Source organism: Allobosea sp. Root381 (assembly GCF_001429395.1).
Classification (GTDB): domain Bacteria; phylum Pseudomonadota; class Alphaproteobacteria; order Rhizobiales; family Beijerinckiaceae; genus Allobosea.
This window is the reverse complement of sequence record NZ_LMJT01000009.1, coordinates 167,304-223,150: the sequence shown is the minus strand read 5'-3', so window position 1 is coordinate 223,150 and position 55,847 is coordinate 167,304. Positions and strand designations below refer to the sequence as shown.

The following is a 55,847-nucleotide window of genomic DNA, read 5'->3' as shown; positions in this document are numbered from 1 at the left end:
GCTCTATCAGCGCTACCTCGAAAAGGAGCCAGGCGACGCCGCGATCTGGGTCCAGCTCGGGCATTGCCTGAAGGAACTCGGCCGCCGCGACGAAGCCGAGCGCGCCTATCTACGCGCCCTGTCGCTCGAGCCACAGAACGCCGACACCTGCGTCCAGCTCGGCCATGTCGAGAAGCTGAACGGGCGCCCCGAGCAGGCCCTCGGCTGGTATCGCAAGGCACTTGTCATCGATCCGGCCTTCGAGCCGGCGCGGCACGAGGTCACGATCACGAACGAGTCGCTGCGGCAAGACGCTTCCACCGGCACGGGCGTATCGAATCTCGACGAGCGGATCGCGGCGGCGGTCGAGAAGCGGATTGCAGCCTTCGCCGATCAGATCGGCGCGATCCGGGCCGTCGCCGTGGAGTTGCAACGCCTGCGCCGGAACGTCGAGAACCTGGACGGCCGCGTGCTGCAATTGCAGGCCTCGGCCGCCTCGGTCCAGGACGCGCAGGCGACTACCCGCGATACGCATGCGGAACGGCTGAGCGCGCTGGAGGCGCGGGCCCCGGTATCCCAGCACGGTTTCCCGGCCCTGCTCTCGCAGCTTTCGGAACTCAACAGCCATCGCAACGAGATCGAGCTCTGCCGCAGCAGGCTCGAAGCGGTCGAGAAGACGCTCGAAGGCACCGGCGCCGGCCACTGACCGCGCCGGGTCATCGGGCGTTCAGGCGTCCATTGCAGTCAATTCGGCGGTGAGAAACCCATCAGGATTCTCGACGGCATCAATTGGATGGTAGCGCGCGATGCGTCGCAGCGCGGCGGCCAGCGTAGCCGCGTCGTCGCCCGAACTCTCGCCGTATACGACATGGTGCCAGACGCCCCCGCGCAAGGCGACGCCTTCCCGCATGCGCGAGCGAGCGGCGGCGAGCAGCAGGACGCGCACGAAATCCCCGGCTTCAGCCAGCCCACGAGCGCGCGCTCGAGCATCTTCCACACCCCCCGCTGCACCACTCTCCTGCGCTACGATGACGACATGCCTCCGGCTTCCGTCCGCCTCCCGTGAGGCGGCCAGCGCGGCGGGCAGGAAGGCAGGCGGAGCGTCGAAGCGGCTCGCATCCTGGAGGCGGCGTCCGCCGGAGAGCCCCCGCGAAAGCGCGGCCAAAGTCGCGCGGTCATGGTCCTCGTCGAAGGCAACCAGCGCCTGCTTGTGCAGTGCCCCGCGCGCGACATGGCCGGCGATATCGGCGCGGTGGCAAGCCGTGAAATCGCGCGCGGAATCCAGTATCCGCGGCAGCGTCGCGTGGCTGCGGCCGTTGACGAGCGCGAAATAGAGCTGGTTCTTCAGGATCGGATAGAAATGCGCGGTGATGCCTTCGCCATCCCGAACCGTGCCGCTGAGGAACTGGTGATGCACCGGCGCATCGCCGCGCTGACGAATCGCATATCCCGCATCGACGAGCCGGCAACAGAGATCGGCCTCGTCGAGATAATAGTCATACTCCTCGTCGAAGCCGCCGACCGCGACCAGGGCCTGCCGGCGGAACATCGCATTCGTGCCCATGACATGCGGAAAATGGGCGCTCAGCGGGAAGGCCGAGGCGTCGGCGGGGCACTCGACGTCATGCCGGGCATTGCCGAAGCGATCGCAGGTCGAGAAGCGGAACTGGAGATCGCGCCCATTCGGCTGGAACACCATGCCGCCGATGCCCGCAACCAGCGGATCATCGCCGATCCCTGCGAGGAGTTGCTCGAGCCAAACCGGCTCGGGTATGGCGTCATCGTCGATGAAGGCGACGAATTCGCCGGCAGCCAGGGCGATGCCGATATTCCGCGAAACCGAGAGGTTGCGCTCGTCGCAATCGGCGGCCTTCAGGGCACCGACAGCTACCTGTTCCGCAACGAATTCACGCGTTCCGTCCGGGCCAGGGCCGCAGACGATGCAGATCTCGAAATGCCGGTAGGTCTGGAGGCGCAGAGCCTCCAGCGTCGTCGCCAGGCTTTCGCGGCGCCCGTTGGTGTTGATGACGACGGAGATGACAGGCGCTTCCAAGGAAGAGCCCTTCGACGGGATCATGGGACGACCGGACCAGGATAATGCAGCGCGGGAGATCATCGCCGCGATATGGCGAAGCTTCAATCCCTTGTCGCTCAGGAACCGATCCGCTACCGTCCCACGCATGGGTATATCTACGGAAAAGCGGTTTATATACTTTGTGATCCCGAAGGCCGGCTCATCGACCGTCCGCAGCGTGATCGACCCCTATCGCGACATCAAGCGGCCGACAGACCATTTCTCGGAACATGTCACGATCGATCGCTTCCTCCAGTCGAAGCATGCCGACCTCGCCAGCCGCTATTTCAAGTTCTCTTTCGTCAGAAATCCATATGACAGGCTTTATTCCGGCTTTATGCAGGATTTCTTCGCAGCATATAATCTGCCGCACTGGGAAGAAGCTAAGAGACCGATATTCGACACCATAGGCGAGGACTTCAACCGATATGTCCAAGATTATGCTGCCAAGGCAGACGTGATCAATGATGCTTATTGGATCTGCTTCTGTCCCATGCACAAATTCACGCATCGAGCCGGCGATTGCATGATGGACTGGATCGGCAGAAACGAGTCCCTGGAGGCCGATCTGCGGATCCTTGCTGGCCGGCTCGACATCGAGCCAGGCGAAATCCAGCGCAGGAACGTCCGTTCGAAATCGGACACGCCGGGGCGGCATCTCGTCAACTATCGAAAGAAGACCATCGAGATCGTCAACGAGCTTTACAAGGACGATTTCGAAGCTTTCGGATATGAACTAGCCAAGCCGTCGGATTTCGCCTCCTAGCCATCGGACCGAATATCGTACTCGGCCCGATGACCCGGACCTTTGATCTTGCATCGGCTTTTCCCGACAACCGCAGGTCACTTTTCGGACCGATGCCCTAGCTGCGCCCGCGCGACGAGCAACCCTGCGGTTGCGCTTCGCATTTCGGCATTTCCCAGCGCCCCCTCACGACACCACCGCCCGATCGGTAACGCGCCGCCACTGGGCACCATCCGAGTACGCCAGCACGGCGCCGCCGGTCTCGTCGGATACGAAGACGATCTGGCCGGCCCCCACCGATGCTGCCGGAAGACCTGCCACCGTATAGCCCTTGACCCGCACCGGCCCGTCGACATCCACCGCACAGACCGGGTTCGGAGCGCTCGCGCCGCCGCCGACCTTCACGAAGCCATCCGTGCGGTTGAGGAAGGTATGGGATTTGCCCATGAAGCTGTGGTTGACGGTCGCCGTCCCATCGCCGCGGTTGATGTCGATCCGGCAAGGCGCGGTCGTGTTGACGGAGCGGAAGAAGCGGAACAGGCTGGCCGAGACGCCGTCCTGCACCTGCGGCGAAAGATCGATCAGCGCCTGGCCGGTGGCGGCGACATGTTCAAGCACGCTCTGGCCGGAAGACACGTGCCTCAGCACGAGATGACTGCTCGAACCGGCCTCCTCGAGCCTCAGCGCGGGATCGGCAGCCGCCTTGACGTGCAGCGCATCGGAGGCCGTTCCGCTCGCACCGAGCAGCACGCGGCCCGTGCCGGCATTGACGACCATGGCGTCGGCCCAGCTTGCGCCGTTGGCCGAGACCTTGAGATGAAAGTCGTCATCGCCGGCCAGGCCGATCTCGGCGCGTCCCGAATAGGCGCTCTGGAACAGGGCCGAGGCGTGCCTGGCGGCGGCGGATTTGTTGAAGACCGCCCGCATGTCGCCGGAGCCCGGCGTGACGTCGTCATGGCTGAAGAGCACCGCGTCGGATTTGACGGCGAGCCTGTTCGTGGCGTCGGCCGGCGTGTTGACGCCGAAGCGCGCCGCGCCGTCCGGAGCCGCCGCAGCCGGCCCCCAGCCAGCCCCGTCATGGAGCTGGAGCGAGCCCTCGTCCGCGACATAGGCCAGGAAGCCGGCCCAGGGCCGGATCTCGACGAAGGCGCCATCCTGAAAGGCGGCAAGGCTCCCCGGCAGCATCGTGCCCCAGGCAGGGCCGGCGGCGCCGGGCGGAAGGACATAGGTCTCGCCCTCGGCGGGCGATGCCGGCTGGACAGCCACGCTCATCGACGCGACCGCGACCTGGACGACGGCGTCGAGGCGGCGCAACGCGTCGTTGAGGGTGACATGCTTTTGCGCCTGGGCGGCTGCGAGGTAGGCAAGGCCGAGGCGCGGAGAGGTTGGCGCGGACATGGGTTGTTCCCGGTGAGTGTCCCGCAAGCTTCGCACCACCTTCTCCGACGGGGATAAAGATCGCACGGGGTTCTCGATGCGGTGCTCGGCGAGTCCCTTGACCCACCTCATCGATCGGCAATCCACCTCTGCTCGACCGCAGCCGCCACCATCAGACGGCGGCCCGCATCGAGCGCGCCATTGATATGCACCGTCCTTGACGTTAAGACGTGATCAGTCTCGATCGAAACTTCGAGGATTGGGTCTCTTGCGCTGCAGAATCTGTAGAATAACAGAGTTAAATCTCAGCATCGATAAATGGCTGAACCCGAGGCCGCCCCATCGCGCTCCCAGGTACCGACCGATCGACGATCACCGTATCGTCCATCGACGACCCGCCGCGATCACGCCGAGGCAGCGATATCATTCTTCGACATGAGAAGAACTCGGCTGCGTTTGGTCAGCTTATTCGCCGACCATATCGCTGCGATGCGGTCACTGCCCATTCAGGCGCGTTCTAGACATAGAGCTATTGCGACACATAATCACGATGCAAAAACAGGACTCTATGGTTAAATCGAAGCAAATTTCGCTAGAAATACTTCGATCTCTTGGAATCAACGAAGTCATAATATTTGGGCTTCGACAGCAAAATCATACTCACCATTACATACACAAATCTTTATATAAAGCGTTCTCTGCAATTGTTGAGGGATATGATTATATAAATGTTTCCTGGAAAGATAATACGATCCTAGAGGGCGATATCCCAAGGAACAAATTATATATATCATATACCGTACCAGGCTATTACGATAATAATATACCTTTAGGGAAAGATAATTATTACCTCGTGCACGGCACGTCCGGCGCAACCTCGACAAGGTATATCGACGACATCTTCGAGAGGACGCTGTTTTTTGACGAATTTAGGGGCGATCCGAACGCGCCGGTCCGCCTTGCTCAGAATCACGTGTTCCAGCACCTGGTGAAAAATCGACCTGCCGCAGAGGCGGATTTTCTCCCCGCATCCGGCGATCGCGACCTGCCGTTTGAATATTTCAGCAAGTCGACCCGGACTCTGGTTACTGCCTGGGCGACGGATCTCCTTCCCGGCGAGATCGACCAGGCGCTCGCCGGAATTCCGAAGCTCGCATCCAAGCAGCAAGCCAACGAAAACGTCGTATTTGTTGGAAGCGTATGGCATCGCAACATCGCTGAGCTCGGGGAGCTCGTTGGCGCCTGCGTAAGCGAAGGATTGCGGCTTCAGATCTATGGCGGATGTATCGACCGCGAATTCATCCGCAATTACGGGCATCAGGCCGACATTATTGAAGGCGCTGTTTCCGACGAGGAAGCCCGCAAGCTCACTGGCGAGGCCAGGATCGCGCCCTCCATCCAAGGCGCGGGCCAGATCGGCTATTACATACCCTGTCGGATATTCAAGAACGGAAGCTATGGATCGGCGCTGGTCAGCAACAACCGGCTTATCACGTCGATATTTGGTTCAGATTGCATCATCGACAGAAACATTTCATCTCTGATCCGATCCAGCCTGAACGACACAAGAATAAATGACGCAGATTATCTATCCTCTGTGATGCAGGATATTGCTCAGAAACATACCTATTTCAATCGCATCGAAACGATGCTGAGACATCTCGTTCAGTAGTGACCCGGGGTCCGAATATGGACACTTCCTCGCCCCGTGGGACGGAGCCTTATCGTGACGGATTTGAACGGCTATCTTCAAGGCGCCTACAATCAGGTGCACGGCTGGGTATATCCCGGCGCTGTGGCAGCGCTTTCGGCCTGCAATAGGCTGTCCCTTGCACGACGGGCGATACCGGAAGCCGGATCGTGCGAAATCGGCGTTCATCACGGCAAGTTCTTTCTGGCGCTGCTGGCGTGCACGACCAACGCCACTCGTCATGCAGCGGTCGACGTCTTCGAGATGCAGGAACTGAACATCGACAAGTCGGGCTTGGGCTCGAAGGAGAAGTTCGTCGATAACCTACGGCGCTTTCACGGCACCGCCGACGATGTCGAGTTGATCACGGCGGATTCGCTGAGCATCGACGAACGGCGCGTTGCGCAGATCGAAGCGGGTTGCGGCAAGTTCAGGCTGTTCAGCGTCGATGGCGGACACACCAAAATCCATGCGCGCAACGATATCCGGATAGCCCAGTCTTTGATCGTTAGCGGCGGCATCGTCATCGTCGACGATTTCTTCCATCCAGACTGGCCGGGCGTCACCCAAGGCATTTACGAATACATACTGTATGATTGCCCGAAGCTGGCGCCGGTCTGCATTGCCGGCCGCAAGCTCTTCCTGACCACGCTGGATGCCTATCCGTCCTTTTGCCAGTCGTTGAAGATCGAGCTCTACAAGGGCAGGAAGAAATCCCCAGTCAAGGACGTCGATCTTTTCGGATACGGAACGCTGTCGTTCGAGTTGAACCCCGACGACCCGATCGTCACCTGAAGCGCCGCCAACCCTCCTCCATGGCGAAGGCGCAGCCGCCGGTCTCCGGTGTCTCGGGCGGCCGCAAAGCGGCACCTGCCCGCGTCGAAGCGCCTATTGTCCGACCCTGACAAAATAGTGTCCGCGTCGGGTTACGTCATCGGCGATGGTCTCCGCCCGCGCGCGCGCATTGGTCATATGCGCGCGGACCTCGGCCAGCAGTGGCTCGTCCATCGTCAGGCGTGCCGTCTGGCCGCCGATGACGGCTTCGAAGCGACGGCCGGCCTCGTCGGCGAGTAGCAGCATGCCGTCCGGCGAGAGAGAGGATGCAGCCTGGCCGAGCACCTCGGCAAGATCGCGCCCGCCGGCCTGCGCCGCGAAGCCGGACACAAGCGCCATCTCATGGCAGCCCCCGACGCGCTCTCCGATCCGCGCCTGCCGCACGGATCGGAAACGCTGCGCGAGCGGCTTGGGCAGCGCCTCGCCAAAACAGATGGCCGAGCGGCGAGCGAGGTCCTTGCCGTCCCATGTGTCGAGCACGGCCGCCAGCGCCCGATGCCGTTCGAGCGAGCCGCATTCGTCGCATTGAGGCGCTTGCCTGCCGGCCATGCGGCCGCCCGGGCCCGGAACGAAGCGCGTCCCGCCGCAGAGATTGCAGGTCGGCACCAGGCGTCGCGCATGTCCCGGGACCTGGTCGAGCGGAAGGCCCTGCGAGACCGTCGTCAGCAGATCCTGCATATAGCCCGAGAGATGCGCCATCTGGGTCGCTGCGCGCAGCACCGGGAAGACCAGCGCCTTCTCGTCGAGGCCAGCCTCCTCCAGCGCCAGCACCGCCTTGTCGAACGCCGCCACGGCCTCGGCTTCGAGCTTCGCGATATCCGGCGGCACATAGTCGGGCTCCGCGAACGCCCAGGACATCTTGCCCGTGCCGTAGCGGCGGAACTGCTTCCACAGCTCGGGGACGCTGGCGCGGTGGTGGTGATGGACGATGGCGGAGGGCACGAATTTCAGCGTGTAGGCAGTCCTGTCCTGCATCCGCCAGGCGAGCGTGGCGTCGCCGCCCGATTGCATCGACGGGTCGAACAGGCCGATCTCGTCGAATACGCGCCTGCGGTAGACGGCGTTCGCGGTCTGGGCATAGGGCTTGAAGTGCCAACCCGAGAGCGGGCCGCGCTGGCGCAGCAGCCCGATCTCGTCGGAAAAGCGCTCGACGAGCGTAGCCGGCGGAGCGGACAAGATCTCGCCCGCCAGGCAGCCGACGCCCTCCTCGATGGCGGCTTCGATCTCGGACAGCCATTGCGGATCCACGATGCAATCGCTGTCGGTGAAGGCGATGAACTCGCCCCTGGCGGCGCGGATGCCGCGATTGCGGGCCGCGTAGGAGCTCTGGACCTCCGCCTCCACCAGAACCGCCACGCCGAAGGATCGCGCAACCTCGGCCGTGTCGTCCGACGAATTGTTGTCGACGACGACGACCTCGAAATCCGACTTGGAGTAATCTAGGCGCGCGATGCTCGACAGGCAGACGGAAAGGTCGGCGGGATTGTTATGGACCGGGACTACAATCGAGAATCGCACCAGGCGCCTGCCATCAAGACGTTACGATATTACGATGCCAATGCTTAGCGGCTGCTCCTGGATTGGCAAGCGCGGCGACAGGCCGCAAGTGGCTTGCTTCGCTTGAAATGGCCCCGCGCAGCATAATCTTACGGGATCCGCCCGCAGAAAGGCGCGTCACGGTGAACTGCATTCCCGAAATGGCATGGTCGGCTGCGGCTCGCGCGCTTAGATAGGCAGCGAGCTTCCGCAACCGCGATCCGGCGAACCTCGCCGGCGGCGGGTTCTTGCGGCCGCATGCCACGCGATGGACTTTTTCATGACACCGACCAGCCTGCCCTCGCCCGCCCCCGCCGCCGGAAGCGGCACCGATTTCGATCTCGTCGTGATCGGCGCCTCCTATGCCGGCGTCGGCATCGTCGCCGCGGCGCGCGAAGCGGGTTTCGCGGGACGGATCGCGCTCGTCGGCGACGAGGCGGAGCTGCCCTATCAGCGGCCGCCGCTGTCCAAGGGGTTCCTGCTCGGCACCTCGGCGGCGATCCTGCCGCTGAAGGGCGAACCCTTCTACAGGGAGGCGCAGATCGATCTCATCGCGGGCCGCCGCACTGTTGCGATCGACCGGCCGTCACGTCGGGTCAGATTGGACGACGGCAGCGAACTCGGCTTCGGGACGCTGGCGCTGACCACCGGCGCGCGCGCGGCGGCACTGCGTTGTCCCGGGGCCGAATTAGAAGGCGTCCTCTCGCTGCGCTCGCATGACGACGCCCTGCGGCTGAGCGAGCGCCTCGGCGCCGCTTCAGCGCTCGTCATCATCGGCGGCGGCTTCATCGGGCTCGAGGTCGCGGCAGCCGCAATCAAGCTCGGCAAGCAGGTCACGGTGATCGAGGCTGGCCCGCGACTGATCGGCCATGCGGTCGCGCCGGAGATTTCGGCGTTCATCCATAGCGTCCATGCGGGGCAGGGCGTGGCGATCAGGCTCGCGACGAAGGTCGAGCGCATCGAGGGCGAAGGCGGCCGGGTAATCGCGGTCATCTGCGAGGACGGCACGCGCTTGCCCTGCGACCTCGTGCTGGCGGCGGTCGGCGCCGTGCCGAATACGGAGCTGGCGATGGCAGCCGGCCTCTCGGTCGTGGACGGCATCGTCGTCGACGAATTCTGCCGCACCTCCGATCCCGCAATTTTCGCGGCCGGCGACTGCACCAGCCATCCGAACCCCTTCGCCGGGCGGCAGATGCGGCTGAGCTCGGTCCAGAATGCGCATGACCAGGGCCGCGTCGTCGGCCATGCCGTCGCGGGCAAGGAGGAGCCCTATCGCGCGGTGCCCTGGTTCTGGTCGGACCAGTACGACGTCAAGCTGCAGATGGTGGGCCTCGCCAATGGCGGCGCGTCCGTGCTGCGCGGCTCGCCCGAGGAGGGACGCTTCTCGCTGTTCCGCTACGAGGGCAAGCGGCTCGCCGCAATCGAGAGCATCGGCCGGCCGGCCGACCACATGATGGGCCGACGCCTGATCGCCGCCGGCATTTCGCCGACGCCGCAGCAGGCGGCCGACCCGGCCTTCGATCTGCGCTCTCTCGCCTGAGTTCCGTAGCGAAAACCCGCTTGCAACGACGCGAGAATGGGAGTGCGATGCGGGCGGCTCAATGCAGCCTTGCGATGGAGAAGACCATGCTGAGGAACGCCATTCTTGCATCCGCATCCCTCCTCCTGCTGGCCGCGCTGCCGGTGACGCCGGCGGCGGCGCTGACAATGAAGGAATGCAGCGCCAAATATCAGGACGCGAAGAAGGCCAACACGCTGAAGGGCCAGAAGTGGAACGACTTCCGCAAGGCCCAGTGCGGCGACGACGACGCGGCCGATGACGAGGCAGCCGCCGCCGTGACCGAGCCCGCGACGCCGGCCGCCCCGGCGGCGAAGCCTGCCGGAAGGGCCAAGGCCGCCGTCTTCCCGAGGGCCGTCTCGCAGAAATATTCGGATCAATCTGCCGGCAAGGCGCGGCTCAAGACCTGCGCCGACCAGTACAACGCCAACAAGACGGCCAACGCCAATGGCGAGTTGAAATGGATCCAGAAGGGCGGCGGCTACTGGAGCCAGTGCAACACCAGGCTGAAGAGCTGAGGGCGTCCTGACGGCTGCCGTCATTGCAAGCGAAGCGAAGCAATCCAGCGCCGTAGACCGTTACGACCCCTGGATTGCTTCGTCGCTTCGCTTCTCGCAATGACGAATCACGCCGCGAGCGAGGCGCGCGCCTGCGCGTATTCGCGGGCGAGCCGCGCGCCGAGTTCGGCCACGCTCGGCACGTCCTCGATCGAGCCCGCGCCCTGGCCGGCCGACCAGATCGTCTTCCAGACCTTCGCCTCGCTGCCGAGATCGAGCTTGCCGTGCGAGATCAGGTTGTCCGGGTCGAGGCCGGCGGCCTTGATGCTCTCGCGCATGAAGTTGGCGTTCACGCCGCTGATCGCCGGAGTGTAGAGGATGTCGGCGGCGCGCGTGCGCAGCAGCATCGCCTTGTAGGCCGGATCGGCCAGGCTCTCGGTTGTCGCGATGAAGCGCGTGCCGAGATAGGCAAGATCGGCGCCCATCAGCTGCGCCGCGGCGATCTGCGCGCCGTTGGAAATCGCACCCGCAAGCACGATCGTGCCGGCGAAGAAGCGCCTGATCTCGGAGACCAGCGCGAAGGGGCTGAGCATGCCGGCATGGCCGCCGGCGCCGGCCGCAACCGCGATGATGCCGTCGACGCCGGCCTCCGCCGCCTTCTCGGCATGACGCAGGCTGATGACGTCATGGAAGACGAGCCCGCCATAGCCGTGCACGGCCTTGACGAGATCGGCCACGGCGCCGAGCGAGGTGATGACCAGCGGCACCTTGTGCTCGACCGTGATCGCCAGATCCTGCTCGAGGCGCGGATTGCTGCGATGGACGATGAGGTTCACGCCGAAGGGCGCGGCATCGGGAATGCCGGCGAGGCGCCCCTCGATCTCGTCGAGCCAGGCGGCGTAGCCCTCGCTGCTGCGCTGGTTCAGCGCCGGGAAGCTGCCGAGGATGCCGGCCCTGCAGGCCTCGACCACGAGATCGGGGCCGGAGACCAGGAACATCGGCGAGGCGATGGCGGGAAGGCGCAGGCGCCCGGCGAGCGAGGCAGGCAGCGGCACGGATCGTTCTCCCCAGCATTTCTTTCGTCGCTCCAATGTTCGTATCAGCGCACGGGCCGGCGTGGAACCCGCCGCAGGGCGGCAGCGCGTCCGAAGCGCTTGCCAAACCGCGCCGACTGGGCGAGTGCGGAAGCAAAGCCATTCCGCCTGAACCGGCGACCGGGGAGACGAAAGACGTGACCAAGCATAACCAGCGCGATTTCGAGCAGCCCGGCCGCTCGGTGGTGATGAGCCGGCGTGGCATGGCCGCGACCTCGCAGCCGGCAGCGACGCTGGCCGCCATCAACATCCTGCAGGCCGGCGGCAACGCGATCGATGCGGCCATCGCAGCCTGCGCGGTGCAATGCGTGGTCGAGCCGGGCTCGACCGGCATCGGCGGCGACTGCTTCGTGCTGATCTCGCCGGATGGCAGCGACAACATCCTCGCCTATGACGGCTCGGGCCGTGCCCCTGCCGCTGCGACCGCCGCATGGTATCGCGAGCACGGCTTTACGGAGCTGCCGCGCCAGTCGCCGCATGCGGTGACCGTGCCGGGCGCCGTCGAGGCCTGGGCGACGCTGGTCAAGGACCACGGCAAGCTGCCGCTCGCAAAATTGCTGGAGCCGGCGATCGCGCTCGCCCGCGACGGCTATGTCGTCCCGCCGCGCACCGCGTCGGACTGGGCGGCGCAGGCGGCGCTGCTCGCCAACGATCCGCATGCGGCCCGCATCTTCCTGCCGGGCGGGCGGGCGCCCGTTGCCGGCGACGTCCACCACCAGCCGGAGCTCGCAGCGACGCTGCAGGCCATCGGCGAGCGCGGCCCTGCCGCCTTCTACGAGGGCGAGATCGCGCAGGACATGGTCGACCGCCTGCGCGAACTCGGCGGCCTGCATACGCTCGCGGACTTCAAGGCGGCGAAGGGCGGCTATGTCACGCCGATCAAGACCAGCTTCCGCGGGCATGAGGTGCATGAATGCCCGCCCGCAGGCCAGGGCGTGATCGCACTGCTGATCCTGAACATCCTGTCGGGCTTCGAGCCGGGCGACGACCCGCTCTGCGCCGACCGGCTGCATATCGAGATCGAGGCGTCGCGGCTCGCCTATGCGGTGCGTGACGCCGTGCTGGCCGATCCGAGCCAGGCCGAGATCCCGGTCGAGCGGCTGCTGTCGGAGGAGTTCGCGGCGGAGTTGCGCGCCAAGATCGACCTCAAGCGGGCGCTCCCCGAACTGCCGAGCTACTCGGCCTCCGGCGTCGAGCATCGCGACACGGTCTATATCAGCGTCGTCGACGGCCAGGGCATGGCGGTCAGCTTCATCAACTCGATCTTCCACCCCTATGGCGCGGCGATCGTGGCGCCGAAGAGCGGCGTGCTGCTGCACAACCGCGGCCAGAGCTTCGTGCTGACGGAAGGCCACCCGAACGCGATCGCGCCGGGCAAGCGCCCGCTGCACACGATCATCCCCGGCATGATGACGAAGGACGGCAAGGCCTGCCTCTCCTTCGGCGTGATGGGCGGCCATTACCAGGCGATGGGCCACGCCCATCTCGTCAGCAAGGTCGTCGATTACGGGCTGGACCTGCAAACGGCGCTGTCGCTGCCGCGGCTCTTCCCGCGTCCCGGCCAGGCGGCCGTCGAGGCGGAAGGAACGTTGCCGTCGGCCGTGCGGGCGGAACTCGAACGCCGCGGCTTCAGCTTCGCCGCGCCGAGCTCGGCGATCGGCGGCGGGCAGGCGATCGCGATCGACCACGACAAGGGCGTGCTGCTCGCCGGCTCCGACCATCGCAAGGATGGCTGCGCGCTGGGGTGGTGAGGTCGCGCGGCCTCTGCGCTCGAAACACCGCTCCCCGTCATTGCGAGGAGCGGCAGCGACGAAGCAATCCAGGAGCGGCAGAGCTCCACGTCCCCCTGGATTGCTTCGCTACGCTCGCAATGACGGCAGCGCCGTTCAGCTATCCATCTTCAGCGCGGCGATGAAGGCTTCCTGCGGGATTTCGACCTTGCCGAACTGCCGCATCTTCTTCTTGCCTTCCTTCTGCTTCTCCAGAAGCTTGCGCTTGCGGGTCGCGTCGCCGCCATAGCACTTGGCGGTGACGTCCTTGCGCAGCGCCCGGATGGTCTCGCGCGCGATGATCTTGCCGCCGATCGCCGCCTGCACCGGGATCTGGAACATGTGCGGCGGGATCAGCTCCTTGAGCTTCTCGCACATGGCGCGGCCGCGCGCCTCGGCGCGGGTGCGGTGGACCAGCATCGAGAGCGCATCGACCGGCTCGGCATTGACCAGGATCGACATGCGGACGAGGTCGCCCTCGCGATAATCGGTGATGGCATAGTCAAAGGACGCGTAGCCCTTCGAGATCGACTTCAGCCGATCGTAGAAGTCGAAGACGACCTCGTTGAGCGGCAGGTCGTAGACGACCTTGGCGCGCGACCCGACATAGGACAGGTCGGTCTGCACGCCACGCCGGTCCTGGCAGAGCTTCAGCACCGAGCCGAGATACTCGTCGGGCGTGAAGATCGTCGCCTTGATCCAGGGCTCCTCGATCGCCTCGATCTTCATCACATCCGGCATGTCGGCCGGGTTGTGCAGCTCGAGCGTCGTGCCGTCGCGCAACTTCAGGTGGTAGACCACCGAGGGTGCGGTCGAGATCAGGTTGAGGTTGAACTCGCGCTCCAGCCGCTCCTGGATGATCTCCAGATGCAGCAGGCCGAGGAAGCCGCAACGGAAGCCGAAGCCGAGCGCGGCCGAGGTCTCCATCTCGTAGGAGAAGCTGGCGTCATTCAGGCGCAGCCGGCTCATCGCCGCGCGCAGCATCTCGAAATCGGCGGCATCGACCGGGAAGATGCCGCAGAACACCACCGGCTGCACCGGCTTGAAGCCCGGCAGCGCCTGCGACACGGGGCGCTTGTCGTCCGTGATGGTGTCGCCGACGGCGGTATCGGCGACCTCCTTGATCGAGGCGGTGAAGAACCCGACCTCGCCGGGCCCGAGCGCCTTGACCTCGAGCATCTTGGGCTTGAACACGCCGACGCGATCGACGCCATAGGAGGCGTTGGCCCGCATCATCTTGATGGTCATGCCCTTCTTCAGGGTGCCGTCGATGACCCGCACAAGCACGACGACGCCGAGATAGGCATCATACCAACTGTCGACGAGCAGGCATTTCAGCGGCGCGTCGAGGTCGCCCTTCGGCGCCGGCAGCTTCTCGACGATGGCCTCGAGCACGCCCTCGATGTTGAGGCCGGTCTTGGCCGAGATCGGCACGGCGTCGGAGGCGTCGAGCCCGATCACATCCTCGATCTGCTGCTTGATGCGGTCGGGATCGGCCGCCGGCAGGTCGATCTTGTTGAGGACGGTGACGATCTCGTGGTTGGCGTCGAGCGCCTGATAGACGTTGGCGAGCGTCTGCGCCTCGACGCCCTGCGAGGCGTCGACGACCAGCAACGAACCTTCGCAGGCCGCCAGCGAGCGCGAGACCTCATAGGCGAAGTCGACATGGCCGGGCGTGTCCATCAGGTTCAGGATGTAGGTCTTGCCATCCTTCGCCTGGTAGTCGAGCCGCACGGTCTGCGCCTTGATCGTGATGCCGCGCTCCTTCTCGATATCCATCGAGTCGAGGATCTGCTCGCTCATGTCGCGCGCTGCGACCGTGCCGGTCTGCTGGATCAGCCGGTCGGCAAGCGTCGACTTGCCGTGGTCGATATGCGCCACGATCGAGAAGTTGCGGATATTGTCGAAGGACTTCGTGCTCATGCGCGGGCCATAGCAGCGAAGCCGCATCCCGCCAAGCGCGCCATGCGGGCGCGGAGCCGTGTGCAGCCGGATCATGGCCCCTGAGGCATCGCAAATCGTCGATGCGTCGATTGACTTCGGTATTTGGTAGAATTTATCTACTATCATGGAATCACCTGAAGCACTCGAGCTAGACATGCGCCTCGGCCGCCGACTGAAGGCGACGCGGCTGATGCGCGGCCTGACGCTGGAGCAGCTCGCCGAGCGTTCCGGGGTGAGCCGGGCGATGATCTCGCGGGTCGAGCGCGGCGAATCGAGCCCGACCGCCGCCCTGCTGGACCGACTCTGCGCCGGGCTCGGCATCGTGCTCTCCGCGCTCTTCCACGACGAGAACGGCAGCGGGCCGCTCGCCCGCAAGTCCGAGCAGCCGATCTGGGCCGATCCGGCGAGCGGTTATCTGCGCCGCGCCGTCTCGCCGGCGGCCAGCGGATCGAAGATCGAGATCGTCGAGGTAGAGATGCCGGCCGGCGCACGCGTGCTGCTGGAGGCGCCGCGCAACGGCTACAGGCTCGACCAGCAGCTCTGGCTGCTCGACGGCGAGATCGTCATCGGCGTCGGCGGCAGCGAGCACCAGCTCACGGCGGGCGACTGCCTGGCGATGCTGCTCGACGGCCCGATCAGCTTCCACAACCCGGGCGTCCTGCCCGCGCGCTATGCGGTGGTGCTCACCGCAGCCGACGCCTGGAACGGGATTTCGCGATGACGCAGCTGCAGGCCACCATCGAGACGCTCGACGCCGGCGCGGCGCGAGCCGCCATCCCGGCCCTGACCGAGATCCTGCGCGACTGCGTGGCTAACGGCGCCTCCGTCGGTTTCATGGCCTGGAACACGCTGCCTGAGTTCGAGCGCTACTGGATCGGCGTCGCGATCGAGGTCGAGGCCGGGCGGACGATCCTGCTCGCGGCGCGCGACGAAAGCGGCGCGATCGCGGGCACCGCCCAGCTCCAGCTCATCGCCAAGCCGAACCAGCCGCACCGGGCCGAGGTCGCCAAGGTGCTGGTGCATTCGCGGGCGCGGCGGCAAGGCCTCGGCGCGGCGCTGGTCAATGCGGCGGAAGCGGCGGCACGCGCGGCGAAGCGCGACCTGCTGGTCCTCGACAGCGACGAGGACGGCGAGGCGCGCAGGCTCTACCGGCGGCTCGGCTGGACGGAGGTCGGCACCATCCCTCGCTATGCGCTTCTACCCGATGGAAGCTTCTGCGGCTCGACGATCTTCTACAAGTCGCTGGCGTGAGGGGAGCTTCGTTTTCGGTATCGAGACGCCCTTCCTTCGGAATGGCTCCTCAGGATTGAGGGCTATGGGGTGAAAGACAGCCCTCAATCCTCCGCCTTCGGCTGGCGGAAATAGGGCTCGACCTCGCCCTTGAGCTTCACCGTCATCGGGTTGCCGAAGCGGTCCTTGGCGTTGCCGGCGGTGAGGCGCACCCAGCCTTCGCTGATGCAGTATTCCTCGACATTGGTCTTCTCGACACCCTTGAAACGGATGCCGATGTCCCGCGCGAGCAGTTCCTCGTTGTAATAGGGGCTGTTCGGGTTGGAGGAGAGGCGGTCTGGGAGCGTGTCGGTCATCTGGGGAAGCCTTGAATCTTGAATGGCGGGCGGCCTGGGGCCGCGTTGGCGGCAGAGGTAGCGCGAACCGGCAGCGATGCCAAATCGCACCGTCCGGATCGCAATGGCCAACTCTCATAACGTCCCTAAGAAACCCGCCCGGGCCCGGCGAAGATCAGCTTGACGAAGCTGCGGAAGGTCAGGACCTGCCGTGCAAGGCGGCCCGGATCGCCCAGCGTCTTCGACATGATGATACCGCCGTCGACGACGCAGGAAAGCATGTCGGCGAGATCGTCGAGATCGACCGGCTCGCGCGGCGGGTGGACGGCAGCGATGCCCTCGAGGATGCCGCGGAAGCGGGCGTTCCAGCTGCGGACCGACTGCGCGGTGAGCTCGCGTACTTCGCGATCGTAAAGGCGCTCCTGATAGCAGATGCTGGCGATCAGGCAGCCGGGATGGCCGCTCGGCAGGTCGGCCATGATCTCGGCCAGCAGCTTGAGAGAGACCAGGAAGGCCTGCAGCGGGTCGTCGGACAGCTCGCGGCCGCGGGCAAAAATCTCGTCGAAGAGCTGGTCGTTGCTCGCGACATAGCGCTTGAGCATCTCCCGGGCGAGCTCGTTCTTGTCGCGGAAATGATAGAAGAAGCCGCTCTTGGTGATCCCGGCCTCGACGATGACCTCCTCGATCGAGGTCGCGCCGAAACCCTTGGCCAGGACCCCGGCTTCGGCGATGGCGAGAATGCGGTCGCGCGTCGCGATGCCCTTGCTCACGGAAGGACCTCCGAAAAACTGTACCGCCGGTATGGTTTTGCGCCGGGGAGAGCCTAGCACGACATGGCCTGGCGACGCCATCGGATCGCTCAAGATTTTGAAATTAAGGGATTTTTCTTCGTCCCGACCGGACCGCACCACGAGCTTTCTAGCTGTGCGGAGCGGCAATGGCGATAACCAGCGCATCCCCGGCCAGCAGACAAGGATGCCAAGGCGGGGCCCAACCAATCCGGGAGCGACACTCATGGCCATGCATCGTCACGCCGCCTATCGTCACGCCCTTCCGCAGATGCAGGGCGGGCTTTTCCTCAGCGATGGCGGCCTGGAGACTACCCTCATCTTCCATGACGGGCTGGAACTGCCGCATTTCGCTGCCTTCGTCCTGCTCGCGAACGAGCAGGGACGAGCGCATCTCACCGGCTATTACGAGAAATATCTCGCCATCGCGCAGGAGCGCGGCGTCGGCTTCGTGCTCGACAGCGCGACCTGGCGCGCCAATCCCGACTGGGGCACGAAGCTCGGTTACGGGCCGAGAGAGCTGAAGGCGGCGAACCAAGCTTCGATCGCGCTGCTGGCGAAGCTGCGCGACCGCTGGGAAACGCCCGCCACGCCCTGCGTCATCTCGGGAGCGATCGGTCCGCGCGGAGACGGCTACAAGCAGGGCTTCATGGGACAGGCGCAGGCGCGGGACTATCACAGTGCGCAGATCGCGGCCTTCGCCGAATCGGAGGCCGACATGGTCGCGGCCTATACGCTGGGCACGGTCGAGGAGGCGGCCGGCATCGCGCTCGCCGCACAGGCGCACGACATGCCCTGCGCGATTTCCTTCACCGTCGAGACCGACGGCCGGCTCGTCAGCGGCCGGTCGCTGCGGGAGGCGGTCGAGATCGTCGACGACGAAACCAGCGGCGCGCCGCTCTACTACATGATCAACTGCGCCCATCCGACGCATTTCGAGCAGGCGCTGGAGGCTGGCGAAACCTGGCTGAAGCGCGTGCACGGCGTGCGCGCCAATGCCTCGACGAAGAGCCATGCCGAGCTCGACGAATCGGAGACGCTGGACGCGGGCGATCCCGCCGATCTCGGCCGGCGCTATCAGGCACTCACGCGCAGCTTTCCGAGCCTGCGCATCCTCGGCGGCTGCTGCGGCACGGACCACCGCCATGTCGCGGCTGTGTGCGAAGCCTGCCTGCCCTTAGAGGCGCTCAGCGCCTGAGCCGTGGATGCCTCACCGCTCGCCGTCCAGCAGGCGGCCGACGACCTTGGCGGTGTAGTCGACCATCGGGACGATGCGGGCATAGTTCAGCCGCGTCGGCCCGATGATGCCGACGACGCCGACGATGCGCTGCTCGGCATCGCGGAAGGGCGCCGCCACCATCGACGAGCCCGACATCGAGAACAGCTTGTTTTCCGAGCCGATGAAGATGCGGACGCCGTCACCGGCCTCGGCCCGGGACAGCAAGTCGATCACGTCTGTCTGGGTCTCGAGATCGCCGAAAAGCATGCGGATGCGCTCGAGGTCCTCCTGCGCCTTCAGGTCCTCCAGCAGATTGGCCTGGCCGCGGACGATGAGATGGCGGTCGCTGCTCGGGCCGGACGAAGTCGCGATGCCGCTCTCGACCAGCCGGGCAGTCAACGAATCCAGCTCCCGCTCCATCTGCGAGCGATATTCGGCGATCTCGGCGCGCAGTTCGCCCAGCGTCTTGCCCGCGATGCGCGCATTCAGGAAGTTCGCAGCCTCCGTCAGGGCCGACGCCGGCAGGCCGGGCGGCAGGGCCAGCAGCCGGTTCTCGACCGTTCCGTCATCGGCGACCAGGACGACGAGCGCGCGCGCCGTGTCCAGCCGAACGAATTCGATATGCCGCAGCCGGGCATTGGCCTTGGTCGTGACGACGACGCCGGCACCACGCGACAGGCCGGACAGCAAAGCCGAGGCCTCGGTGAGCGCGCCGTCCAGCGTCCGCTGTGAGGCGGCGGCGCGCATCTGGGCCTCGATGCGTCCGCGCTCCTCCGAGGTCAGGTTGCCGACCTCCATCATCGCATCGACGAAGAAGCGCAGGCCCTGCTCGGTCGGCAGCCGCCCGGCGGAAGTGTGCGGAGCGTAGATCAGCCCGGCGAGCTCGAGATCGGTCATGACGTTGCGCACCGTCGCGGGCGACAGCGTCATCGGCAGCAACCGGGCGATGTTGCGGGAGCCGACCGGCTCGCCGGTGGCGAGATAGCCGTCGACGATCTGGCGAAAAATCTCGCGCGAGCGTTGGTCGGTCTCGATCAAGCCGCTGGCGGATTCGGGACGCGGCGTATGGGCGCTCATCTCACTGGGACAAAGGCTGCGACATGGGTCTCATTGTCGGCTTCCGCTCGTGCCGGATCAAGCGGAAACGGAGTATCGGCCAAGCGGGCGGCCCCTCAACTTGCCCCGCCCACCCCAACCGCCTACAAGCCGGCATCTTCGGACAATCAGGATTTTGCCATGCGACCCTCCAAACGCGCCGCGGACGAAATGCGCAAGGTGACGCTCGAACGCGGCGTCGTGCGCTATGCCGAGGGCTCCTGCATGGTGAGCTTCGGCGAGACGAAGGTGCTCTGCGCTGCGACCGTCGAGGAAAAGGGACCGCCCTGGCTGCGCGGCACCGGCAAGGGCTGGGTCACGGCCGAATATTCGATGCTGCCGCGCGCCACGCATGAGCGCACCCGCCGCGAAGTGACGTCCGGAAAGCCCTCCGGCCGCACCCAGGAAATCCAGCGTCTGGTCGGGCGCTCGCTTCGCGCCGTCGTCGACCTGACCGCGATCGGCGAGCGCCAGATCGTCGTCGACTGCGACGTCATCCAGGCCGATGGCGGCACCCGCACGGCCGCGATCACGGGCGCCTGGGTCGCGCTGCACGACGCACTGAAATGGATGGAGGGCCGCTCCATGCTGAAGGGCTCGAATCCGCTGAAGGACCATGTCGCCGCCGTCTCCTGCGGGATCGTCGCCGGCAACCCGGTGATCGATCTCGACTATGTCGAGGATTCCGGCGCGCAGACCGACGCCAATTTCGTCATCACCGGCTCGGGCGGCCTCGTCGAGGTGCAGGGCACGGCCGAGGGCGCACCCTTCTCAGAGGAGGAGCTGATGGCGCTGCTCAGGCTCGCCAAGGGCGGCGTCTCGCAGCTCGTGACGCTGCAGAAGGCGGCGGTGGCCTGAGGACATTCAGCACATGACCTGGGTCGAGATCGCAGTCGGTGTCGCCATTGCCTTCGGTCTCGTCCTGACAACGATCGCATTCAGTCTCTGGCGAGCAACAACTCCGCGCCGCAGGCAGCCGCGGTTTGCACCCCCGTCGGGCAATGAAGATCGAGGACCGGGCGTTGGAGCGCCATCGGACGCAGGCGTTCCTTAGGAAAACAGGGCACATATTTTGACATCTCACCGCCTCCTCACCGGCAAGGTCGTCCTCGCGACGCATAACAAGGGCAAGCTCGTCGAGATGCGCGAGCTGATGGAGCCCTATGGGATCGAGGTCACTTCGGCCGGCGAGCTCGACCTGCCCGAGCCCGACGAGAGCGGATACATGTTCTCGGAGAACGCGGCGATCAAGGCTCATGCCGCGGCGAAAGCCTCCGGCCTGCCGGCGCTCGCCGACGATTCCGGTATCTGCGTCCACGCGCTGGACTGCGCGCCGGGGCTGTTCTCGGCGAATTGGGCCGGGCCGGGCAAGGACTTCAAGCCGGCCATGGCCCGCGTCCTCGCCGAGATGGCCAAGCGCGGCGCGGTGACGGCCGAGCAGCGCCGGGCGCATTTCGTCTCGGCGCTGGTGATCGCCTGGCCGGACGGGCATGAGGAGCTGTTCGAGGGCCGCGTCTTCGGCACTATCGTCGAGGCGCCACGTGGCACGGGCGGCTTCGGCTACAACCCGATCTTCCAGCCCGATGGCTACGACGTGACCTTCGCGGAGATGTCGAGCACGGTGAAAAGCGGCAAGGACGACGCGCTCTCGCATCGCGCCCGCGCCTTCAAGGAGCTCGCGGCCGCCTGCCTCAGGAAACCGAATTGAGCGGCGGCGCTGCCCTCACCGAGCCAACCGGCATTCTGCATCCGACCGCGGATGCGGGCTTCGCGGTCTATGTGCATTGGCCGTTCTGCCTGGCCAAATGCCCCTATTGCGACTTCAACTCCCATGTTCGCCTGCAGCCGCCGGACCAGGCGCGCTATGTCGCGGCCTTCCGCCGCGAACTCGCGCACAGGGCGGCGCTGGCGCCGGGACGGACCGTCACCTCGATCTTCTTTGGCGGCGGCACGCCCTCGCTGATGGAGGGCCGCACCGTCGGCGCAATCCTCGACGCGATCGGCGAAGCCTGGGCGATCGACCCGAACTGCGAGGTCTCGCTGGAAGCCAACCCGACCAGCGTCGAGGCCGGGCGGTTCCGGGATTTCCGGGCGGCGGGCGTGAACCGGGTCTCGCTCGGCGTGCAGGCGCTCAACGATGCCGACCTCAAGGCGCTCGGGCGGATGCACTCCTCGCAGGAGGCGCTGGAGGCAATCGCGATAGCGCGCAAATATTTCGAGCGCTACTCCTTCGACCTGATCTATGCCCGCGCAGCGACGCAGACGCCGGCGTTGTGGCGGGCGGAACTCGAGCTCGCCATCAGCCACGCGGCCGAACATCTCTCGCTCTACCAGCTCACCATCGAGCCCGACACGATGTTCGAGCGGCTGTTCAAGGCCGGCAAGCTCGCGATCCCGGACCATGATGCGGGCGCCGCCCTTTACGAGATCACGCAGGAGATCACCGCCCGCCACGGCCTGCCGGTCTACGAGATTTCGAACCATGCAAGGCCCGGCGCCGAATGCCGGCACAACCTGGTCTACTGGCGCTATGGCGAATATGCCGGCGTCGGCCCCGGCGCCCATGGCCGCCTCGTCACCTCCGAGGGGCGGATGGCACATTCGACGGAGAAGCGCCCCGAAACCTGGCTCGAACGGGTCGAAGCCGAGGGGCATGCGCTGGTCGAAGACGAGCGGCTCGATGCCGAGGCGCAGGGCGACGAATACCTGCTGATGGGGCTGCGCCTGGTCGAAGGCATCGATCCGGCCGTGTTCAAGGCCCTGTCGGGACGGACGCTGAGCGCAAGCCGCGTAGACGGCCTGATCGCGGAAAAGCTCCTGGCGCGCAAGCCGGGCGGCAAGATCGCCTGCACGCCGGACGGGGCGCTGGTGCTCGACGCCGTAGTCGCCGATCTGGCGGCGTAACCCGCCCGTCATTCACGGGCGGAGCAAAGCGCAGACCCGAGAATCGCCGGCAAGAGATGCTCGGGTCGAGCCCGAGCATGACGCGCATCACTGCGTCGGCGGGCCGAGATCGCGCGGTGCGGCGTTCACGGTGACGATCCGGCCGTTGCGCAGCTCCAGAACCGCGAGACCGCGCTCGACCTGGCCGTCCGGCCGGAAGCGGAAGACGCCGTCCGCACCGGCGAAGCCCGAGGCGTTGGTCAGTACCGATTCCGAGAAGCGCTGCGAGCCTTGTGTCCGCGCGAGCGCGGCTGCGAGCGAGACCGCATCATAGGCCAGTGTCGCTGTGCGCGTCGGCGCGGCGTTGAAGCGCTGCTGGTAGCGCCCGGAGAAGGCGTTGAAGCCGGCGGTATCGGGCGAGGCGAACCAGCCGCCCTGGATCGCCGGCACGCGCGCGACATCGGCATCGTTCCAGACGCCGGTGCCGAGCGGCTTGACACGGGCCGGATCGTAGCCGGCCTGCTGCAGCGCGGTGCCGAGCGCCGGCATGGTGTCGGCCGCCGCAGGCACGAACAGCGCATCCGCCTGCTGCAGCGCCGGCACAAGCCGGGTGGCTGCGGCGCGCATCGCATTCGGGTCCGCCGCGAAGCGCTCGATCACGACCACGCGGCCGCCGCGCGCCGCGACGGCTTGCTGGAACGCCGCCTCGACGACCTTGCCATAGGCGGTGTCGGGGACAAGCGCGGCGAAGGACCTGCGGCCCTGCTGCGAGGCATAGGCGATGACGCGGCTGACGTCGTTCTCCGGCGGGAAGGAGAGCAGGTAGATACCGCGCCCGGCGACACTGGTGTCGCTGGAAAAGGCGATGACCGGCCGGTTGGCGCCGCGCGCGACCTGCCCGACCGCCTGGACGGAGGGGGCGAAAAGCGGGCCGATGATCAGCTCGGCGCCTTCCCGCAGGGCTTCCTGCGCTGCCGCCTGCGCGCCCTGGGGCGTTCCGCGGTCGTCCTTGACCAGCAGGGTCAGGTCGGCATTGGGGAATTCCGCCAGAGCCATCTCGGCCGCGTTCCTGAGCGAGTTGCCGATGGTGGCGCCCTGCCCCTCCGCGCTCAGCGGCAGGATCAGCCCGACCTTGACGTTGCCCGTGCCGAGCGTCTGGCCGGTGGGCTGTGCCGGCTGCGCCGAACCGCTGTCGAAGCCCGGCAATCCGCCCGTACCGCCGCTGCAGCCTGCCAGGCCCAGCCCCGCGAAGGCGAGCAGCGAGACCGCATGCCGCCGGTGAACCGGTGTTTGGAGCCGATGGCGCGACACGGGCGATCTCCAGATCTTGAGCCGGACCGGCCGTAAGCCCGCCCGACGATACAGCCCCCCGACCGTGGGACTTTCCTGCCAGTGCGACATGTTATTTTCAAGTTGTTAACTCTGAGTTGCGCCGAGCCAACGCGGCTTTGCAGGTCCGCCGACAATGGCGCGGGCACTGCGCTTGTGGCAGGGTCGGCCGATGTCGACAGCCTCCCCCGCAGCGCCGCGCGCCCCGAGCTACACCGCCTTCGGGCTCAAGGCGGAGGCCGAGCCGCTGGAGCCCGGCCTGCACATCGTCGCGACGCCGATCGGCAATCTTCGCGACATCTCCTTCAGGGCGCTGGCGACCCTGGCGGCTGCGGACGCGGTGTTGGCCGAGGACACCCGCACCTCCAAGACGCTGCTGGCGCATTACGGCATCTCGACGCCGCTCCTGCCCTATCACGAGCACAACGCCGCGCAGATGCGCCCAAAGATCCTCGCGAAACTGCGCGAGGGCGGAAAACTCGCGCTGATCTCGGATGCCGGCACGCCGCTGGTCTCGGACCCCGGCTACAAGCTCGTCGCCGAGATCGTGGCCGAGGGGCTGCCCGTCACCGGCATACCCGGCCCCTCGGCGGTGCTGGCCGCGCTGGTGCTGGCCGGACTACCGACCGACCGCTTCTTCTTCGAGGGCTTCCTGCCGCCGAAATCGGCGGCGCGGCGGACGCGGCTGACCGAGCTCGCCGCTATCCCCGGCACCCTCGTCTTCTTCGAATCGCCGCGACGCGTCGCCGAGATGCTGGCGGATGCCGCCGCCGTGCTGGGCGAGCGACCGGGCGCGGTGGCGCGCGAGCTGACCAAGTTCTACGAGAATGTCCAGCGCGGCCCGCTGAGTGCGCTTGCGGCCCATTACGGCAGCGAGGAGGAGGCGCGCGGCGAGATCGTCGTCATCATCGGCCCGCCCGGCGCGACCGAACTCTCGTCGGCCGCCGACCTGATCGGGGACAGGCTGCGCGTCGCGCTGGCCCAGGTCTCGCTCAAGGAAGCCGTGGCGCAGGTCGCGGCCGAAACCGGCCAGCCGCGCCGCAAGGTCTATGCGCTGGCGCTCGAACTGACGCGCGACGAGACGCCGTGACGCCGCAGCCGGCCAGGAACGAGGCGCGCAGCCGGCGGGCCCACCGCTCGGGCCTGACCGGCCGGCGCGCGGAATGGCTGGCGATCCTCTGGCTCGCCGCCAAGGGCTACAGGCTCCTGGCCCGGCGCTTCGGCGGCAAGGGCGGGGAGATCGACCTGATCGTGAAGCGTGGCCGCACGGTCGCCTTCGTCGAGGTCAAGGCGCGCGAATCCATCGAGGATGCTCTGACGGCGATCACGCCCGAGAAGCGGCGGCTGGTCGAATTGCGCATCCGGCAGTGGCTCGCACAAAATCCCTGGGCGATGGACCATCATCTGCGGGCGGACGCCCTGTTCCTCGCGCCGCGGCGCTGGCCGCGCCATGTGCGGGCCGCGTTCGAGCTCGCCCTGTAACGCAGCCGAGACCCCTTGCGGTCGGCGTATCGGCGGGACGATAAGAGCGTGCCTGGACACACAGCCCTCATCCTGAGGAGCCTCTCACGGCTCCTCAGGATGAGGGCTTGCGATGTCTTCAGGCAGCCTCGCCGAAGCACTGCCACGACAGGAAAGCTTGCCATGACCCTCACCGTCGCCATCCAGATGGATCCGATCGAGCGCGTCCGGATCGCCGGCGACACCGGCTTCGCCCTGATGCTGGAGGCGCAGGCGCGCGGCCATACGCTCTTCACCTATACGCCCGACAAGCTCTCGATGCGCGACGGCAAGGTGACGGCGCCGATGCGGCCGGTCACGGTGCGCGATGTCGAGGGCGATTATTTCACGGCCGGGTCGGAGGAAAAGGTCGATCTGTCGACGCTCGACGTGGTGCTGCTGCGGCAGGACCCGCCCTTCGACATGGCCTATGTCTCGACCACGCATATGCTGGAGCGGATCCATCCGAAAACGCTGGTGGTCAACGACCCGGCGCAGGTGCGCAACGCGCCCGAAAAGCTTTTCGTCACGCATTTCCCGGAGCTGATGCCGCCGACGCTGATCACCCGCGACCGCGCCGAGATCGAGGCCTTCCGCGACGAGCATGGCGAGATCGTGATGAAGCCGCTCTACGGCCATGGCGGCGCGACCGTGTTCAAGACCAGCAAGACCGACCCGAATTTCGGCTCGCTCTTCGACCTGTTCAGCAATCTCTTCCGCGAGCCCTGGGTGGTGCAGGGCTTCATCAAGGAGATCAGCGAGGGCGACAAGCGCATCATCCTGATCGACGGCAAGGCGGCCGGCGCGGTCAACCGCGTGCCGGCGGTGGGCGACCTGCGCGCCAACATGGTGCGCGGCGGCGCGGCACGGCCGACCGACCTGTCGAAGCAGGAACTCGAGATCTGCGAGGCGATCGGCCCTTCGCTGCGCGAGCGCGGCCTGCTGCTCGTCGGCATCGACGTGATCCATGGCAAGCTGACCGAGATCAACGTCACGGCGCCGACCGGCGTGCGCGCGATCAAGAAGCTCGGCGGGCCGGACCTCGCGGCAGAGCTCTTCGAGGTGATCGAGACCAAGGTGGCGCACCGCGCCTGAACGGGCGGCCTTCTCAGCCTCTGACGAAGCCCTTCCAGCAGGAGCCGAGCGCGATCTCGCGTCGCCCGGCGAGCGCCGGCGCATAGAGCCCGCGCAGTGCTTCGTTCGCGACCGTGATCGGGCATTGCGGCAGCAGGACGAGGTCGGCAGCCGCGACGGCCGCGATCGCCGCGGCATCGGGCGTCTCCACCGCGCGGAACGGGTCGGCGCCGATCGCGATGTGCCGAACGCCGGTCCGCCCCATCAGCGCCGGGAACGGATTGGCGAAGTTGAGGCTCATGATCGTCTCGAAGCGAGTACCGCTCTGCGCCTCATGGGCCAGGATGGCGCCGATGCCGGCATCGACCGCCATCAGCCAGCCCAGCTGGAAGTCGAGCTCGGAATAGAGGCTCTGGCTCGGCAGGATCTTCTGCTCGGCCATCGCGTTCAGGACATCGGGCGAGGCGGCGTAGATCACCTGCATCTTGGCGGCCCGCCCCACGACTTCCACATTCTGCGAGACCTGACCCAGACGCCCGAGATGCGTATGCGGCAGGGCCATGTAGCCGGTCTGGGCGAGCATGGCCCGCCCGGCACGCTGCAGCACGGTCTCGACCGGCGGGATTGCGGTCGCGGCCACCAAAGCGAGCACGAGGAAGGCGCCGCGGCGGCCACTGCCGGCCCAGCCGATGACGATGCAGAGCAGGACCGGCCAGATGAAGATGAAGGCCTGGCCGCCGGTGTTCTGCGTCTCGAAGAAGAGACCGGCCGCCATCACTACGGCGAGCCAGACGACATCGCGGTCGAGCAGCTGCTGCAAACCGTGCCAGGACGGCCGACGGGCAACAGCGCGGGCGCCGGCGAAGAGGTCGCGCCGCTCGAGCCAGATCAGCGTGACGATCAGCGCGCCGCCGGCAGCGACGATGTCGAGATGCAGCGAGCCGGCCTGGAGGAAGCGCTGCAGGATGCCGCCGGCATTGATCGCCACAAGCGCCACGATGCTTTCGACATAGGCGCTGACGAGCCCGTTCCAGATTTCCAGCACGAGCAGCGCGACAACGCCCAGAACCGCCGCGACGAGGCTCGCGCGGATGTCGATGCGGCCCACGAGCATCGCAAAGGCGACGATGACCCCGCCGGCCAGGAAGCCGGTGATCTTGATCAGCAGCAGCGCCAGGATGCACCAGACAAGCACCGCGATCAGCGCGCGCCTGTCGCGGAGTACCGTCAGGGCGCTAACCAGCACGTAGAGCACGATGCTGACCTGCCGGTTGTAGATGCCGAAACCGTCCGTTCCCGGAAAGAACGAGTAGTGCTCGACGTTGATCGGCAGGATCTGGAAGACGAGATAGGGCAGCAGCAGCGCGAAGGCCGTCGCGCGCGAGCGTCTGTCGGCCTCGCGCAGGATCAGCGCCATCGGCGGCGCCGTCACGAGGAACAGCGACCATTGCGCCAGCAGGAGCGGCTGCGCGCGCGGGAAGACGTCGCCGAGCCAGGCGAAGAGCCAGTAGCCCAGCGGGCCGACCGGCGTGATGAAATCGATCAGCGGAGTCTGGCCGCTCTCGATGCGGTTGGCCGCGTCGAGATACAGCGTGAGATCCCAGTACATCGGGCCCAACGGCAGCAGCAGCGGGCGGGTCAGCAGCACCGCGCAGAGAAGGACAGCGCCTGCAAGCAGAAGCAGCGGCGAGAACAGCGTCTTGCGGAACTCGCCTATGGCCTGGGTCGGCGCAGTCGCGGTCGGTCTGTCGGCCTGCATTCGCTCCTCGCGCGGCGATCCGTCCTGGATGCACGCTCGATTAGCGGAAACCGGTTAAGACTCCGCTGAAATCGCTGGCGACCGAGCCGGCTTCACGCGCGTGCGGTGCCGTTCAGGCTGTTGGTCTCGTCCCAGCCATAGCGCAGCGTCTCGAAGCGCATCGTCAGCGCGTCGATCAGCAGCAGCTTGCCGACGAGCGGCTCGCCAAAGCCGGTCACGGTGCGGATCACCTCCAGCGCCATCAGCGAGCCGACGGCGCCGGGCAGCGCGCCGAGAATGCCGGCCTCGGCGCAGGTCGGGATCGCGCCCGGCGGCGGCGCCTCCGGGAACAGGCAGCGCCAGGTCGGGTTTGGGCGGCCGTCAGTACCCGTCTCATGGGCGCGGATGGTGGTGACGGAGCCGTCGAAGCGGCCGAGCGCTCCCATCACCAGCGGCTTGCGCTCATGGAAGCAGGCATCGGAGACCGCATAGCGCGTGGCGAAATTGTCCGAGCCCTCGGCGACGATGTCGTAGAAGGCGATCAGGGCGCGGGCGTTGTGCGGGTCGATGCGCGTGACGTGCTCCTCGACGATCACATGCGGGTTGAGCCGGCGGATGAAGGCCGCCGCCGCGACCGCCTTGTGGGCGCCGATGTCGTCGGTGCCGTAGATCGTCTGGCGCTGGAGGTTCGAGAGCGAGACGATGTCGTCGTCGACGATGCCGATCTTCCCGACGCCGGCGGCGGCGAGATATTGCAGCAGCGGCGCGCCGAGTCCTCCCGCCCCGACGACGAGGACGCGCGCATTCTTCAGGCGTTGCTGTCCCGGGCCGCCGATCTCGGGCAGCACGAGATGGCGGGCATAGCGTTCGATCTCGTCGTCGTTCAGGCTCATCCGTGAAGGGTTAAGCCGATCCGGCGCCGCGGGCAATCGCCGCGCCCGGCTTCGGCCAGGCGCAACCCCTGCGGATCGCCGCTGGCTTGGCCATGCGGGCAAGCCATGTCATCGTGTCGCCTGGAAGGGCTGGTCAACAGCCGCCATCCAACAGGGGATCGGTCCATGCGTTTGACATCGCTTGCGCTGGCGCTGGCCGGCGTCGCCTTCTCGGCTGTCGCGACGATGGCGCAGACCGCGATCAAGCCGGCGGTCGTCTACGACAAGGGCGGCAAGTTCGACAAATCCTTCAACGAGGGCGTCTTCGCCGGGGCGGAGAAATTCAAGGCCGAGACCGGCATCGAGTTCCGCGACTTCGAGCCGACCAACGAAGCGCAGATCGAGCAGGCGCTGCGCCGCTTCGCCCGCGACGGGCATTCGCCGATCATTGCCGTGGGCTTCTCGCAGGCGACCGCGCTGCAGAAGGTCGCGACCGAGTTCCCGGACCTGAAATTCACCATCATCGACATGGTGGTGGAGCTGCCGAACGTGCAGTCAGTGGTGTTCAAGGAGCATGAGGGCTCCTATCTGGTCGGTCTGCTCGCGGGCATGGCCTCGAAGACCAACAAGGTCGGCTTCGTCGGCGGCATGGACATCCCGCTGATCCGGAGATTCGCCTGCGGCTATGTCCAGGGGGTGAAGGCGGCCAAGAAGGAGGCCGAGATCTTCCAGAACATGACCGGCTCGACGCCGGCGGCCTGGAACGATCCGGTGAAGGGCGGCGAGCTCGCCAAGTCGCAGATCGACCGCGGCGCCGACGTGATCTACCACGCCGCCGGCGGCACGGGCATCGGCGTGCTGCGCGCCGCGGCCGATGCCGGCAAGCTCGGCATCGGCGTCGATTCCAACCAGAATGCGCTGCAGCCCGGCAAGGTGCTGACGTCGATGCTGAAGCGCGTCGACGTCGCCGCCTACAACTCCTTCATGGCGGCGCATAAGGGCAATTGGGCGCCCGGCGTTTCCGTGCTCGGGCTCAAGGAGGACGGCGTGGGCTGGGCGCTCGACGACGCCAACCGGGCGCTGATCACACCCGAGATGCAGGCTGCCGCCGACAAGGCCCGCGCCGACATCATCAGCGGCACGATCAAGGTCCACGACTACATGTCGGATTCGAAATGCACGCTCTGAAGCAGGAGATGCCCGGGGCAGGCACGAGCCCGGCGGCCAGGGCAGCACCACCGCCATGAAGGTCACCGTCCTCGGCTCGGGCGACGCCTTCGGGACCGGCGGGCGCTTCAACACCTGCCTTCATGTCGAGGCCGGGGCCGAGCGCCTGCTGCTCGATTGCGGCAGCTCCAGCATGGTGGCGCTGAACAAGGCAGGGGTGGAGCGCAACGGCCTCTCCACGCTGCTCTTCACGCATTTTCACGACGACCATTTCGGCGGCCTGCCCGCCTTCCTGCTCGATGCGCAGTTCGTCTCGCGGCGGACGCAACCGCTGACGATCGCCGGACCAGCCGGCATCGAGCACCGGACGCTGCATGAGCTCGAGGCTGCCTTTCCCGGCTCGACCAGCAATCGCTGGCGCTTTCCGATCCGCTATGTCGAGGTCACGCCGAGTCAGCCGGCAGAACTGGCCGGCTGCGCGGTTTCGGCTTTCCCGATGGTGCATGACGAGCGCGCCGGTCCCTGCCAGGGTTATCGTCTCGGCTTCGGCGGCAAGGTCTTCGCCTTCTCGGGCGACACCGCCTGGACCGAGGCGCTGATCCCGCTCGCGGCGGGGGCGGATGTGCTGCTGGTCGAGTGCTATACCTTCGACACGAAACTCGCCAACCACCTCGACTACCGCTCTCTGGCGGAACACCGGGCGCGGATCGGCGCCGCGCGGATCGTGCTGACCCATATGAGCGCGAGCATGCTGGCGCATCCCGAGGACCTGCCGGAGGAGCGGGCCCATGACGGGATGACGATCGCGCTATGACGATACCGCCCGTTCCCGCCATCGAGCTCGCGGGCGTCTCGAAGCGGTTCGGCGCGGTCCAGGCGAACAGGGACGTCTCGCTCTCCGTCCCTTCCGGCTCGATCCACGGCATCGTCGGCGAGAACGGAGCCGGCAAATCGACGCTGATGTCGATTCTCTACGGCTTCTACGAGGCCGATGCCGGGGAGATCCGGATCGGCGGCGAGCCCCGCCGGATCCGCAGCCCGGCCGATGCGATCGGCTGCGGCATCGGCATGGTCCACCAGCACTTCATGCTGGTGGAGACGCTGAGCGTGGTCGAGAACATCGTGATCGGCGCCGAGGGTGGCCCCTTCCTCAAGGGCGGCCTCGCCAGGGCGCGAGCGGAACTGGCGAAGCTTTCGAGCGATTTCGGCCTTGCGATCGACCCGGACGCGCTTGTCGGCGAGCTCTCCGTCGGCCTGCAGCAGCGCGTCGAGATTTTGAAGGCGCTGCATCGCGGCGCGCAGATCCTGATCCTCGACGAGCCGACCGCCGTGCTGACGCCGGCCGAGGCCGAGCAGCTCTTCACGCTGCTGCGCAGGCTCAAGGCCCAGGGCCGAACCGTCATCCTGATAACCCACAAGCTGCGCGAGATAATGGATGTGACGGACCGGGTCTCGGTGATGCGGCGCGGCGAGATGGTCGCGCATCTGGCGACGGCCGAGACTTCGCCCCCGGAACTGGCGGAGGCGATGGTCGGACGCCGCGTGCTGCTGCGCGTCGAGAAGGCGCCACGCCGGCCGGGGGCGCCGGTGCTCGAAGTCGTCGGGCTCTCCTATGTCGATGAACGCGGCTACGAGACGCTCAAGGATGCGAAACTGACGCTGCATGCAGGCGAGATCGTCGGCATCGCCGGAGTCGCGGGCAACGGCCAGAGTGAATTGCTCGAACTGCTGGCCGGGCTGATCCAGCCTGCGCGGGGGGTGATCCGGCTCGACGGGCGGATTCTCACCGCCGCCGAGCGCAACCCGGCCCGGCTGCGCAAGCTCGGGCTGATGCATGTTCCCGAGGACCGGCAGAAGACCGGGCTGGTCACCGCCTTCCTGGCCGCCGAAAGCGCCATCCTCGGTTATCATGACGACGCGGCATTCGGGCCCGGCCCCTTCCTGTCGCCCGGCGCGATCCAGGCGCATGCTAGGGCCGCCTTCGCTGCCTATGACGTGCGCCCGGCAGACCCCGCTCTGAAGACGGCGAAATTCTCCGGCGGCAACCAGCAGAAGATCGTGCTCGGCCGCGAGATCGAGCGGGCGCCGAAGGTCCTGCTCGTCGGCCAGCCGACGCGGGGCGTCGATATCGGCGCGATCGAGTTCATCCACCGCCGGCTGGTCGCGCTGCGCGATGCAGGGGTCGCGATCCTGCTGGTCTCGGTGGAATTGGAGGAGGTGATGGCGCTGTCCGACCGCATCCTGGCGATGTGCGGCGGGCGGATCACCGGCGAACGGGTGGCAGACGCTGCCGACGAGCGCGAGCTCGGCTTGCTGATGGCCGGCGTGGGAGAGGCCGCATGACGGGCTGGCATGGGCCTGGCTCGTCATGCTCGGGCTCGACCCGAGCATCTCCCGCAAGAGTTTCCCGGGTCTGCGCTGCGCTGCGCCCGAGAATGACGGCCACGTCATGAACGCCGCCCCCATCGAGCTGCCGCGCTGGGCCGATTCGGGCCTTGTGCCACTGGTCTCGGTCGCGGCCGCGCTCCTCGTCGCCGGGCTGGTCGTACTCGGCATCGGCGAAAGCCCGATCGAGGCGACGGCGCTCCTTCTGCGCGGGGCGCTCGGCTCGGCCGAGGGCGTCGGCTTCACGCTCTACTACGCGACGAACTTCATCTTCACCGGGCTCGCCGTCGCTGTCGCCTTCCATGCCGGGCTGTTCAATATCGGCGGCGAGGGCCAGGCGACGATCGCCGGCATCTTCGTCGCGCTCGCCTGCCTGTGGCTCGCGCCGCTGCCGGGCTTCCTGCTGGTGCCGCTCGCCGTGCTCGCCGCGGCCGCTGGCGGCGCCCTTTACGGCCTTGTTCCCGGCTGGCTGCAGGCGACGCGCGGCAGCCATGTCGTCATCACCACGATCATGTTCAATTTCCTGGCGGCGACGCTCGCCGTCTATTTGCTGGTCGAGGTGATCGGCAAACCGGGCTCGATGCAGCCGGAGACCGCGACTTTCGCGGACCATGCCATCCTGACGCCGATGCACCGGCTGCTGGCGCCGCTCGGTGTGAGGCTGCCGGCAACGCCGCTGAACAGCGCCTTCCTGCTGGCGCTGGCCGCGCTCGTGGCCGTCTGGGCGCTGATCTTCCGCTCGCGGCTGGGCTTCGCGATCCGCACGCTTGGCGCCAATCCGCGCGCGGCGGCCTATGCCGGGATCTCGCCGGCGCGAATCACCATGGTCGCCATGGCGATCTCGGGCGCGCTCGCCGGCGGACTCGCGGTCAACGAGGTCATGGGCGTGCAGCACCGGCTGCTGCTCGACTTCACGGCCGGATACGGCTTCGTCGGCATCGCGGTCGCGCTGATGGGGCGCGGCCATCCGCTCGGCATCGCGCTCGCCGCGCTGCTCTTCGGCGTGCTCTACCAGGGCGGGGCCGAGCTCTCCTTCGACAAGCCGAGCATCACCCGCGACATGGTGGTGGTGATCGGCGGCATCGTCGTCCTGTTCGCGGGCGCGCTCGACGGCCTGTTCCGGCGGCTGGTGGCGGGCGGGTTGCGGGTCGGGAAGTCAGGCTGACGATGGACGCCCTCGCCACCATCGCCGTCATCCTCGATTCGACGATCAGGCTTTCCGTGCCGCTGCTCTGTGCGGCCCTGGCGGGGCTGTGGTCGGAGCGTGCCGGCGTCGTCGATATCGGGCTCGAAGGCAAGATGCTGGTCGCGGCCTTCGCCTCGGCAGTGATCGCGGCGCAGAGCGGCTCGGCCTGGGCCGGGCTCCTGGCCGGGATCACGGCCTCGGTCGCGCTCGCACTGGTGCATGGCTTCGCTGCCATCACCTGGCGCGGCAACCAGATCGTCTCCGGCGTCGCTATCAACATGCTGGCAGCGGGCCTCACCGTCATCCTCGGCAATGCCTGGTACGGACAGGGCGGGCGCACGCCGACGCTGGAAGGGGCGGCGCGCTTCGGCGACATCACCCTGCCCTTTGCCGACAGCGCGCGCGAAAGCGTGCCCGGGCTCGGTCTGCTCTATGCCGAGGTCGTCTCGGGCCATGCCGCGCCGGCCTATCTCGCCCTTCTCTGCGTCGTCCTCACCGCCTTCGTGCTGAAGCGGACGCGCTTCGGCTTACGGCTGCGCGCCGTCGGCGAGAACCCGGCCGCGGTCGACACCGCCGGCATCTCGGTCGCAGGGCTGCGCTATGGCGCGGTCGTGATCTGCGGCGCGCTCTGCGGGCTGGGCGGCACCTATCTCGCGGTCTCGCAATCGGCCGGTTTCCTGCCGCATATGACCGCCGGCAAGGGCTTCATCGCGCTCGCCGCCGTGATCTTCGCCAATTGGCGGCCCTGGCAGGCGCTCTGGGCCTGCCTGCTTTTCGGCTTGCTCGATGCGGTCGCGATCCGCATGCAGGGCGTCGTGCTGCCCGGCATCGGGCAGGTGCCGGTTCAGGCGATCCAGGCCCTGCCCTATCTGATGACAGTGATCCTGCTCGCCGGCTTCATCGGCAGGGCGACGCCACCAAAGGCCTCCGGCCTGCCCTATGTGAAGGAGCGCTGAGATGGCAGCGGATGCTGAAACCGATTTCGAGGCGCTGTTCGCGGCTGCGGCGCGCGTCCAGCCCCTCGCCTATGCCCCCTATTCGCGCTTCAAGGTCGGCGCCGCGATCCGCGACGAGCACGGCGCGATCCATGACGGCTGCAATGTCGAGAACGCCGCCTATCCGTCAGGCAGCTGCGCCGAACAGGGCGCGATCTCCGCGATGATCGCCGGCGGTGGCAGCCGCATCACCGCGATCCTGGTTCTCGGCGAGGGCGACGTGCTGGTGACGCCCTGCGGCGCCTGCCGCCAGCGCATCCGCGAATTTGCCAGCGCGGACACACCGGTCGCGATCGCCGGACCGGGCGGCATCCGGACAATGTTCACGCTGGCCGAGCTGTTGCCAGCGTCCTTCGGACCGGACAACTTGCGGGCATGATTAGTCATCGTTTCAAGCCCTGTTCCCTTCGGCGCAGACCATCCGGCAGGCCATGAGCAGCGAAGCCGAATTCGAAAGGGCCGCGCGCATTCTCGCCGAGCACGGCGTGACGCGAGCCATCGACTGCGCCATCGTGCTCGGGACGGGGCTCGGCCTGCTCGCCGAGCAGGTCGAGGATGCGGTCCGCATTCCCTATGCCGCGATTCCCGGCTTCCCGTCGGGCGCCGTCTCCGGCCATGCCCGTCAACTCTGCATCGGCAGGCTCGAAGGCCGGACGGTGCTCATATTCCAGGGCCGGGCGCATTATTACGAAGGCGGCGATCCGGCCGCGATGCGGGTGCCGCTCGGCATGCTGACCGCGCTGGGCTCGCCGCCGCTGATCCTGACCAATGCGGCAGGCTCTCTGCGACCCGAATTGCCGCCGGGCAGCCTCGTGCTGGTCAACGACCACATCAATCTCAACGGCCCGAACCCGCTGATCGGCGATACCGGTGACGGCCGCTTCGTGCCCATGGTCGACGCCTATGACCCGGCCTTGCGCGAAAGGTTGAAGGCGGCGGCCGGCAAGGCCGGGCTGCCGCTCGGCGAAGGCGTCTATATGTGGTTCTCCGGGCCGAGCTTCGAGACGCCGGCCGAGATCCGGATGGCACAGGTGCTGGGGGCAGACCTCGTCGGCATGTCGACCGTTCCCGAGGTCATCCTGGCGCGGCGGCAGGGCCTGCGCGTCGCGGCGGTCTCGGTCGTTACCAATATGGGCGCGGGGCTTCATGGCGGCGCGCCGCATCACGGCGAAACCAAGGATGTCGCCTCGGCCTCCGGCGGCGAACTGGCGCGGCTGCTGCGAGCCTTCCTGAGGGAGCTCGCAGACGCATGACGGACGCCGAGATTGCCGCCCGCGCGCTTGCCTTGCTCGACCTGACCGACCTCACCGACCATGCCGATGCGGCCGGGCTCGCGGCGCTCTGCGCGAAGGCAGTGGCGCCGCCGGTGCCGGTTGCCGCCATCTGCATCTGGCCGCGCTTCGTGGCGCAGGCGCGGAGCCTGCTGGGAGCGGGGCCCGTCAGGATCGCGACCGTCGTCAACTTTCCCGCCGGCGCGGACGAAGCGGCCGCGGTGGTGGACGATACGCGGATCGCGCTCGCCGCCGGTGCCGACGAGATCGACCTCGTCCTGCCTTGGCGTGTTTTTCTGACAGGCGACAGCGAGAGCGCCGCAGCGATGGTCGCACGCGTCCGGGAGGCCAGCCGGGGCAAGACGCTGAAGGTGATCCTCGAGACCGGCGAATATCCGGACCTCGTGAAGGTGCGCGCCGCCTCCGAGCTGGCGATCGTTCATGGTGCGGACTTCATCAAGACTTCGACCGGCAAGACCGCGCATTCGGCCAGCCTGCCCGCCGCGCGGACGATGCTGGAGGTGATCGCTAACGCCGGGCGGCCAGTCGGGCTAAAGCCCTCGGGCGGCATCCGTAGCCTCGCGGACGCGACGGGCTATCTCGACCTTGCCGACGCGATCATGGGGCCGGGCTGGGCCACGGCGAAAACATTCCGTTTCGGCGCCAGCGGCCTGCATCAGGTGCTGATCGAGGCGATGACCGGCGGCAAGACGGAACGGGCGGACGGACCTTACTGAGATGAAGCTGACGCAGGAGATAATCGCCGCCAAGCGCGATGGCTGGGAATTGCCCGAGGCCGATATCCGCCAGATCGTCGCCGGCATCGCCGACCACAGCGTCAGCGAGGGCCAGGCAGCGGCCTTCGCCATGGCGATCTTCTTCCGCGACATGAGCGCGAAGGAGCGCGTCGCGCTGACGCTGGCCATGCGCGATTCCGGAACGGTGCTGAACTGGGATGACCTGCCGGGCCCGGCGCTCGACAAGCATTCGACCGGCGGCGTTGGCGACACGGTGAGCCTGCCGCTCGCCGCGGCGGTGGCGGCCTGCGGCGGCTATGTGCCGATGATCTCGGGCCGCGGCCTCGGCCATACCGGCGGGACGCTCGACAAGCTCGACAGCATTCCCGGCTATGTAACGCAGCCGGACAATGCACTGTTTCGCAAGGTGGTGCGTGAGCAGGGCTGCGCCATCATCGGCCAGACAGACGATCTCGCCCCGGCCGACAAACGGCTCTACGCCATCCGCGACGTCACTGCGACCGTCGAGACGATTCCGCTTCTGACCTCGTCGATCCTGTCGAAGAAGCTCGCCGCCGGATTGCACGGCCTCGTCATGGACGTGAAATACGGCTCGGGCGCCTTCCTCCCGGATTACCGCAAGGGGCTGGCGCTGGCCGATGCGCTGGTCGGCGTCGCCAATGGCGCGGGACTGCCGACGACGGCGCTGATGACCGACATGGACGAGCCGCTGGCGACGGCCGCCGGCAACGCGCTGGAAGTCACCTATGCGCTCGACCACCTCACCGGCAAGCGACGGGAGCCGCGGTTCCATGCGGTCACCGTCGCGCTCGCGGCCGAGATGCTGCTGCTCGGCCGGCTCGCCGCCGATATCGAGGACGCGACCGCGAAGATCGAGGCAGCTTTCGCCAGCGGGGCTGCGGCCGAACGCTTCGCCCGGATGATCGCAGCGCTGGGCGGGCCGGCCGACCTGCTGGAGAAGCCGGCAAAACATCTTGCCGCGGCGCCGATCGTCCGGGCTGTCCATGCCGATGCGGCCGCGATCGTCCAGAGCGTCGATACGCGCGGCGTCGGCCAGGCCGTGGTGGCGCTGGGCGGCGGGCGGACACGTCCGCAGGATCCGATCGACCCGGCCGTCGGCATCGTCGCGCTGGCGGGGGTCGGCGATACGCTCGGCCCCGACCGGCCGCTCGGCATCGTCCATGCCCGCGATGAGGACGGCTTCGAAAGGGCGAAAGCCCGCTTGCGCGAGGCCTATCGTCTGGGAGAGGGTGCGCCGGAGCGCGGCGCACTGGTCGCGGAACGCATCACGGAGAGTACGCACGCATGAGCCTGCTTCTGGCAATGACCGGCTGGCATGTCGAGGACTGGCGCGAGCGCTTCAAGGCGCTGCTGCCGGACATGCCGATCGTGATCCTGGGCGAGCCGTTCGACCGGCGCTCGGTGCATTACGTCGCGAGCTGGAAGCATCCGGAGGGCAGCCTCGCCGGCCTGCCGAACCTCGCCGCGATCTTCTCGCTCGGCGCCGGCGTCGACCATCTCTTCGCCGACACCCGCCTGCCCGAGGTGCCGATCGCGCGCGTCGTCGATCCCGATCTGACGACCCGGATGAGCGAGTACATCGTGCTGCACTGCCTGCTGCATCTGCGGCAGCAGCGCCGCTACGACAGCCAGCAGCGCCAGTCGAGCTGGGAGGACGACCGCAACCAGCCGGCCGCCCGCTCGGTGCGGGTCGGCATGATGGGGCTGGGCGAACTCGGGCAGGACGCGGCGCGCAAGCTGAAGGTCATGGGCTTCGACGTCGCCGGCTGGAGTCGCTCGCCGAAGAGCGTCGCGGGGCTCCAGACCTTCGCCGGCACCGACGGCATGGCGCCCTTTCTCGCCCGCACCGACATCCTCGTCAGCCTCCTGCCGCTGACCGACGAGACGCGCGGCACGATCGACGCCACGATGCTGGCCGGCCTGGCGCAGGACGGGCGGCTGGGCGGTCCCTTCCTGATCAATGCCGGGCGCGGCGGGCTGCAGGTCGAGGCCGACATCCTGGCAGCGCTCGATGCCGGGACCCTCAAGGGCGCAACGCTCGACGTCTTCGAGACCGAGCCGCTGCCGGTCGAATCGAAGCTCTGGACCCATCCGGCCGTGACGGTCACGCCGCATAACGCGGCAATGTCGGAGCCCGAGGCGATCGCGACGCAGATCGCGGCCCAGATCCGGCGGCTCGAGGCGGGCGAGCCGCTGGAGCACGTCGTCGATCCGGCGCGGGGCTATTGAGCCGGATCATGCGGTGAGACGCCGCCTCGGCCCGGTATTTCTCCTCGCGACCGGCCTCGCCGGCTGCAACGGCATGGCGGGGCTCGGCTTCGCCTCGGCCCAACCGGACTCGCCGGAATGGTGCGAGGCCGCGAGGGCCAGCGTCGCGGCGGGCGGCTCCGGCTCGCAGCTCTTCGCCATCGGGCGCTGTCATGAAATCGGCGTCGCCGGCTTCCCGCGGGACGAGAAGCTCTACCTATCCTACTACGCAGAAAGCGCGCGCTGGGGCGCCCCACAGGCCGCAGAGGCACTGGCGCGGCTCGGCCGGCCGGTACCGGCGAACGACCTGGAAGCCGCGGCGCAGGATCGCGCGGCGGCGCGGCGCAGGGCCGATGCGCTCGCGGCCGGTGCCAGCAGCCCGAGCCCGCCCGGACCGCCGCGGGACAATCCGTTGCCTGCATCGTCGAGCATCCGGTCGCCGCTCATCGGTGTGCCGTCGTTCTCCTTCCCCACGCTCGGCACAACCGGCCCGTGAGTCCGCTGTGACGGCGGCTTAGACCACCCGCTTGTCGGCGGAATCGCAGAGATCGACCTGGATGCAGCGGCCGCATTCGGGCCGCAGCGCCTTGCAGACATAGCGCCCGTGCAGGATGAGCCAGTGATGGGCGTGGTGGCCGAACTCGGGCGGAATCGCCTTCTCGAGGCCGAGTTCCACCTGCAGCACGTTCTTGCCCGGCGCGATGCGCAGCCGGTTCGAGACGCGGAACACGTGGGTGTCGACCGCATGGGTGATCTCGCCGAAGGCGATATTGAGGACGACATTCGCGGTCTTGCGACCGACGCCCGGCAGGCTCTCCAACGCCTCGCGCGTCGCCGGCACCTCGCCGCCGAATTCCGCGATCAGCTTGTGGCAGAGCGCGATGACGTTCTTCGCCTTGGTGCGGAACAGGCCGATCGTCTTGATGTAGTCGCGGACGGTGTCCTCGCCGAGCGCCAGCATCTTTTCCGGCGTGTCGGCGATGGCGAAGAGCGGGCGGGTGGCCTTGTTGACGCCGGCGTCGGTGGCCTGCGCCGAGAGCACGACCGCGACCAGCAGCGTGAAGGCGTTGACCGATTCGAGCTCGCCTTTCGGTTCTGGGTTCGCGGTCCGGAAGCGCGTGAAGATCTCGCGCACGCCGGCGGCGCTGCGGGCGCGCGGCTTCGTGATCCGCGCGGCGCCCGTGGGGCGGCGCAGGGGCCTGTTCTCCTGGGTCATGCGGGCGTTATAGTGGGCGCATGGACCTCGGCAAGCGCCATTCAGCGGAGCCGGACGATGCGCCGCCCGCCATAGCCGAGCGCCCGGTCTTCGACGCCACCATCACGCCGCATCGCTCGCTCGGCAAGAACGGCTTCCGCATCGTGATGACGCTGGTCTGCCTCGCCAGCGTCGCCTCCTCGATCCCCTTCGTCGTGCTCGGCGCCTGGCCGGTGGCCGGCTTCTTCGGGCTCGACGTGATCGCGCTGTTCATCGCCTTCCACGTCAATTTCCGCCATGCCCGCGCCTTCGAGCGCATCGTCGTGACACCGCTCGAAGTGCTGCTGCGGAAGGTGACGCATCAGGGGCGCGAGGCTGTCTGGCGCTCCAACCCCGCCTGGACCAAGCTGGAACGCCAGCAGGACGAGGATTACGGGCTGCTGGGGCTGAATCTGGTCTCGCGCGGACGCAGCGTCACGGTGGCGAGCGCCCTGTCGCCCGGCGAGCGCGAGGGGTTTGCCGAGGCGCTCGGCACGGCGCTGGCCAAGGCACGGCGCGGGGCAGATTACGAGACGGCTTAGGTCAGCGAAGCCGGGCGAGCCAGACAGTGTGGCCGCCGCAGGCCGGGTCCTCCGCCAGATGCTGCACGACCTCGAAGCCGTTTTCGGCGAGCAACGTCCGGTATTCCTCCGGCGCCAGGCTGCCGTGATAGAGTGGCTCGCCCTCGAAGGTACCGATTGCCTCGCCGTGAGTGGGACCGCTGGTGAATATCAGGGCGGCGCCTTCGGCGGCGTGAGCCCGGAAGAGCGCGAACATGCCGCGCTGATCCTCCGGCGTGAGATGAAAGAATGAGTCCCAGGCGATCAACCCGTCGAAGCGGCGCCCCAGCGCAAGGGCGCGCATATCGGCGACCTGCCAGTCGCTGTCCGGGAAACGGGCGCGGCAGAGGCCGATCAGCTTGGGCGACGAATCGATGCCCGAGACGGAAAAGCCCCTGTCGATGAAATAGCGCGCGATCGGCTCGCCCGAGCCGCAGCCGATATCGAGGATCGCGGCGCCGGGAGGCAGGCAAGAGGCGAAGCGTTCAAGCCAGCGCGCCTCGAACAGCGTCCTGCCGCGCGCCGCATCGAAGGCGTCGGCGTGCCGCTCGTAGAGACTGACGATCTCGCTTGCCAGTTTCGACATGGGCGCTCCGGGTTCGCTTGCAGAGCCATGGTCTGCGGGAATTCGACCGGGATTGCCAGCTTTCGGGTGGAGAAGAGCCGCCGGCCCGCCTAGTTTCGCTGCATGATCGATAGTGAGAGAGTGACAACGATGACCGCTCACATCCAGAAGCTCGGCCTGATGAGGCCGACCCGTTTTTCGGACGCCGTTCTCGCCCGCGCCACGCGGGCGGTTCCGGCGGCAGCCGATTTTCCGTCCGTCGCGCCGGGGTCGGACTATGACACGGTGCGGCGCATCCTCGCCTACATCACCGAGAACTGGCGGGCGCAGCCGACGATCGAGGCGATCGCGGATGCCGCCGGCGCGACGCCGACGGACGTCCATCACCTGTTCCGGCGCTGGTGCGGCCTGACGCCGAAGGCCTTCCTGCAGGCGATCACGCTCGACCACGCCAAGGGGCTGCTCGGTGCCTCGGCCAGCGTGCTCGACACGGCGCTGGAGGTCGGGCTGTCCGGCCCCGGGCGCCTGCACGACCTCTTCGTCACGCATGAGGCGATGTCGCCGGGCGAATGGAAGGCGGGCGGCGGGGGCCTTTCCCTCTCCTACGGCTTCCATGCCTCCCCCTTCGGCGAGGCGCTGATCGTGACGACGGAGCGCGGCCTCGCCGGGCTCGGCTGGGTTTCGGACGGGCTCGATGGCGGCAAGGTCGTCGGCGGGCGGGCCGAGGCGCTGGCCGACATGATGCGGCGCTGGCCTCATGCCGATTACCGCTACGACCCGCAGGCGACCGCACCCTATGCCGCACGCGTCTTCGACCCGAAGGCGTGGGCGGCCGAAACGCCGCTGCGCGTCGTGCTGATCGGCACGGATTTCGAGGTTCGGGTCTGGGAGACGCTGCTGCGCATCCCGGTCGGGCGCGCAACGACCTATGGCGACGTCGCCTGCCACATCGGCAAGCCGACCGCATCGCGGGCCGTCGGCATGGCGGTGGGCAAGAACCCGATCTCCTTCGTGGTGCCGTGCCACCGCGTCATCGGTAAGTCCGGCGCGCTCACCGGCTATCACTGGGGCCTGACGCGCAAGCGCGCGATCCTCGGCTGGGAAGCCGGGCAGACGGCGGCGGGCTGAGGGGGCTCAGTCGCTCAGATACATGTCCCAACAGGGCGAGAGCGGCACCAGATTGCGGCCGCGCAGGGCTTCGGCGAAATGCTCGCGCAAGGCTTCGCGCGCCGTAGTCGGCGGGCATTTCGGGACGAGGATGGCGTCGGTGCGGCCGAGCTCAGCGAGCGCATCGGCGTCCAGAGCCGGGGTGCTCCGCCCCGGATCCATGCCGATTGGCACGAGGCGCGGCGGCGTCCGGTCGAGCAGCCGGTTAAACGGATCGGTGAAATCCAGTGTCAGGAAGCCGTTGAGCCGGCGGCCGTTCGCGGCCTCCCAGGCGCGGATCGCAGCCAGCCCCTGCCGGACATCCAGCAGCCAGGCAGCCTGATAATCGATCTCCGAATAGAGGATGTAGGAGGGCAGCAGGCCGCGCCGGACGAGATCGCGATAGGCGGCCGGCTGCGTCGCGTAATGCTCCAGCATCCCGGCCGCGCGCGCCGCGATGTCCGCCTTCACGCTGACCCGGCCGAGCGGACCGAGTTCGGGAACCGGGAGCGGGACCTGGCCCGCGGCCCCCAGAGCGGCGCGCGCGCTGCGCTCGACGAAGATCACCGTGCTGGGCAGCGCGACCGCCAGCGCGAGGACCAGCACCACCGGCCTGAGCGGCTCCTGGCGCAGGCGCCAGTCGCGGAGAATCACCAGCAGGACGGGCCAGAGGCCGATATATTCGAGCGAGCCCGTGTTCTGCGTCTCGAAGAAGGTCAGCGCGAACAGGCAGGCAGCGAGCCAGCCGAGCGGCGAGGCCAAAAGGCGGCGCAGACCCGCGAGCGAGAGCGTCACGCCCTCGCGCCCGGCGGCGAGTGCCAGCATGCCGAGCAGCAGCAGGCAGGGGCCGACGACGTTGAACTTGACGGATGCGACGGTGACGAAGCGCGGCAGCAGCGTGCCGGTGTTCAGGCCGAGCAAAGCGAGGATGTCAGCGATGTAGGCGCGCACCAGCCCCGTCGCGAGATCGAGAGCGCCGAGGGCCGCGATCACTATCCCAGCCGCTGCCAGCGCATCGCGCAGGCGCAGGCGCCCGGCGAGGATCGCATAGCCGACCAGCATGGTCCCCGTCACCGCGCCGGTGACCTTGACCAGGAAGAGCGTCAGCATCAGCGCCGCCACCAGCCCGATCGCCCAACGCCGGTCCTGCACGAACAGCAGCGTCGCGATCAGCAGATAGAGCAGCAGCGCGACATGGCGGTTGTAATGCCCGTAGCCGTCGAAGCCGGGGACGGGATAGAGCCCGTGCAGGTTGATCGGCAGCGAGGCGAAGAGCAGGAAGGGCAGCAGCAGCGCCAAAGCGAGCGGCCGCGAACGGGCGCCGAGATGCGCGCAGAGCAGCCAAGCCGCGGGCAGTAGCACCGGCAGCAAGGCCCAGTTGGCAAGCAGCATCGGCTGGGCGCGCGGAAAAAGTCGGTCCAGCAGCGCCGCGCCGTAATAGCCCAGCGGCCCGACGGGCGCGAAGAAATCGATATTCGGAACCTGGCCGACACCGATGCGCTGGATCGCGTCAAGATAGATCACCGTGTCCCAGGCATTCGGGCCGAGCGGCAGGCGCAGCGGCAGGCTGAGCGCAGCGGCGGCAACGAGCGCGAAGGCGACGATCCAGATGCCGGGCGTTGCCACAAGACCGATCAGCCGAGAGGAGAACCGCTGCGCGCCAGCCGGCCGCGCACCGAGATTTCCGACCGACATATCCGCACTCCTGCCGCCTGATGACGCGCGACAGCATGGCCGATAAACATTACCCGAAGCCTGCGCCAATCCGCGAAAGGCCGGGATTCCGGCCGGCGCATCCAGGGCATTCGCAGAAATCGGTTTCCCGGACGGGGTTAACCGCGCCCAATCTCGGAGAAGCGCGACGGCAGCGAGAGCCTATGGCCGAGCGGATCGTCGGCTTCGATCGTGCCATAGAGGAAGCCGAGATCGGGTTCGCTCGGATGAGCGATCGGCAGCGTCGCGCGGACGCGGTCGGTCAGCGCAGCCGCCGCCTCGGTCAGTTCGGCCGCCGGCGTCTCGAACAGGTCGAGCCCGAAGCGCGAGGCCGGCAGGACGCAGTAGAAGGCGCCACCAGGCGATGTCGGTGGTGACGGCACCGAAGCCCGGTACCTCGATGACGAGATAGCGGCGGTAGACGAAGGCCGGCACGCTCTCGAAGGTCACGCATTCGACCTTGCCGCCGCCCACCGCGCATTCGAGCCGCAGCAGGCCGCAGGGAGCCCCGATGGCAAAGCGCGTCACCGGCTCGACGGCAGGAACAGCCCATGCTCGATGGCATAGCGGCCGAGCGCGATGGTTGCGTGGCCGCACATGGTCGAATAGCCCTCGTTATGGGTGAAGAGCACGCCGAAAGCCGCCTCCGGATGCGTCGCCGCGACCGGAATCACGCCCTACATGCCGGCATGGCCGCGCAGGTAGGACAGGCGCATCGTTCCTCCGGCCAACTTGGTCATGCTTGGTCGGCTCGTCGGCGCGGCGGATCGCAGCCGGGTCTGGTGCAGCTATCGGCCGCGACCGCGCAGGCAAATGCCAGCGCGACCTGGATATCGTCGGCGGTAACGCCGTCGAAGCCGCGTCCGAGCCTGCCGCGCGCCGCCAGGACCGCGAGAAAGCCGCCGATGAAGGCGTCGCCAGCGCCGACCGTGTCGGCCACCATTGCTGACGGCGCGAGTACGGCGATAGCCTCCTGCGTCCCATGGCACGTCGCGCCGCCCGCCCCTCGCGTCACCAGCACCAAACTTGCGCCGAGACCGTGCCAGCGCCGTGCGACCGCCTCGGCCGGTTCGCCCGGATGCAGCCAGCCGAGATCGTCGAGGCTCGCCTTGACGATCTCGGACTGCGCGATGCGCGCCTCGATTGCGGTCAGGGCAATCCCGCGCTCCGGCAGCGCCGAGGCGCGGATGTTGATGTCATAGCTGACCGTCGCGCCCGCAGCACTTGCGCTCGCCGCCAGTTCCGCCACGGCCTCGCCGGACGGGCCGACCGTGGCGCCGAAGGAGGCCGCATGGAGATGGACCATCCCCGGCGGCATCCGGCGCGGCGTGCCCGCAGCCTCGGCATGGGCCGTCCCATCGAGATGCAGGGCGAACTCCGGCACGCCGCCGGTCGCCAGCGGCGAGACGATGGCGACCGCCGTCGGCCTGGCGCTATCGTGGATCAGCGCCGTGCCGATGCCTTCCGCCACAAGGGCCGCGCGAAAGCGACGGCCGAGCGCATCGGTCGAGAGCGCGCCGGCATAGGCCGGCTTCGCGCCGAAACGGGCGAGCGACAGCGCGGCGTTGAAGCCGGATCCGCCCAGCACGGCCTCGTAATGACGCCCTTCGGCGTCACGCGGGATGAAATCGCCGATCGCCTCGCCGACGACGAGGATATCGGCTGCGCTCACAGCAGGCCGCGCTTCGCCAGGCTGCGCATCAGATGCGAGGCGCCGAAGGTCCAGGGCTCGCATTCGGAGGTCGAGCGCATGCGGTTGACCAGCGCCCCGAGCTCGGGCGCGGCGATGGTGACGATGTCCCCGTATTTATGGGTGAAGCCGCCGCCCGGCGTATCGCGATCCTCGATCGGCGCGAACATGGTGCCGAGATAGAGCGCAGCCCCGTCCGGATACTGGTGATGCGGGCCCAGCATCTGGGCCGCGAGATCGGCTGGGTCGCGGCTGATCTTGGCGATCGAGGAAGAGCCCTTCAGCGTGAATCCGTCCTCGCCCTCGACCGTCAGCGTTACCGTGGTGTTGCGGACATGGTCGAGGGTGAAGCCGCCGTCGAACAGGCGGATGAAGGGGCCCACCGTCGCGGCCGCGTTGTTGTCCTTGGCCTTGCCGAGCAGAAGCGCCGAGCGGCCCTCGACATCGCGGAGATTGACGTCGTTGCCGAGCGTGGCGCCGACGATGCGGCCGTCCGAGGCCACGATCAGAACGACTTCCGGCTCCGGATTGTTCCAGGTCGAGGCCGGGTGCAGCCCGGCGTCGAAGCCGGTGCCGACCGTCGACATCGGCGGCGCCTTCGTGAAGATCTCCGCGTCGGGGCCGATGCCAACCTCGAGATACTGGCTCCAGGCGCCCTGCTTGATCAGCACCTCCTTGAGGTGCATCGCCTCGGGCGAGCCGGGCTTGAGCTTGGAGAGATCGTCGCCGATCAGCTTGCCGATCTCCTCGCGGATCGTCGCGGCGGCGGCCGGGTTGCCCCGCGCCTTCTCCTCGATGACGCGCTCCAGCATCGAGACGGCGAAGGTGACGCCGGCCGCCTTCACCGCCTGGAGGTCGAGCGGTGACAGCAGCCAGGGCTTGCCGGCGTCACGGGCATCGACAGGTGTGTTGGCGAGGATCTCCGCGAGCGGCCCGACCGGCTCACCTTGCGCCGCGCGCAACGCCGTGGCCGGATGCTGCGCCTCGCAGAGGTCGCGGCTGGTCGGGAAGGCCCGCGTGACATCGACGAGCATGCCGTCCCGCAGCGTCACGACCGAAGGCCCGGCGAGATCAGGCCGCCAGACGCGGCCGAGCAGCGTCGCTGCGGCGGCATCCTTCGGCAGGGTCTGGTCGGGCGTCAACGAAAAGCGCGGCATGGTCGTGTTCCGGATCCTTCAGGGTATCGATGGGGGAGGAGAACAGCCGCTTCCGGGCGAATGCGCAAGCATGATGTGAATGCGGCTCAGCCGAAAGTCGCGCCCACGCGCCGCTTGTGTCTGTCATGATTTTGTCATTGAACCGTCGCCCGGCCTTCATGCTAGCTTGCGCACCAACAAGAAGAGCCGCCCGAGCAGACCGAGGGCGGAAGGGAGATGAAGATGACAGTGAAATCCCGCATCCTGATGTCCGTGGCGGCCTTCGCCCTTGCCGGCGCCGCGCCCGCTTTGGCCCAGACCGAAATCCAGTGGTGGCATGCGCTGACCGGCGCCAACAACGACGTCGTCGTGAAGCTGGCCGAGGACTTCAACGCCTCGCAGAAGGACTACAAGGTCGTCGTCGCCTATAAGGGCTCCTATCCCGACACACTGAACGCCGGCATCGCCGCGTTCCGCGCCGGCACCGCGCCGCATATCCTGCAGGTCTTCGAGGTCGGCACCGGCACGATGATGTCGGCCAAGGGCGCGATCAAGCCCGTGCACGAGCTGATGAAGGACGCCGGCGAGACCTTCGACCCGAAGGCCTATCTGCCCGCCATCACCGGCTATTATTCGACGGCCAAGGGCGAGATGCTCTCGATGCCGTTCAACTCGTCCTCGATGGTGATGTGGTACAACAAGGACGCCTTCAAGAAGGCGGGCCTGAACCCCGACGCTCCGCCGAAGACCTGGCCCGAGGTTTTTGAAGCCGGCAGGAAGCTGAAGGCCGCCGGCTTCGACAAATGCGGTTTCACCAATGCCTGGGCGCCCTGGGCGAACATCGAGCAGTTCGGCGCCTGGCACAACATCCCGCTCTCGACCAAGGTCAACGGCATGGACGGCTTCGACGCCGTGCTGAACTTCAACGAGAACCCGACCTTCCTGAAGCACTGGACCAATCTGGCCGAGCTGCAGAAGGAAGGCGTCTACAGCTATTCCGGCCGCACCAACACCGGCGAAGGTCGCTTCACCTCGGGCGAATGCCCGATCATGCTGACCTCCTCGGGCTTCTTCGGCAACGTCCGCGCCAATGCCAAGTTCGACTGGGCCAACGCGCCGATGCCGTATTATCCCGACGTCGCGGGCGCGCCGCAGAACTCGATCATCGGCGGCGCCTCGCTGTGGGTGATGGGCGGCAAGAAGCCCGACGAATACAAGGGCGTCGCCAAGTTCTTCACCTTCCTGTCGAATGTCGACCGCCAGGTGAAGCTGCACACCGAATCGGGCTATCTGCCGATCACCAAGGCCGCCTATGAGAAGGTCAAGGCCTCGGGCTTCTACAAGGACAAGCCCTATCTCGAGACGCCGATCCTCGAACTCACCAACAAGGAGCCGACGGACGCTTCGAAGGGCCTGCGCTATGGCAGCCTCGTGCAGATCCGCGACATCTGGTCCGAGGAGCTGGAAGCGACGCTGAACGGCCAGAAGTCGCCGAAGGCGGCGCTGGACGCGGCGGCCGAGCGCGGCAACCAGATGCTACGCCAGTTCGAGCGGACGGCTTCGCGCTGATTTGCGCTGAGTTGACGTAACACACCACGCTGCGTCATCCCGGGCGCAGCGAAGCGAAGACCCGGGATCCATGCCGGAACGGTTCAGGCATGGATCCCGGGTCTCCCTGCGGTCGCCCGGGACGACGGCGGCGTGAACTAAAGCGATCTGATGCAGAAGAACGCCTATTTCCACGGCCTGACGGTCCCGCTGATGCTGCTCCTGCCGCAGCTGGCCATCACCATCGTGTTCTTCTACTGGCCGGCGAGCCAGGCCGTCTGGCAGTCCTTCCTGCTGGAAGACGCCTTCGGCACCTCGACGCAGTTCGTCTGGTTCGAGAACTACACCACGCTCTTCGCCGATCCGGGCTATCTGCGCGCCTTCATCAATACGGCGATCTTCTCGACCTTCGTCTGCGTGTTCTCGCTGTCGCTGGCGCTGCTCTTCGCGGTGATGGCAGACCGGCAGATCCGCGGCGCCGAAGCCTACAAGACCCTGCTGATCTGGCCCTATGCGGTGGCGCCTGCAGTCGCCGGCGTGCTCTGGATCTTCATGTTCGACCCGTCGCTCGGCATGCTGGCGCGCGGGCTGCAGTCTCTCGGCATCGCCTGGAACCCGCGCCTCAACGGCAACGATGCGATGCTGCTGGTGATCATGGCCGCGACCTGGAAGCAGATCAGCTACAATTTCCTGTTCTTCCTCGCCGGCCTCCAGTCGATTCCCAAGAGCGTGATCGAGGCCGCCGTGATCGACGGCGCGCGGCCGGTGCGGCGCTTCTGGACGATCGTCTTCCCGCTGCTCTCGCCGACGACCTTCTTCCTGCTCGTCGTCAACATCGTCTACGTGTTCTTCGACACCTTCGGCATCATCGACACGATGACCGGGGGCGGCCCCTCGGGGGCGACCGAGACGCTGGTCTACAAGGTCTATTCCGACGGCAAGGGCGGCTCCAATCTCGGCGGCTCGGCGGCGCAGTCGGTCGTGCTGCTGGTGATGGTCATCGCGATGACGGCGATCCAGTTCCGCTTCATCGAACGCAGGGTCAGCTACTGATGACGTCGGTTCTCTGGCAGGAACTCACCGCCGAGGAGTTGCGGAGCAAGGCGGCCGGCGATGCGCTCGTCGTGTTGCCCGTCGCCTCGATGGAGCAGCACGGACCGCATCTGGCGGTCGGCGTCGACACTGTGCTGTGCGGCGCCGTCTGCAAGCTGGCGGCCGAGAAGGCGCGCGACCGCGAGATCGTGGTGGCGCCGACGCTGTGGTGCGGCATGGCCGAGCACCACATGGCCTTCGGCGGCACCTTCACCTTCGACATCCCGACCTATCGCGCCGTGCTGCTGGCCCTGCTCAAGAGCATCGAGCGCCACGGCTTCCACCGCGTCGTGATCGTCAACGGGCATGGCGGCAACATCGCCGCGCTCACCGCCTTCCTGCCCGACTTCGCCCGCGAGACGACGCTGCGCGTCACCGCCACGACCTATTTCATGCTGGCCCGGGACGGGATGGCGCCGTTCATGGAGGACCAGACCGGCGTGCAGCATGCCTGCGAGGTCGAGACCTCGATGATGCTGGCGATCGCGCCCGATCTCGTCCGCGGCGACCGGCTGCCGGAGGCGTTCGGCCTGGCCGATTCCGATCCCGTCGCGGCGATGGACCCGAACGTCAATCGCTACAGCACGTTTCGCGACAGGACCGAGACCGGCGTGATCGGCGATGCCCGCCGGGCGAGCGCCGGGAAGGGCCGCGACTTCATAGAGGCCTCGGCCGAGGCGCTGGCGGCATTGCTGCGTGACGGCGGAGGGCTGCGCTGATGGTCGAGGACCGCCGCCTGGGCGACGCGATCGCCTATGTCATCCTGACGATCGGCGTGCTGATCGTCGCCTTCCCGGTCTGGCTGACCTTCGTCGCCTCGACCTGGGATGCCGCGACCATCATCAACGGCAAGCTTCCGCTCTATCCGGGCCCGTATTTCTTCGAGAACTACAACCGCATCCTGTTCATCGGAACCTCGAGCACCACGCGCGAGCCGGTGCTCGGCATGATGCTGAACTCCTTCATCATGGCGATGGCGATCGCGCTCGGGAAGATCTTCATCTCGGTGCTCTCGGCCTATGCGGTGGTGTATTACCGCTTCCCGTTCCGGATGGCGGCGTTCTGGATCATCTTCGTGACGCTGATGCTGCCCGTCGAGGTCCGCATCTTCCCGACCTTCAAGGTCGTCTCCGACCTCGGCATGCTCGACACCTATCAGGGCCTCGCCGTGCCGCTGATCGCCTCCGCGACGGGAACGCTGCTGTTCCGCCAGTTCTTCATGACGATCCCCGACGAGTTGCTGGAGGCCTCGAAGATCGACGGCGCCAGCGCGTTCAAATTCTTCAAGGACACGGTCGTCCCGCTCTCGATCACCACGATCGCGGCATTGTTCGTGATCCAGTTCATCTATGGCTGGAACCAGTATCTCTGGCCGCTGCTGGTGACGACGAAGGACTCGATGCAGACCATCGTCATCGCCATCAAGAAGATGATCGTGACCTCCGACGCGCTCACCGAATGGCAGCTCGCCATGGCCACCGCCATGCTGGCGATGCTGCCGCCGGTGCTCGTCGTCATCCTGATGCAGAGGCTCTTCGTGAAGGGCCTGGTCGAAACCGAGAAATAATTCGCCGATGGCCCAGGTCACCCTCACCAACGTCAAGAAGATCTATCCCGGCGGCGTCGAGGCCGTTAAGGGCGTGTCCTTCGACATTCCCGACGGCGGGTTCTGCGTGCTGGTCGGCCCGTCCGGCTGCGGCAAGTCCACCCTGCTGCGCATGGTCGCCGGGCTCGAGACGATCTCGGCCGGCGAGGTCTCGATCGGGGACCGCGTCGTCAACCAGATCGGCCCGGCCGACCGCGACATCGCCATGGTGTTCCAGAACTACGCGCTCTATCCGCATTTCAGCGTCTACGACAACATGGCCTATGGCCTGCGCAACCGCGGCACGCCCAAGGACGAGATCGACAAGCGCGTGAAGGAAGCCGCGCGCATCCTCGCGATCGAGGGGCTGCTGGAGCGGCGACCGCGCCAGCTCTCGGGCGGCCAGCGCCAGCGCGTCGCCATGGGCCGCGCCATCGTGCGCAAGCCACAAGTCTTCCTGTTCGACGAGCCGCTCTCGAACCTCGACGCAAAACTCCGCGTGCAGATGCGCGTCGAGATCAAGAAGCTGCAGCGGGCGCTCGGCGTTACCTCGATCTACGTCACGCATGACCAGGTCGAGGCGATGACGCTGTCGGACAAGCTCGTGGTGATGAATGGCGGCCAGATCGAGCAGATCGGCGTGCCGGCCGAGGTCTACAGGAAGCCGGCGAGCCCCTTCGTGGCGACCTTCATCGGCTCGCCGCCGATGAACCTGCTGCCCGGCACGATCGACGGCCCCGGTATCGTGGCGCTGGGCGACGCCATCCTGGAGGCACGCGACCTGCGCCAGGATCTTCCCGCCCAGCTGCCCGTCGAGGTCGGCCTGCGGCCGGAAGACATCGAGATCGTCTCCGAGGGAGAGGCGGGCTCGCTGCCCTTCGACGTCGAGTTCATCGAGGAACTGGGGGCGACGCAGCTCTTCCACGGCCAGCTCGCCGGCAAGCCCTTCGTGATGCAGACGGCGACCGATGCGGTCTCGGCCCAGGCGGGCCGGATCTGGATCACCGTCGACCCCGACCGCGTGCATGTGTTCGACATGAAGACAGGCGTAAGGCTCGGACGGGTGTGAGCGTCAATCTCGGGCGGAGTGAAGCTCCAGCCCGAGAATCTCCTCAGATGGCCAGGCACGTCATGGTCGGGTCAAGCCCGACCATGACGACCTCTCGGGGCCTCAGCTCAACGGCGCATACTTCACCGCGCAACCATAGGCCTTGGTGCTCGCCTCGGACACCGGCTTGCCGGCCTTGATTTCGGCCATGGCCTGCCGGACATAGCTCTTGGCGCCGTTCAGGCTGGACGCGCTGGCGGACGGCTTGTCGTCTATCGCGCCCATATAGGCGAGCGTGCCCTTCTGATCGATGACGTACATGTGCGGCGTCGTGGTCGCGCCATAGGCGCGGGCCATCCTGCTGTTCGGGTCGAGCAGCACGGCGGCTGGTGCGGCATCGCGGCTGGCCGTCAGCTCCTTGGCCTTGGCGCCGTCGACATGGCCCTGCTCGCCGACCGGCGACGAGACGACCGAGAGCCAGACCACGCCGTCCTTGGCCATGTCCTTCTGCAGGTTCTGCATGGTGGCGCTGTTGTAGTGCTTCCGCACATAGGGACAATCATGGTTGGTCCATTCCAGGATCACCGTCTTGCCGGCGAATTCGGAGAGCTGGCGTGGCTTGCCGTCGGCATCCACAGCCTCGAAGGCCGGGGCGGGAGCGCCGATCTTGGCGGCGGGCTGGGCCAGGGCCGATCCGGCTGCGAGCGAGAAACCAGCAATGGCGAGGCCGGCGATGAAAGTCTGGCGGGTCAGATTGGCTTTCACGTCTGTCTCCTGTCGTTAGGCGGTCTTCGGTGGTGAACGGTTAGTCCGGGCTAGCGCGAGGCGGTCCTGGCCTCCTTGGCGGCGGCACGGCGGGCGGCCTGAACCATCATGTCCGCCGTCAGCAGCTGCGGCAGCACCTCGGCCGGAGCCCCCTTCGTGCCCGGATAGAACAGATAGAGCGGCACGCCGGCGCGGCCTTGCTCGGCCAGCGCCTGGGCGATCTGGCTGTCGCGGTTGGTCCAGTCAGCCTTGAGATAGGCGACGTTCAGCGCGGCAAAGGCGTCCGTCACCTCCTGGCGCGAGAGGGCGACGCGCTCATTCGCAAGGCAGGTGATGCACCAGGCGGCGGTGAAGTTGACGAAGACCGGCCGCCCCTCCGCCTGCAGCGCGGCGACACGCTCGGGCGACCAGGCCTGAATGCCGCCGGCCTGCGCCTGCGTCGTCGTAGCAGCGGGTACCGCGTTCTGAAGGACGAACCAGCCGGCACCGAAGGCGACGAGCACCGACAACGCCGAGGAAACGAGCCGGCCCCGCCCCGTGCCGCGCATCACGCCGACGAGCCAGACGATGAAGCCAGCGGCGAGCACCGCGGCGAGCGCAGCCAGCACGCCGCCTGGACCCGCCTGCACGGAGGCGACCCAGATCAGCCAGATCGCGGTGGCGAACATCGGGAAAGCGAAGGCCTGCTTCAGGATCAGCATCCAGCGGCCGGGCTTGGGCAGCAGGCGCAGCAGGCCGGGCGCGAGGGAGAGTGCCACCACCGGCAGCGCGAAGCCGAGCGCCAGCGCCAGGAAGATCGCGAGCGCCAGCGCCGGAGGCTGCGTCACCGCATAGCCCATCGCCGCGCCCATGAAGGGCGCCGTGCAAGGCGTTGCGACGATCACCGCCAGCGCACCGGTCATGAAGGCGCCGAGGCGGCCGCCACGGCTGGCGAGGCCATGGCCGACACCGGCGGCCGACGTCCCGATCTCGAAGGCGCCGAGCAGGTTGAGGCCGATCAGCGTCATCACCACTGCCAAGGCGATCACCAGCGGCGGCGACTGCAACTGGAAGCCCCAGCCGACGCTGGAGCCGAGGCCGGCCAGCGTCACCACGATGCCGGCGAGGACCATGAAGGTCGCGAGCACGCCAGCCAGGAAGAGCAGGCCCTGCTCGCGGACCTCGGACCGGCCGGCCTGGGCGAGCTGGGCGAAGCCGAGCGCCTTGATGAAGAGCACCGGCAGCACGCAGGGCATCAGATTGAGGATCAGGCCGCCGGCGAAGGCAAAAACCAGCGCGGCCCAGAATGTCAGCCCTGCGCCTTCAACCGGGAGCGGGATCGTCGCGACCGCAGGCGCAGCCGCTTGTGCCGGCGCGGCAGCGGCCAGGGCCGGATCGACCGCGGCGACAAAGGCGAGCGCTCGCATGGCGCCGCCTTCGCTGTAGGTCAGCACGCCCTCGACCTCGGCGCTCTCGACCTTGAAGGCGCTCGAGCGTGCGAGCCGCAGCACCGTGCCGTCGGCCCCGGCCGAAGCGGCCTGCACTGAGGCATGGTCGATCAGCGTGTCCGACACCGGGAAGAAGCGAAGGTCGGCCGGGGCGGTCGTGAGGCCGGGCAGCGCCAGCACCAGCCCTTCGCCATCGGCGGCGATCCGGCCCTTGAAGCCGGCAGGCGTCGGCAATGCGGCGCGGGCGGCCTCGATGCGCACCTGCGCCGCCTCGTCGACGACGGCCTCGGCTGCGACGGGCAAGTCGAGCGTGAAGGCGCCCTCCTCGGGAATGCAGATCTTCTCGCAGACCAGCCATGTCGCATCCGCTTTCAGGGTCAGGCGCTCGCCCGGTTTCGCATCCTGCGGCACCGCGATCTCGACCGGCAGCAGCACGGTGCCCTCGAAGCCGAAATTGACCAGCGGCTCGACGGGAATCGCCTTCGGCGCCGGCCACTGGATGGTTTCGGCCGTCGCGCCCTGCGAGAGGGTCCAGGCGATCTGGGTCGCCTCGCCGGAATCGCCCGGATTGCGCCAATAGGTGTGCCAGCCCGGCGCGATCTTCTGGACGAGAGCGACCTGGAAGCGCTCCCCGGGAGCGACCGCATCGCGGCTGGAAAGCAGCGTCGCTGCGACACGCGGCGTGGTGACGGCGGTGGATTCGGCAGCCCAGGACAGCCCCGGCGCAACCAGCGCCATCGCTAGCACCGCCTGGCGCCAAAAACGTCCCGTCGGGGTCGAAGCCATCGTCTCGTCGCCTTCCTCTCGGCTCGGTCTCAGCCGAGCAGATGCCCTATCCTAGCCGATGACGCCAATGACAAGGCAGTGACGAAGCGGTGAAGGCGATGCGCGATATGGCCGCGGATCGTGGGAGACCGCCGCCGCAGGCACGTGCTCGTCCGTCTATTGCGGCGTCAGTTGCAGCGGTCCCGGCTTGGGCTGGGCCTGGCGCGGCCGCGGCTTGGCGGCGGCCTTGGCCGGCTCGCTGGCGAGGCCGAGCCGCGCGCGGATCGAGGCGGCACGGGCCTCGGTGAGGCGCAGGGCGCAGAAGCCGAACTGGCCCTCGCGCTGGAAATCGCGGCAGACCAGTTCGCGCTCCGCGGAGAAAC

55 protein-coding genes (2 of these 55 cut by a window edge) are annotated in these 55,847 nt (G+C 67.4%); 34 read left to right on the top strand and 21 right to left on the bottom strand.

The window, feature by feature from the left end:
• A protein-coding gene (locus ASE63_RS10510; protein ID WP_056800617.1) for a tetratricopeptide repeat protein crosses the window boundary here: on the top strand, window positions 1-685 show its 3' portion. 101 nt of this gene lie to the left of the window's left edge; 685 of the gene's 786 nt are visible here — the last part of the coding sequence; its start codon lies beyond the left edge, outside the window; it ends in the stop codon at window positions 683-685.
• A gap of 21 nt (window positions 686-706) precedes the next feature.
• Here the strand turns inward: ASE63_RS10510 and ASE63_RS10505 are convergent, their stop codons facing one another.
• A complete protein-coding gene (locus tag ASE63_RS10505) occupies window positions 707-2,032 on the bottom strand; it encodes a glycosyltransferase (protein WP_162261750.1) in 1,326 nt (441 codons plus the stop codon).
• Here ASE63_RS10505 and ASE63_RS10500 point away from each other — a divergent pair.
• The gene (locus ASE63_RS10500) at window positions 2,016-2,819 is read left to right on the top strand and encodes a sulfotransferase family 2 domain-containing protein (RefSeq protein WP_162261749.1); all 804 of its coding nucleotides are present in this window, start codon (window positions 2,016-2,018) and stop codon (window positions 2,817-2,819) included. The two genes, ASE63_RS10505 and ASE63_RS10500, sit on opposite strands and share 17 nt — an antisense overlap.
• 165 nt (window positions 2,820-2,984) lie before the next feature.
• Here ASE63_RS10500 and ASE63_RS10495 read toward each other — a convergent pair whose 3' ends face one another.
• Complete coding sequence (locus ASE63_RS10495) at window positions 2,985-4,196, bottom strand: DUF2793 domain-containing protein (protein ID WP_056800609.1); 1,212 nt, start codon at window positions 4,194-4,196, stop codon at window positions 2,985-2,987.
• A gap of 832 nt (window positions 4,197-5,028) precedes the next feature.
• On the opposite strand from ASE63_RS10495, the gene ASE63_RS10490 reads away from it, so the two are divergent.
• Both ASE63_RS10490 and ASE63_RS10485 read left to right on the top strand, forming a co-directional pair.
• Window positions 5,029-5,847 carry a hypothetical protein gene (locus ASE63_RS10490; RefSeq protein ID WP_056800607.1) on the top strand — a complete coding sequence of 273 codons (819 nt, stop codon included), beginning with the start codon at window positions 5,029-5,031 and terminating at the stop codon, window positions 5,845-5,847.
• Between the two features lie 54 nt (window positions 5,848-5,901).
• On the top strand, window positions 5,902-6,660 hold the full coding sequence (locus ASE63_RS10485) for a class I SAM-dependent methyltransferase (protein WP_162261748.1): 759 nt from the start codon (window positions 5,902-5,904) through the stop codon (window positions 6,658-6,660).
• Window positions 6,661-6,753: 93 nt separating this feature from the next.
• Here the strand turns inward: ASE63_RS10485 and ASE63_RS10480 are convergent, their stop codons facing one another.
• Complete coding sequence (locus ASE63_RS10480; RefSeq protein ID WP_056800603.1) at window positions 6,754-8,217, bottom strand: glycosyltransferase; 1,464 nt, start codon at window positions 8,215-8,217, stop codon at window positions 6,754-6,756.
• A 298-nt stretch (window positions 8,218-8,515) separates the two neighbouring features.
• Here ASE63_RS10480 and ASE63_RS10475 point away from each other — a divergent pair, with 298 nt between their 5' ends.
• Together ASE63_RS10475 and ASE63_RS10470 are read left to right on the top strand one after the other, a co-directional pair.
• Entirely contained in the window at window positions 8,516-9,775 is a 1,260-nt protein-coding gene (locus ASE63_RS10475) for an FAD-dependent oxidoreductase (RefSeq protein WP_056800698.1), read from the top strand.
• A gap of 86 nt (window positions 9,776-9,861) precedes the next feature.
• Entirely contained in the window at window positions 9,862-10,311 is a 450-nt protein-coding gene (locus ASE63_RS10470) for a hypothetical protein (protein ID WP_056800696.1), read from the top strand.
• Window positions 10,312-10,418: 107 nt separating this feature from the next.
• Here the strand turns inward: ASE63_RS10470 and ASE63_RS10465 are convergent, their stop codons facing one another.
• On the bottom strand, window positions 10,419-11,345 hold the full coding sequence (locus tag ASE63_RS10465; RefSeq protein ID WP_056800599.1) for a nitronate monooxygenase family protein: 927 nt from the start codon (window positions 11,343-11,345) through the stop codon (window positions 10,419-10,421).
• Between the two features lie 227 nt (window positions 11,346-11,572).
• Here ASE63_RS10465 and ggt point away from each other — a divergent pair, with 227 nt between their 5' ends.
• Window positions 11,573-13,135 carry a gamma-glutamyltransferase gene (gene ggt / locus ASE63_RS10460; protein ID WP_056800694.1) on the top strand — a complete coding sequence of 521 codons (1,563 nt, stop codon included), beginning with the start codon at window positions 11,573-11,575 and terminating at the stop codon, window positions 13,133-13,135.
• A gap of 135 nt (window positions 13,136-13,270) precedes the next feature.
• Here ggt and lepA read toward each other — a convergent pair whose 3' ends face one another.
• Window positions 13,271-15,076 (bottom strand): translation elongation factor 4, encoded by a 1,806-nt coding sequence (gene lepA / locus ASE63_RS10455; protein ID WP_056800692.1) that lies wholly within the window; start codon window positions 15,074-15,076, stop codon window positions 13,271-13,273.
• A gap of 175 nt (window positions 15,077-15,251) precedes the next feature.
• Here lepA and ASE63_RS10450 point away from each other — a divergent pair, with 175 nt between their 5' ends.
• Entirely contained in the window at window positions 15,252-15,818 is a 567-nt protein-coding gene (locus ASE63_RS10450; protein WP_244491364.1) for a helix-turn-helix domain-containing protein, read from the top strand.
• Complete coding sequence (locus ASE63_RS10445) at window positions 15,815-16,348, top strand: GNAT family N-acetyltransferase (protein ID WP_056800593.1); 534 nt, start codon at window positions 15,815-15,817, stop codon at window positions 16,346-16,348. The genes ASE63_RS10450 and ASE63_RS10445 overlap by 4 nt, the downstream gene beginning before the upstream one ends.
• A gap of 83 nt (window positions 16,349-16,431) precedes the next feature.
• On the opposite strand, the gene ASE63_RS10440 is transcribed toward ASE63_RS10445, so the two are convergent.
• Window positions 16,432-16,683: a DUF3297 family protein gene (locus ASE63_RS10440; RefSeq protein WP_056800590.1), complete on the bottom strand. Its 252-nt coding sequence runs from the start codon at window positions 16,681-16,683 to the stop codon at window positions 16,432-16,434.
• 125 nt (window positions 16,684-16,808) lie between these two features.
• On the bottom strand, window positions 16,809-17,432 hold the full coding sequence (locus ASE63_RS10435; protein WP_056800587.1) for a TetR/AcrR family transcriptional regulator: 624 nt from the start codon (window positions 17,430-17,432) through the stop codon (window positions 16,809-16,811).
• 244 nt (window positions 17,433-17,676) lie between these two features.
• On the opposite strand from ASE63_RS10435, the gene ASE63_RS10430 reads away from it, so the two are divergent.
• Window positions 17,677-18,648: a homocysteine S-methyltransferase family protein gene (locus ASE63_RS10430; protein ID WP_244491363.1), complete on the top strand. Its 972-nt coding sequence runs from the start codon at window positions 17,677-17,679 to the stop codon at window positions 18,646-18,648.
• Window positions 18,649-18,660: 12 nt separating this feature from the next.
• Here ASE63_RS10430 and hrcA read toward each other — a convergent pair whose 3' ends face one another.
• A complete protein-coding gene (gene hrcA / locus ASE63_RS10425; RefSeq protein ID WP_056800585.1) occupies window positions 18,661-19,746 on the bottom strand; it encodes a heat-inducible transcriptional repressor HrcA in 1,086 nt (361 codons plus the stop codon).
• Window positions 19,747-19,905: 159 nt separating this feature from the next.
• Here hrcA and rph point away from each other — a divergent pair, with 159 nt between their 5' ends.
• The 3 genes from rph (at window position 19,906) to hemW (ending at window position 22,668) form a co-directional block, all read left to right on the top strand.
• Window positions 19,906-20,622 (top strand): ribonuclease PH, encoded by a 717-nt coding sequence (gene rph, locus ASE63_RS10420; RefSeq protein WP_056800582.1) that lies wholly within the window; start codon window positions 19,906-19,908, stop codon window positions 20,620-20,622.
• Window positions 20,623-20,836: 214 nt separating this feature from the next.
• Window positions 20,837-21,472: an RdgB/HAM1 family non-canonical purine NTP pyrophosphatase gene (gene rdgB, locus ASE63_RS10415; protein ID WP_056800580.1), complete on the top strand. Its 636-nt coding sequence runs from the start codon at window positions 20,837-20,839 to the stop codon at window positions 21,470-21,472.
• Window positions 21,469-22,668 (top strand): radical SAM family heme chaperone HemW, encoded by a 1,200-nt coding sequence (gene hemW, locus ASE63_RS10410; protein ID WP_244491362.1) that lies wholly within the window; start codon window positions 21,469-21,471, stop codon window positions 22,666-22,668. The genes rdgB and hemW overlap by 4 nt, the downstream gene beginning before the upstream one ends.
• Before the next feature lie 87 nt (window positions 22,669-22,755).
• Here hemW and ASE63_RS10405 read toward each other — a convergent pair whose 3' ends face one another.
• On the bottom strand, window positions 22,756-23,958 hold the full coding sequence (locus tag ASE63_RS10405) for a penicillin-binding protein activator (RefSeq protein ID WP_056800578.1): 1,203 nt from the start codon (window positions 23,956-23,958) through the stop codon (window positions 22,756-22,758).
• A 190-nt stretch (window positions 23,959-24,148) separates the two neighbouring features.
• On the opposite strand from ASE63_RS10405, the gene rsmI reads away from it, so the two are divergent.
• From rsmI to gshB, 3 genes are all read left to right on the top strand, one after another.
• Window positions 24,149-25,066: a 16S rRNA (cytidine(1402)-2'-O)-methyltransferase gene (gene rsmI, locus ASE63_RS10400; protein WP_056800575.1), complete on the top strand. Its 918-nt coding sequence runs from the start codon at window positions 24,149-24,151 to the stop codon at window positions 25,064-25,066.
• The gene (locus tag ASE63_RS10395) at window positions 25,063-25,458 is read left to right on the top strand and encodes a YraN family protein (protein ID WP_056800572.1); all 396 of its coding nucleotides are present in this window, start codon (window positions 25,063-25,065) and stop codon (window positions 25,456-25,458) included. The genes rsmI and ASE63_RS10395 overlap by 4 nt, the downstream gene beginning before the upstream one ends.
• 162 nt (window positions 25,459-25,620) lie before the next feature.
• Complete coding sequence (gene gshB, locus ASE63_RS10390) at window positions 25,621-26,571, top strand: glutathione synthase (RefSeq protein WP_056800570.1); 951 nt, start codon at window positions 25,621-25,623, stop codon at window positions 26,569-26,571.
• A gap of 13 nt (window positions 26,572-26,584) precedes the next feature.
• On the opposite strand, the gene ASE63_RS10385 is transcribed toward gshB, so the two are convergent.
• Window positions 26,585-28,309: a hypothetical protein gene (locus ASE63_RS10385; protein WP_156410289.1), complete on the bottom strand. Its 1,725-nt coding sequence runs from the start codon at window positions 28,307-28,309 to the stop codon at window positions 26,585-26,587.
• A 92-nt stretch (window positions 28,310-28,401) separates the two neighbouring features.
• Window positions 28,402-29,181 carry a molybdopterin-synthase adenylyltransferase MoeB gene (gene moeB / locus ASE63_RS10380; RefSeq protein ID WP_056800567.1) on the bottom strand — a complete coding sequence of 260 codons (780 nt, stop codon included), beginning with the start codon at window positions 29,179-29,181 and terminating at the stop codon, window positions 28,402-28,404.
• Window positions 29,182-29,346: 165 nt separating this feature from the next.
• On the opposite strand from moeB, the gene ASE63_RS10375 reads away from it, so the two are divergent.
• The 11 genes from ASE63_RS10375 to ASE63_RS10325 all read left to right on the top strand — a co-directional run bounded on the left by ASE63_RS10375 (window position 29,347) and on the right by ASE63_RS10325 (window position 39,686).
• Window positions 29,347-30,348, top strand: coding sequence for a BMP family ABC transporter substrate-binding protein (locus ASE63_RS10375; RefSeq protein ID WP_056800565.1), 1,002 nt, complete (start codon window positions 29,347-29,349; stop codon window positions 30,346-30,348).
• A gap of 55 nt (window positions 30,349-30,403) precedes the next feature.
• Complete coding sequence (locus ASE63_RS10370) at window positions 30,404-31,141, top strand: MBL fold metallo-hydrolase (protein WP_056800564.1); 738 nt, start codon at window positions 30,404-30,406, stop codon at window positions 31,139-31,141.
• A gap of 2 nt (window positions 31,142-31,143) precedes the next feature.
• Window positions 31,144-32,670: an ABC transporter ATP-binding protein gene (locus tag ASE63_RS10365; protein WP_162261754.1), complete on the top strand. Its 1,527-nt coding sequence runs from the start codon at window positions 31,144-31,146 to the stop codon at window positions 32,668-32,670.
• Window positions 32,671-32,776: 106 nt separating this feature from the next.
• Window positions 32,777-33,877: an ABC transporter permease gene (locus ASE63_RS10360; RefSeq protein WP_056800685.1), complete on the top strand. Its 1,101-nt coding sequence runs from the start codon at window positions 32,777-32,779 to the stop codon at window positions 33,875-33,877.
• A gap of 2 nt (window positions 33,878-33,879) precedes the next feature.
• Entirely contained in the window at window positions 33,880-34,854 is a 975-nt protein-coding gene (locus ASE63_RS10355) for an ABC transporter permease (protein ID WP_056800558.1), read from the top strand.
• A 1-nt stretch (window position 34,855) separates the two neighbouring features.
• Window positions 34,856-35,272 (top strand): cytidine deaminase, encoded by a 417-nt coding sequence (locus ASE63_RS10350; protein ID WP_056800556.1) that lies wholly within the window; start codon window positions 34,856-34,858, stop codon window positions 35,270-35,272.
• Window positions 35,273-35,324: 52 nt separating this feature from the next.
• Window positions 35,325-36,146, top strand: coding sequence for a purine-nucleoside phosphorylase (locus ASE63_RS10345; RefSeq protein WP_082609813.1), 822 nt, complete (start codon window positions 35,325-35,327; stop codon window positions 36,144-36,146).
• On the top strand, window positions 36,143-36,901 hold the full coding sequence (gene deoC / locus ASE63_RS10340; protein ID WP_056800552.1) for a deoxyribose-phosphate aldolase: 759 nt from the start codon (window positions 36,143-36,145) through the stop codon (window positions 36,899-36,901). The genes ASE63_RS10345 and deoC overlap by 4 nt, the downstream gene beginning before the upstream one ends.
• A gap of 1 nt (window position 36,902) precedes the next feature.
• Complete coding sequence (deoA, locus tag ASE63_RS10335; RefSeq protein WP_056800549.1) at window positions 36,903-38,231, top strand: thymidine phosphorylase; 1,329 nt, start codon at window positions 36,903-36,905, stop codon at window positions 38,229-38,231.
• Entirely contained in the window at window positions 38,228-39,172 is a 945-nt protein-coding gene (locus ASE63_RS10330; RefSeq protein WP_056800547.1) for a glyoxylate/hydroxypyruvate reductase A, read from the top strand. The genes deoA and ASE63_RS10330 overlap by 4 nt, the downstream gene beginning before the upstream one ends.
• Window positions 39,173-39,185: 13 nt before the next feature.
• Window positions 39,186-39,686 (top strand): hypothetical protein, encoded by a 501-nt coding sequence (locus ASE63_RS10325; RefSeq protein WP_056800544.1) that lies wholly within the window; start codon window positions 39,186-39,188, stop codon window positions 39,684-39,686.
• A gap of 18 nt (window positions 39,687-39,704) precedes the next feature.
• On the opposite strand, the gene nth is transcribed toward ASE63_RS10325, so the two are convergent.
• Window positions 39,705-40,406: an endonuclease III gene (nth, locus tag ASE63_RS10320; protein ID WP_082609812.1), complete on the bottom strand. Its 702-nt coding sequence runs from the start codon at window positions 40,404-40,406 to the stop codon at window positions 39,705-39,707.
• Between the two features lie 20 nt (window positions 40,407-40,426).
• Here nth and ASE63_RS10315 point away from each other — a divergent pair, with 20 nt between their 5' ends.
• Window positions 40,427-40,966 (top strand): DUF2244 domain-containing protein, encoded by a 540-nt coding sequence (locus tag ASE63_RS10315; RefSeq protein WP_056800542.1) that lies wholly within the window; start codon window positions 40,427-40,429, stop codon window positions 40,964-40,966.
• 1 nt (window position 40,967) lies between these two features.
• Here the strand turns inward: ASE63_RS10315 and ASE63_RS10310 are convergent, their stop codons facing one another.
• Window positions 40,968-41,570 (bottom strand): class I SAM-dependent methyltransferase, encoded by a 603-nt coding sequence (locus ASE63_RS10310; RefSeq protein ID WP_056800540.1) that lies wholly within the window; start codon window positions 41,568-41,570, stop codon window positions 40,968-40,970.
• A gap of 129 nt (window positions 41,571-41,699) precedes the next feature.
• On the opposite strand from ASE63_RS10310, the gene ASE63_RS10305 reads away from it, so the two are divergent.
• Complete coding sequence (locus ASE63_RS10305; RefSeq protein ID WP_244491361.1) at window positions 41,700-42,677, top strand: bifunctional helix-turn-helix domain-containing protein/methylated-DNA--[protein]-cysteine S-methyltransferase; 978 nt, start codon at window positions 41,700-41,702, stop codon at window positions 42,675-42,677.
• Between the two features lie 6 nt (window positions 42,678-42,683).
• Here the strand turns inward: ASE63_RS10305 and ASE63_RS10300 are convergent, their stop codons facing one another.
• The 5 genes from ASE63_RS10300 to ASE63_RS10285 all read right to left on the bottom strand — a co-directional run bounded on the left by ASE63_RS10300 (window position 42,684) and on the right by ASE63_RS10285 (window position 47,255).
• Window positions 42,684-44,390: a hypothetical protein gene (locus tag ASE63_RS10300; RefSeq protein ID WP_056800537.1), complete on the bottom strand. Its 1,707-nt coding sequence runs from the start codon at window positions 44,388-44,390 to the stop codon at window positions 42,684-42,686.
• 137 nt (window positions 44,391-44,527) lie between these two features.
• Window positions 44,528-44,791, bottom strand: coding sequence for a proline racemase family protein (locus tag ASE63_RS27895; RefSeq protein WP_056800535.1), 264 nt, complete (start codon window positions 44,789-44,791; stop codon window positions 44,528-44,530).
• A gap of 141 nt (window positions 44,792-44,932) precedes the next feature.
• The gene (locus ASE63_RS26510; protein WP_082609810.1) at window positions 44,933-45,082 is read right to left on the bottom strand and encodes a proline racemase family protein; all 150 of its coding nucleotides are present in this window, start codon (window positions 45,080-45,082) and stop codon (window positions 44,933-44,935) included.
• 62 nt (window positions 45,083-45,144) lie between these two features.
• A complete protein-coding gene (locus ASE63_RS10290) occupies window positions 45,145-46,080 on the bottom strand; it encodes a PfkB family carbohydrate kinase (protein WP_056800532.1) in 936 nt (311 codons plus the stop codon).
• The gene (locus ASE63_RS10285) at window positions 46,077-47,255 is read right to left on the bottom strand and encodes a fumarylacetoacetate hydrolase family protein (RefSeq protein ID WP_056800529.1); all 1,179 of its coding nucleotides are present in this window, start codon (window positions 47,253-47,255) and stop codon (window positions 46,077-46,079) included. Before ASE63_RS10285 ends, ASE63_RS10290 begins: the two co-directional genes overlap by 4 nt.
• Before the next feature lie 222 nt (window positions 47,256-47,477).
• Between ASE63_RS10285 and ugpB the strand changes: the two genes are divergently transcribed.
• The 5 genes from ugpB (at window position 47,478) to ASE63_RS10260 (ending at window position 52,528) form a co-directional block, all read left to right on the top strand.
• Window positions 47,478-48,803, top strand: coding sequence for a sn-glycerol-3-phosphate ABC transporter substrate-binding protein UgpB (ugpB, locus tag ASE63_RS10280; protein ID WP_056800527.1), 1,326 nt, complete (start codon window positions 47,478-47,480; stop codon window positions 48,801-48,803).
• 150 nt (window positions 48,804-48,953) lie between these two features.
• Window positions 48,954-49,835 carry a sn-glycerol-3-phosphate ABC transporter permease UgpA gene (gene ugpA / locus ASE63_RS10275; protein ID WP_056800524.1) on the top strand — a complete coding sequence of 294 codons (882 nt, stop codon included), beginning with the start codon at window positions 48,954-48,956 and terminating at the stop codon, window positions 49,833-49,835.
• Window positions 49,835-50,593, top strand: a complete 759-nt coding sequence (locus ASE63_RS10270) for a creatininase family protein (RefSeq protein WP_056800522.1) — start codon at window positions 49,835-49,837, stop codon at window positions 50,591-50,593. Before ugpA ends, ASE63_RS10270 begins: the two co-directional genes overlap by 1 nt.
• Window positions 50,593-51,441, top strand: a complete 849-nt coding sequence (gene ugpE, locus ASE63_RS10265; protein ID WP_056800519.1) for a sn-glycerol-3-phosphate ABC transporter permease UgpE — start codon at window positions 50,593-50,595, stop codon at window positions 51,439-51,441. Before ASE63_RS10270 ends, ugpE begins: the two co-directional genes overlap by 1 nt.
• Before the next feature lie 7 nt (window positions 51,442-51,448).
• Window positions 51,449-52,528 (top strand): sn-glycerol-3-phosphate import ATP-binding protein UgpC, encoded by a 1,080-nt coding sequence (locus ASE63_RS10260; protein ID WP_056800517.1) that lies wholly within the window; start codon window positions 51,449-51,451, stop codon window positions 52,526-52,528.
• A gap of 102 nt (window positions 52,529-52,630) precedes the next feature.
• Here the strand turns inward: ASE63_RS10260 and ASE63_RS10255 are convergent, their stop codons facing one another.
• The 3 genes from ASE63_RS10255 to ASE63_RS10245 all read right to left on the bottom strand — a co-directional run.
• Window positions 52,631-53,272, bottom strand: a complete 642-nt coding sequence (locus ASE63_RS10255) for a redoxin family protein (RefSeq protein WP_056800515.1) — start codon at window positions 53,270-53,272, stop codon at window positions 52,631-52,633.
• A gap of 50 nt (window positions 53,273-53,322) precedes the next feature.
• Complete coding sequence (locus ASE63_RS10250; protein WP_082609808.1) at window positions 53,323-55,485, bottom strand: protein-disulfide reductase DsbD domain-containing protein; 2,163 nt, start codon at window positions 55,483-55,485, stop codon at window positions 53,323-53,325.
• A 156-nt stretch (window positions 55,486-55,641) separates the two neighbouring features.
• Window positions 55,642-55,847: the final stretch of a hypothetical protein gene (locus ASE63_RS10245; RefSeq protein ID WP_156410288.1), read on the bottom strand. The gene runs 676 nt beyond the window's last position; 206 of the gene's 882 nt are visible here — the last part of the coding sequence; the start codon falls outside the window, past its right edge; the stop codon is at window positions 55,642-55,644.

What these genes read in the sequence shown, in the direction of transcription:
- ASE63_RS10500 (WP_162261749.1), top strand. Translation starts at nt 2,016, where the DNA reads ATGACAGGCGCTTCCAAGGAAGAGCCCTTCGACGGGATCATGGGACGA.
- ASE63_RS10495 (WP_056800609.1), bottom strand. Translation starts at nt 4,196, where the DNA reads ATGTCCGCGCCAACCTCTCCGCGCCTCGGCCTTGCCTACCTCGCAGCC.
- ASE63_RS10475 (WP_056800698.1), top strand. Translation starts at nt 8,516, where the DNA reads ATGACACCGACCAGCCTGCCCTCGCCCGCCCCCGCCGCCGGAAGCGGC.
- ASE63_RS10470 (WP_056800696.1), top strand. Translation starts at nt 9,862, where the DNA reads ATGCTGAGGAACGCCATTCTTGCATCCGCATCCCTCCTCCTGCTGGCC.
- ggt (WP_056800694.1), top strand. Translation starts at nt 11,573, where the DNA reads ATGAGCCGGCGTGGCATGGCCGCGACCTCGCAGCCGGCAGCGACGCTG.
- lepA (WP_056800692.1), bottom strand. Translation starts at nt 15,076, where the DNA reads ATGAGCACGAAGTCCTTCGACAATATCCGCAACTTCTCGATCGTGGCG.
- ASE63_RS10450 (WP_244491364.1), top strand. Translation starts at nt 15,252, where the DNA reads ATGCGCCTCGGCCGCCGACTGAAGGCGACGCGGCTGATGCGCGGCCTG.
- ASE63_RS10445 (WP_056800593.1), top strand. Translation starts at nt 15,815, where the DNA reads ATGACGCAGCTGCAGGCCACCATCGAGACGCTCGACGCCGGCGCGGCG.
- ASE63_RS10440 (WP_056800590.1), bottom strand. Translation starts at nt 16,683, where the DNA reads ATGACCGACACGCTCCCAGACCGCCTCTCCTCCAACCCGAACAGCCCC.
- ASE63_RS10430 (WP_244491363.1), top strand. Translation starts at nt 17,677, where the DNA reads ATGGCCATGCATCGTCACGCCGCCTATCGTCACGCCCTTCCGCAGATG.
- hrcA (WP_056800585.1), bottom strand. Translation starts at nt 19,746, where the DNA reads ATGAGCGCCCATACGCCGCGTCCCGAATCCGCCAGCGGCTTGATCGAG.
- rph (WP_056800582.1), top strand. Translation starts at nt 19,906, where the DNA reads ATGCGACCCTCCAAACGCGCCGCGGACGAAATGCGCAAGGTGACGCTC.
- rsmI (WP_056800575.1), top strand. Translation starts at nt 24,149, where the DNA reads ATGTCGACAGCCTCCCCCGCAGCGCCGCGCGCCCCGAGCTACACCGCC.
- gshB (WP_056800570.1), top strand. Translation starts at nt 25,621, where the DNA reads ATGACCCTCACCGTCGCCATCCAGATGGATCCGATCGAGCGCGTCCGG.
- ASE63_RS10385 (WP_156410289.1), bottom strand. Translation starts at nt 28,309, where the DNA reads ATGCAGGCCGACAGACCGACCGCGACTGCGCCGACCCAGGCCATAGGC.
- moeB (WP_056800567.1), bottom strand. Translation starts at nt 29,181, where the DNA reads ATGAGCCTGAACGACGACGAGATCGAACGCTATGCCCGCCATCTCGTG.
- ASE63_RS10375 (WP_056800565.1), top strand. Translation starts at nt 29,347, where the DNA reads ATGCGTTTGACATCGCTTGCGCTGGCGCTGGCCGGCGTCGCCTTCTCG.
- ASE63_RS10370 (WP_056800564.1), top strand. Translation starts at nt 30,404, where the DNA reads ATGAAGGTCACCGTCCTCGGCTCGGGCGACGCCTTCGGGACCGGCGGG.
- ASE63_RS10360 (WP_056800685.1), top strand. Translation starts at nt 32,777, where the DNA reads ATGAACGCCGCCCCCATCGAGCTGCCGCGCTGGGCCGATTCGGGCCTT.
- ASE63_RS10355 (WP_056800558.1), top strand. Translation starts at nt 33,880, where the DNA reads ATGGACGCCCTCGCCACCATCGCCGTCATCCTCGATTCGACGATCAGG.
- ASE63_RS10350 (WP_056800556.1), top strand. Translation starts at nt 34,856, where the DNA reads ATGGCAGCGGATGCTGAAACCGATTTCGAGGCGCTGTTCGCGGCTGCG.
- ASE63_RS10345 (WP_082609813.1), top strand. Translation starts at nt 35,325, where the DNA reads ATGAGCAGCGAAGCCGAATTCGAAAGGGCCGCGCGCATTCTCGCCGAG.
- deoC (WP_056800552.1), top strand. Translation starts at nt 36,143, where the DNA reads ATGACGGACGCCGAGATTGCCGCCCGCGCGCTTGCCTTGCTCGACCTG.
- deoA (WP_056800549.1), top strand. Translation starts at nt 36,903, where the DNA reads ATGAAGCTGACGCAGGAGATAATCGCCGCCAAGCGCGATGGCTGGGAA.
- ASE63_RS10330 (WP_056800547.1), top strand. Translation starts at nt 38,228, where the DNA reads ATGAGCCTGCTTCTGGCAATGACCGGCTGGCATGTCGAGGACTGGCGC.
- nth (WP_082609812.1), bottom strand. Translation starts at nt 40,406, where the DNA reads ATGACCCAGGAGAACAGGCCCCTGCGCCGCCCCACGGGCGCCGCGCGG.
- ASE63_RS10315 (WP_056800542.1), top strand. Translation starts at nt 40,427, where the DNA reads ATGGACCTCGGCAAGCGCCATTCAGCGGAGCCGGACGATGCGCCGCCC.
- ASE63_RS10310 (WP_056800540.1), bottom strand. Translation starts at nt 41,570, where the DNA reads ATGTCGAAACTGGCAAGCGAGATCGTCAGTCTCTACGAGCGGCACGCC.
- ASE63_RS10305 (WP_244491361.1), top strand. Translation starts at nt 41,700, where the DNA reads ATGACCGCTCACATCCAGAAGCTCGGCCTGATGAGGCCGACCCGTTTT.
- ASE63_RS10300 (WP_056800537.1), bottom strand. Translation starts at nt 44,390, where the DNA reads ATGTCGGTCGGAAATCTCGGTGCGCGGCCGGCTGGCGCGCAGCGGTTC.
- ASE63_RS10285 (WP_056800529.1), bottom strand. Translation starts at nt 47,255, where the DNA reads ATGCCGCGCTTTTCGTTGACGCCCGACCAGACCCTGCCGAAGGATGCC.
- ugpB (WP_056800527.1), top strand. Translation starts at nt 47,478, where the DNA reads ATGACAGTGAAATCCCGCATCCTGATGTCCGTGGCGGCCTTCGCCCTT.
- ugpA (WP_056800524.1), top strand. Translation starts at nt 48,954, where the DNA reads ATGCAGAAGAACGCCTATTTCCACGGCCTGACGGTCCCGCTGATGCTG.
- ASE63_RS10270 (WP_056800522.1), top strand. Translation starts at nt 49,835, where the DNA reads ATGACGTCGGTTCTCTGGCAGGAACTCACCGCCGAGGAGTTGCGGAGC.
- ugpE (WP_056800519.1), top strand. Translation starts at nt 50,593, where the DNA reads ATGGTCGAGGACCGCCGCCTGGGCGACGCGATCGCCTATGTCATCCTG.
- ASE63_RS10260 (WP_056800517.1), top strand. Translation starts at nt 51,449, where the DNA reads ATGGCCCAGGTCACCCTCACCAACGTCAAGAAGATCTATCCCGGCGGC.
- ASE63_RS10250 (WP_082609808.1), bottom strand. Translation starts at nt 55,485, where the DNA reads ATGGCTTCGACCCCGACGGGACGTTTTTGGCGCCAGGCGGTGCTAGCG.